The 55,434-nt window shown below is 61.6% G+C and carries 57 protein-coding genes and 2 tRNA genes (1 of these 59 only partly in view); 32 read left to right on the forward strand and 27 right to left on the reverse strand.

Annotated elements, in window-relative coordinates; translation table 11 throughout:
• Positions 1-87 precede the first annotated feature (87 nt).
• Positions 88-444, reverse strand: coding sequence for a hypothetical protein (locus NKJ32_RS20415; protein WP_023675018.1), 357 nt, complete (start codon positions 442-444; stop codon positions 88-90).
• Positions 445-642: 198 nt separating this feature from the next.
• On the opposite strand from NKJ32_RS20415, the gene NKJ32_RS20420 reads away from it, so the two are divergent.
• A complete protein-coding gene (locus NKJ32_RS20420; protein WP_352828653.1) occupies positions 643-1,371 on the forward strand; it encodes a hypothetical protein in 729 nt (242 codons plus the stop codon).
• 580 nt (positions 1,372-1,951) lie between these two features.
• On the opposite strand, the gene moaA is transcribed toward NKJ32_RS20420, so the two are convergent.
• Positions 1,952-2,947 carry a GTP 3',8-cyclase MoaA gene (moaA, locus tag NKJ32_RS20425; RefSeq protein WP_352568644.1) on the reverse strand — a complete coding sequence of 332 codons (996 nt, stop codon included), beginning with the start codon at positions 2,945-2,947 and terminating at the stop codon, positions 1,952-1,954.
• Between the two features lie 199 nt (positions 2,948-3,146).
• On the opposite strand from moaA, the gene NKJ32_RS20430 reads away from it, so the two are divergent.
• Positions 3,147-3,500, forward strand: coding sequence for a gamma-butyrobetaine hydroxylase family protein (locus tag NKJ32_RS20430; protein ID WP_352828656.1), 354 nt, complete (start codon positions 3,147-3,149; stop codon positions 3,498-3,500).
• Between the two features lie 24 nt (positions 3,501-3,524).
• On the opposite strand, the gene NKJ32_RS20435 is transcribed toward NKJ32_RS20430, so the two are convergent.
• A complete protein-coding gene (locus tag NKJ32_RS20435; RefSeq protein ID WP_352698893.1) occupies positions 3,525-3,953 on the reverse strand; it encodes a nuclear transport factor 2 family protein in 429 nt (142 codons plus the stop codon).
• Positions 3,954-4,112: 159 nt separating this feature from the next.
• On the opposite strand from NKJ32_RS20435, the gene NKJ32_RS20440 reads away from it, so the two are divergent.
• Positions 4,113-4,724, forward strand: coding sequence for a pyridoxamine 5'-phosphate oxidase family protein (locus NKJ32_RS20440; RefSeq protein WP_023675024.1), 612 nt, complete (start codon positions 4,113-4,115; stop codon positions 4,722-4,724).
• Positions 4,725-4,751: 27 nt separating this feature from the next.
• Here NKJ32_RS20440 and NKJ32_RS20445 read toward each other — a convergent pair whose 3' ends face one another.
• The gene (locus NKJ32_RS20445) at positions 4,752-5,204 is read right to left on the reverse strand and encodes a MarR family winged helix-turn-helix transcriptional regulator (RefSeq protein WP_352456748.1); all 453 of its coding nucleotides are present in this window, start codon (positions 5,202-5,204) and stop codon (positions 4,752-4,754) included.
• A 47-nt stretch (positions 5,205-5,251) separates the two neighbouring features.
• Here NKJ32_RS20445 and NKJ32_RS20450 point away from each other — a divergent pair, with 47 nt between their 5' ends.
• Positions 5,252-6,160, forward strand: a complete 909-nt coding sequence (locus tag NKJ32_RS20450) for an alpha/beta hydrolase (RefSeq protein ID WP_352785108.1) — start codon at positions 5,252-5,254, stop codon at positions 6,158-6,160.
• Positions 6,161-6,194: 34 nt separating this feature from the next.
• Here the strand turns inward: NKJ32_RS20450 and NKJ32_RS20455 are convergent, their stop codons facing one another.
• Positions 6,195-6,809 (reverse strand): TetR/AcrR family transcriptional regulator, encoded by a 615-nt coding sequence (locus NKJ32_RS20455; protein WP_023675027.1) that lies wholly within the window; start codon positions 6,807-6,809, stop codon positions 6,195-6,197.
• A gap of 97 nt (positions 6,810-6,906) precedes the next feature.
• Between NKJ32_RS20455 and NKJ32_RS20460 the strand changes: the two genes are divergently transcribed.
• Positions 6,907-7,653: a 3-oxoacyl-ACP reductase family protein gene (locus tag NKJ32_RS20460; RefSeq protein ID WP_352785104.1), complete on the forward strand. Its 747-nt coding sequence runs from the start codon at positions 6,907-6,909 to the stop codon at positions 7,651-7,653.
• Positions 7,654-7,872: 219 nt separating this feature from the next.
• Entirely contained in the window at positions 7,873-9,777 is a 1,905-nt protein-coding gene (locus tag NKJ32_RS20465) for a L,D-transpeptidase family protein (RefSeq protein WP_352828660.1), read from the forward strand.
• Between the two features lie 11 nt (positions 9,778-9,788).
• On the opposite strand, the gene NKJ32_RS20470 is transcribed toward NKJ32_RS20465, so the two are convergent.
• Both NKJ32_RS20470 and NKJ32_RS20475 read right to left on the reverse strand, forming a co-directional pair.
• Complete coding sequence (locus NKJ32_RS20470; protein ID WP_352785099.1) at positions 9,789-10,265, reverse strand: hypothetical protein; 477 nt, start codon at positions 10,263-10,265, stop codon at positions 9,789-9,791.
• Positions 10,266-10,391: 126 nt separating this feature from the next.
• Complete coding sequence (locus tag NKJ32_RS20475) at positions 10,392-10,643, reverse strand: PepSY domain-containing protein (protein WP_023675031.1); 252 nt, start codon at positions 10,641-10,643, stop codon at positions 10,392-10,394.
• A gap of 203 nt (positions 10,644-10,846) precedes the next feature.
• On the opposite strand from NKJ32_RS20475, the gene NKJ32_RS20480 reads away from it, so the two are divergent.
• Entirely contained in the window at positions 10,847-11,956 is a 1,110-nt protein-coding gene (locus NKJ32_RS20480; RefSeq protein WP_352828663.1) for a hypothetical protein, read from the forward strand.
• Positions 11,957-12,232: 276 nt separating this feature from the next.
• Here the strand turns inward: NKJ32_RS20480 and NKJ32_RS20485 are convergent.
• Both NKJ32_RS20485 and NKJ32_RS20490 read right to left on the reverse strand, forming a co-directional pair.
• Positions 12,233-12,307: transfer RNA gene (locus NKJ32_RS20485), tRNA-Val, on the reverse strand.
• A gap of 103 nt (positions 12,308-12,410) precedes the next feature.
• Entirely contained in the window at positions 12,411-13,094 is a 684-nt protein-coding gene (locus tag NKJ32_RS20490; protein ID WP_352682754.1) for a phosphoglycolate phosphatase, read from the reverse strand.
• 145 nt (positions 13,095-13,239) lie between these two features.
• On the opposite strand from NKJ32_RS20490, the gene rpiA reads away from it, so the two are divergent.
• The 3 genes from rpiA to gor all read left to right on the forward strand — a co-directional run bounded on the left by rpiA (position 13,240) and on the right by gor (position 16,042).
• Complete coding sequence (gene rpiA / locus NKJ32_RS20495) at positions 13,240-13,971, forward strand: ribose-5-phosphate isomerase RpiA (protein ID WP_352456755.1); 732 nt, start codon at positions 13,240-13,242, stop codon at positions 13,969-13,971.
• A complete protein-coding gene (locus NKJ32_RS20500; protein ID WP_352448901.1) occupies positions 13,958-14,536 on the forward strand; it encodes a DUF2059 domain-containing protein in 579 nt (192 codons plus the stop codon). Before rpiA ends, NKJ32_RS20500 begins: the two co-directional genes overlap by 14 nt.
• A 117-nt stretch (positions 14,537-14,653) precedes the next feature.
• Positions 14,654-16,042 (forward strand): glutathione-disulfide reductase, encoded by a 1,389-nt coding sequence (gene gor / locus NKJ32_RS20505; protein ID WP_352828665.1) that lies wholly within the window; start codon positions 14,654-14,656, stop codon positions 16,040-16,042.
• Positions 16,043-16,099: 57 nt separating this feature from the next.
• On the opposite strand, the gene mgtE is transcribed toward gor, so the two are convergent.
• Both mgtE and NKJ32_RS20515 read right to left on the reverse strand, forming a co-directional pair.
• Positions 16,100-17,464 carry a magnesium transporter gene (gene mgtE, locus NKJ32_RS20510; protein WP_352785091.1) on the reverse strand — a complete coding sequence of 455 codons (1,365 nt, stop codon included), beginning with the start codon at positions 17,462-17,464 and terminating at the stop codon, positions 16,100-16,102.
• Positions 17,465-17,735: 271 nt separating this feature from the next.
• Entirely contained in the window at positions 17,736-19,625 is a 1,890-nt protein-coding gene (locus NKJ32_RS20515) for an ABC transporter ATP-binding protein/permease (protein ID WP_352828668.1), read from the reverse strand.
• Positions 19,626-20,252: 627 nt separating this feature from the next.
• Here NKJ32_RS20515 and NKJ32_RS20520 point away from each other — a divergent pair.
• Positions 20,253-20,687, forward strand: a complete 435-nt coding sequence (locus NKJ32_RS20520; RefSeq protein ID WP_023675039.1) for a hypothetical protein — start codon at positions 20,253-20,255, stop codon at positions 20,685-20,687.
• A gap of 6 nt (positions 20,688-20,693) precedes the next feature.
• Here NKJ32_RS20520 and NKJ32_RS20525 read toward each other — a convergent pair whose 3' ends face one another.
• Both NKJ32_RS20525 and NKJ32_RS20530 read right to left on the reverse strand, forming a co-directional pair.
• Entirely contained in the window at positions 20,694-21,371 is a 678-nt protein-coding gene (locus NKJ32_RS20525) for a DsbA family oxidoreductase (RefSeq protein ID WP_352523735.1), read from the reverse strand.
• Positions 21,372-21,394: 23 nt separating this feature from the next.
• Positions 21,395-23,215: an extracellular solute-binding protein gene (locus NKJ32_RS20530; RefSeq protein WP_352828671.1), complete on the reverse strand. Its 1,821-nt coding sequence runs from the start codon at positions 23,213-23,215 to the stop codon at positions 21,395-21,397.
• Between the two features lie 231 nt (positions 23,216-23,446).
• On the opposite strand from NKJ32_RS20530, the gene NKJ32_RS20535 reads away from it, so the two are divergent.
• On the forward strand, positions 23,447-24,076 hold the full coding sequence (locus NKJ32_RS20535) for an invasion associated locus B family protein (RefSeq protein ID WP_023675042.1): 630 nt from the start codon (positions 23,447-23,449) through the stop codon (positions 24,074-24,076).
• 124 nt (positions 24,077-24,200) lie between these two features.
• Here the strand turns inward: NKJ32_RS20535 and hspQ are convergent, their stop codons facing one another.
• Positions 24,201-24,524 (reverse strand): heat shock protein HspQ, encoded by a 324-nt coding sequence (gene hspQ / locus NKJ32_RS20540; protein WP_023675043.1) that lies wholly within the window; start codon positions 24,522-24,524, stop codon positions 24,201-24,203.
• Between the two features lie 221 nt (positions 24,525-24,745).
• Positions 24,746-25,954 carry a UbiH/UbiF family hydroxylase gene (locus NKJ32_RS20545; RefSeq protein ID WP_352828673.1) on the reverse strand — a complete coding sequence of 403 codons (1,209 nt, stop codon included), beginning with the start codon at positions 25,952-25,954 and terminating at the stop codon, positions 24,746-24,748.
• Positions 25,955-26,057: 103 nt separating this feature from the next.
• Here NKJ32_RS20545 and NKJ32_RS20550 point away from each other — a divergent pair, with 103 nt between their 5' ends.
• The 9 genes from NKJ32_RS20550 (at position 26,058) to NKJ32_RS20590 (ending at position 33,993) form a co-directional block, all read left to right on the forward strand.
• Complete coding sequence (locus tag NKJ32_RS20550; RefSeq protein ID WP_352785071.1) at positions 26,058-26,453, forward strand: hypothetical protein; 396 nt, start codon at positions 26,058-26,060, stop codon at positions 26,451-26,453.
• Complete coding sequence (locus tag NKJ32_RS20555) at positions 26,411-26,614, forward strand: copper chaperone (RefSeq protein WP_352785068.1); 204 nt, start codon at positions 26,411-26,413, stop codon at positions 26,612-26,614. Before NKJ32_RS20550 ends, NKJ32_RS20555 begins: the two co-directional genes overlap by 43 nt.
• A 13-nt stretch (positions 26,615-26,627) precedes the next feature.
• Positions 26,628-27,242, forward strand: a complete 615-nt coding sequence (locus NKJ32_RS20560) for a DUF1326 domain-containing protein (protein ID WP_352785067.1) — start codon at positions 26,628-26,630, stop codon at positions 27,240-27,242.
• 35 nt (positions 27,243-27,277) lie between these two features.
• Positions 27,278-28,054, forward strand: coding sequence for a phosphatidylcholine synthase (pcsA, locus tag NKJ32_RS20565; RefSeq protein WP_502894454.1), 777 nt, complete (start codon positions 27,278-27,280; stop codon positions 28,052-28,054).
• A gap of 18 nt (positions 28,055-28,072) precedes the next feature.
• A complete protein-coding gene (locus tag NKJ32_RS20570; RefSeq protein WP_352785065.1) occupies positions 28,073-29,050 on the forward strand; it encodes a quinone oxidoreductase family protein in 978 nt (325 codons plus the stop codon).
• 152 nt (positions 29,051-29,202) lie between these two features.
• On the forward strand, positions 29,203-30,795 hold the full coding sequence (locus tag NKJ32_RS20575; protein WP_502893792.1) for an ABC transporter ATP-binding protein: 1,593 nt from the start codon (positions 29,203-29,205) through the stop codon (positions 30,793-30,795).
• Positions 30,792-31,904, forward strand: a complete 1,113-nt coding sequence (locus NKJ32_RS20580; protein WP_352448966.1) for an ABC transporter permease — start codon at positions 30,792-30,794, stop codon at positions 31,902-31,904. Before NKJ32_RS20575 ends, NKJ32_RS20580 begins: the two co-directional genes overlap by 4 nt.
• A complete protein-coding gene (locus tag NKJ32_RS20585; protein ID WP_031211313.1) occupies positions 31,904-32,878 on the forward strand; it encodes an ABC transporter permease in 975 nt (324 codons plus the stop codon). The genes NKJ32_RS20580 and NKJ32_RS20585 overlap by 1 nt, the downstream gene beginning before the upstream one ends.
• Positions 32,879-32,925: 47 nt before the next feature.
• Positions 32,926-33,993 carry a BMP family ABC transporter substrate-binding protein gene (locus NKJ32_RS20590; protein WP_352621764.1) on the forward strand — a complete coding sequence of 356 codons (1,068 nt, stop codon included), beginning with the start codon at positions 32,926-32,928 and terminating at the stop codon, positions 33,991-33,993.
• Positions 33,994-34,056: 63 nt separating this feature from the next.
• Here the strand turns inward: NKJ32_RS20590 and rimO are convergent, their stop codons facing one another.
• From rimO to NKJ32_RS20610, 4 genes are all read right to left on the reverse strand, one after another.
• Entirely contained in the window at positions 34,057-35,370 is a 1,314-nt protein-coding gene (rimO, locus tag NKJ32_RS20595) for a 30S ribosomal protein S12 methylthiotransferase RimO (protein ID WP_352754742.1), read from the reverse strand.
• Positions 35,371-35,522: 152 nt separating this feature from the next.
• Positions 35,523-36,182: a TerC family protein gene (locus NKJ32_RS20600; protein WP_352568620.1), complete on the reverse strand. Its 660-nt coding sequence runs from the start codon at positions 36,180-36,182 to the stop codon at positions 35,523-35,525.
• A 171-nt stretch (positions 36,183-36,353) separates the two neighbouring features.
• Positions 36,354-36,761 carry a DUF930 domain-containing protein gene (locus NKJ32_RS20605; protein ID WP_352456770.1) on the reverse strand — a complete coding sequence of 136 codons (408 nt, stop codon included), beginning with the start codon at positions 36,759-36,761 and terminating at the stop codon, positions 36,354-36,356.
• 277 nt (positions 36,762-37,038) lie between these two features.
• Positions 37,039-37,128 (reverse strand) — tRNA-Ser (locus tag NKJ32_RS20610).
• A gap of 307 nt (positions 37,129-37,435) precedes the next feature.
• On the opposite strand from NKJ32_RS20610, the gene NKJ32_RS20615 reads away from it, so the two are divergent.
• From NKJ32_RS20615 to NKJ32_RS20655, 9 genes are all read left to right on the forward strand, one after another.
• On the forward strand, positions 37,436-38,320 hold the full coding sequence (locus NKJ32_RS20615; protein WP_352593883.1) for a GNAT family N-acetyltransferase: 885 nt from the start codon (positions 37,436-37,438) through the stop codon (positions 38,318-38,320).
• A 273-nt stretch (positions 38,321-38,593) separates the two neighbouring features.
• Positions 38,594-39,817: a septal ring lytic transglycosylase RlpA family protein gene (locus NKJ32_RS20620; RefSeq protein ID WP_352785057.1), complete on the forward strand. Its 1,224-nt coding sequence runs from the start codon at positions 38,594-38,596 to the stop codon at positions 39,815-39,817.
• 131 nt (positions 39,818-39,948) lie between these two features.
• Positions 39,949-41,079, forward strand: coding sequence for a D-alanyl-D-alanine carboxypeptidase family protein (locus NKJ32_RS20625; protein WP_352593887.1), 1,131 nt, complete (start codon positions 39,949-39,951; stop codon positions 41,077-41,079).
• A 64-nt stretch (positions 41,080-41,143) separates the two neighbouring features.
• A complete protein-coding gene (gene tmk, locus NKJ32_RS20630; RefSeq protein WP_352448921.1) occupies positions 41,144-41,818 on the forward strand; it encodes a dTMP kinase in 675 nt (224 codons plus the stop codon).
• Positions 41,815-42,870, forward strand: coding sequence for a DNA polymerase III subunit delta' (locus NKJ32_RS20635; protein WP_352828676.1), 1,056 nt, complete (start codon positions 41,815-41,817; stop codon positions 42,868-42,870). The genes tmk and NKJ32_RS20635 overlap by 4 nt, the downstream gene beginning before the upstream one ends.
• Positions 42,871-43,023: 153 nt before the next feature.
• On the forward strand, positions 43,024-44,574 hold the full coding sequence (gene metG / locus NKJ32_RS20640; protein ID WP_352828678.1) for a methionine--tRNA ligase: 1,551 nt from the start codon (positions 43,024-43,026) through the stop codon (positions 44,572-44,574).
• On the forward strand, positions 44,574-45,368 hold the full coding sequence (locus NKJ32_RS20645) for a TatD family hydrolase (RefSeq protein WP_352593880.1): 795 nt from the start codon (positions 44,574-44,576) through the stop codon (positions 45,366-45,368). Before metG ends, NKJ32_RS20645 begins: the two co-directional genes overlap by 1 nt.
• A gap of 3 nt (positions 45,369-45,371) precedes the next feature.
• Positions 45,372-46,190: an MBL fold metallo-hydrolase gene (locus NKJ32_RS20650; protein WP_352636703.1), complete on the forward strand. Its 819-nt coding sequence runs from the start codon at positions 45,372-45,374 to the stop codon at positions 46,188-46,190.
• Between the two features lie 196 nt (positions 46,191-46,386).
• Entirely contained in the window at positions 46,387-46,977 is a 591-nt protein-coding gene (locus tag NKJ32_RS20655; protein ID WP_352754740.1) for a hypothetical protein, read from the forward strand.
• 102 nt (positions 46,978-47,079) lie between these two features.
• On the opposite strand, the gene NKJ32_RS20660 is transcribed toward NKJ32_RS20655, so the two are convergent.
• Genes NKJ32_RS20660 through NKJ32_RS20675 form a run of 4 tightly spaced genes read right to left on the reverse strand, consistent with a single transcriptional unit; the run spans position 47,080 to position 49,702 of the window.
• Positions 47,080-47,634, reverse strand: coding sequence for a DUF2076 domain-containing protein (locus NKJ32_RS20660; RefSeq protein ID WP_352754737.1), 555 nt, complete (start codon positions 47,632-47,634; stop codon positions 47,080-47,082).
• A gap of 32 nt (positions 47,635-47,666) precedes the next feature.
• Entirely contained in the window at positions 47,667-48,374 is a 708-nt protein-coding gene (locus tag NKJ32_RS20665; RefSeq protein WP_352568614.1) for a Bax inhibitor-1/YccA family protein, read from the reverse strand.
• Positions 48,375-48,398: 24 nt separating this feature from the next.
• Positions 48,399-49,172 carry an anti-sigma factor family protein gene (locus tag NKJ32_RS20670; RefSeq protein ID WP_352448928.1) on the reverse strand — a complete coding sequence of 258 codons (774 nt, stop codon included), beginning with the start codon at positions 49,170-49,172 and terminating at the stop codon, positions 48,399-48,401.
• On the reverse strand, positions 49,169-49,702 hold the full coding sequence (locus tag NKJ32_RS20675) for a sigma-70 family RNA polymerase sigma factor (protein WP_502896622.1): 534 nt from the start codon (positions 49,700-49,702) through the stop codon (positions 49,169-49,171). The genes NKJ32_RS20670 and NKJ32_RS20675 overlap by 4 nt, the downstream gene beginning before the upstream one ends.
• Before the next feature lie 218 nt (positions 49,703-49,920).
• Here NKJ32_RS20675 and NKJ32_RS20680 point away from each other — a divergent pair, with 218 nt between their 5' ends.
• Positions 49,921-51,105 (forward strand): amino acid aminotransferase, encoded by a 1,185-nt coding sequence (locus NKJ32_RS20680; RefSeq protein WP_352828683.1) that lies wholly within the window; start codon positions 49,921-49,923, stop codon positions 51,103-51,105.
• A gap of 139 nt (positions 51,106-51,244) precedes the next feature.
• On the forward strand, positions 51,245-52,069 hold the full coding sequence (gene mazG, locus NKJ32_RS20685; protein WP_352828686.1) for a nucleoside triphosphate pyrophosphohydrolase: 825 nt from the start codon (positions 51,245-51,247) through the stop codon (positions 52,067-52,069).
• Positions 52,070-52,075: 6 nt separating this feature from the next.
• Here the strand turns inward: mazG and hflX are convergent, their stop codons facing one another.
• The 4 genes from hflX to ntrX all read right to left on the reverse strand — a co-directional run.
• Entirely contained in the window at positions 52,076-53,467 is a 1,392-nt protein-coding gene (hflX, locus tag NKJ32_RS20690; RefSeq protein ID WP_352568611.1) for a GTPase HflX, read from the reverse strand.
• Positions 53,468-53,713 (reverse strand): RNA chaperone Hfq, encoded by a 246-nt coding sequence (gene hfq / locus NKJ32_RS20695; RefSeq protein ID WP_006202172.1) that lies wholly within the window; start codon positions 53,711-53,713, stop codon positions 53,468-53,470. It abuts the gene before it with no gap.
• A gap of 145 nt (positions 53,714-53,858) precedes the next feature.
• Positions 53,859-54,722, reverse strand: coding sequence for a D-amino-acid transaminase (locus NKJ32_RS20700; RefSeq protein WP_352457488.1), 864 nt, complete (start codon positions 54,720-54,722; stop codon positions 53,859-53,861).
• Between the two features lie 88 nt (positions 54,723-54,810).
• Positions 54,811-55,434, reverse strand: the final stretch of a protein-coding gene (gene ntrX, locus NKJ32_RS20705) for a nitrogen assimilation response regulator NtrX (protein ID WP_023675072.1). It continues 738 nt past the right edge of the window; the window shows 624 of its 1,362 coding nt (coding positions 739-1,362); its start codon lies off the right edge, out of view — the gene reads right to left on this strand; its stop codon occupies positions 54,811-54,813.

Raw genomic sequence — 55,434 nt, forward strand, 5'->3', positions numbered from 1 at the left:
GCCGCGTCACGTGATCGGGCTCAGACCTTGGACCGAAACTGCGAAGGAGGAAAATCACACTTGACCATGTAATCCCCATGTGAGGGCTTATTTGGGCGTCAGTACCTCGGTGCCGTTGCCTTCCTTGCCGGCAATCGTCCACAGGCCATGCAGCGAGCCGTCTTCCTGCACCTTGTAGACGACTAGACCGACCGCCTTGCCCATGACATAGCCGGCGGAGAAGGCATCGTCGTTGCGCATGCAGATACCGTCCGAGGACGAGCCGCCTGTCTCCCAATGGATCGTGCAGGTCGTCTCGCTGGTCAGCGTGATCGTCGCGTCGCCACCATAGGACGACCCATCGAAATTGGTGCCGGCCACGGCATAGGTGCCGCCGATCGACTGAGCCGCCGCGGGCAGGGCCGCGAGGCTGAGCAATGCAAGAGAAAGAATGAGTTTGCGCATATCGTATTCCCCCACTGGGCGAAGAACCGCTCCAGAGCAGAGGCTAGGCCCGAATGGGCTTCCGGTAAATCCGGTGACCGTTTGCGGACAAGACCTTTTCTGGGTGTGACCCCAAAAAAGGTGCCGTTCTAAAGGATGGGTTCGGAGGGCAAATTTGTCACACTGCGGCTCGAGGAAAATTTTTCGACGAGATCAAATTTGCTCGGCAAGATTCACCAAATTGGTCATTGTAAGCTTCTGATCGTGTTGGGGAGATGGTCCATGATGAATGCACGAGGCAATGCGGACTGGCTTGGCACAGGCAGCAGGCGGCATGTTTCGTCGGCTTTCCGGTTCTCTTCTGCCCTGGCGGTTATCCTCATGGCGATAGCGCCTGCGTTCGCCGAGAACGGCGCTTCGGCGTCGGCAGTCGAACGGATGTCCACGTCGGGTCACGAAGCGGATGAGCTCGCTCGCCGCGTCGGGAAATGGTCCGTCGTCAACACGATCTGGCCAACGCCCGGCGCCCAGCCGATCGTGATGACGGGGCTGGTGGCCGAGCGCACGATGATCGGTCCCTTCATGCAGGAGGTGATGCGCCCGGCGCCCGGGTCGAAAATGCCGGACTTCCAGCGGATAGCCTATTTGAGCTATGACCGGGTGGAGGGCCGCTGGAAGTATGTCTCCATGGACACCCGTTTCCCGGCAGGGATCATGCCCGCCTGGAGTTTTGGTGGTGAGGAGGACGGCAAGATTTCACTGCTGTTCCAGCCGCTTGGTTTCGTCGGCTTCGGCCCCGAGGTCGAAGGGCGGTTCACGGCCTCCGATTTCGTCATTTCCAGGGACGGCGACAATCACGAAGTGGCCGAGCAACATTTCCTCCAGGCCAATGGCAGCGGCAAAAAATGGCTTGCCGTACGATATGATTACACGCGCCAACAACCGTGATTTGCTAGCAAAAACAATAGGCTGCCAATAAGTTCTGACGTCGCCGGATGCTCGCGGTCCCCTGAGGCTGCCGGCGATCGCATCGACGAGCGGGTCGTATTTCGATTTCAGGGCTGGCGGGTAGTCGATCCAGACCGTGCGGATGACACCGTCTTTTCCGAACAGGCGGCGTTCATAGAAGATGTTCCCACCTTTGATGCCCGACAGCACCGCCCAGTCCTTGCCGGTCTTGCTGTAGGTGATCCTGTAGCCAGGTTCCTTGCTGGCCCTCTCGGCGGAGACGAAGGCTGTCGGGGTGTCATCATCGATGTTGAGGATACCCGAACAGATCAGGCTGGCGCCATCGGCAGTGAGCCATTGTTGTCCATCGCCATTGTCCGGCTCAGGCTGGCGAAGAGTGAAGATTTCATCCGGAAAGGTGCAGATGGTACCGAAGCGCTCGTTCGTGTAGGTAAATGGCGCGGCAACTGCCGTGGTCCCCGCCATCACTCCGAAAAACCTCAGGACTGCAAAAAACCGCTGCACGCCTTGCCTCGCGCCGATACCAAGGCGATTATTCTTGCACGAAATCGGCGAAAAATCAGCCGCCGGTGACGCTCATATGCCGCGACACCGACGGACGGTTGGTGCGGCGATCGATGATGAAGTCGTGGCCTTTGGGCTTGCGGCCGATTGCTTCGTCAATGGCATCGGCGACCAGCTCGTTGCCTTCCGACGCACGCAGCGGCGCGCGCAGGTCGGCCGCATCTTCCTGGCCGAGGCACATGTAAAGGGTGCCGGTGCAGGTCAGCCGGACCCGGTTGCAGCTTTCGCAGAAATTATGCGTCATCGGCGTGATGAAGCCCAGCCGTCCGCCGGTCTCGGCGACTTGGACATAGCGGGCCGGGCCACCGGTCTTGTAGGGAATATCGCTCAGCGTGAACTGGCGCTCGAGTGCTGCGCGCAGCAGCGACAGCGGCAAATACTGGTCGGTGCGGTCGGCGTCGATCTCGCCCATGGGCATGGTTTCGATGACCGTCAGATCCATGCCGCGGCCATGCGCCCAGCGCAGCATTTCCGGCAATTCGGCGTCATTGAAGTCCTTCAACGCCACGGCGTTGAGCTTTACCTTTAGCCCGGCCGCCTGCGCGGCGTCGATGCCGTCCATGACCTTGTCCAGATTGCCCCAGCGGGTGATCTGGCGGAATTTGTCGGCATCGAGGGTATCGAGCGAGACGTTAATGCGCTTGACGCCGCAGTCGGCGAGCTCGGCGGCAAAGCGGGAAAGCTGCGATCCGTTGGTGGTCAGCGTCAGCTCTTCCAGTGCACCACTCTCGAGATGCCGCGAAAGCTGGCGTACCAGGTGCATGATGTTCTTGCGCACAAGCGGCTCACCGCCGGTGAGGCGGAGCTTGCGCACACCCTTTTCGATGAAGACCGTGCAGAGCCGGTCGAGCTCTTCCAGCGACAGCAGGTCCTTCTTCGGCAGGAACGTCATGTCCTCGGCCATGCAATAGGTGCAGCGGAAATCGCAGCGGTCGGTGACCGACACGCGCAGGTAGGTGATCGTGCGACCGAAAGGATCGATCATATCCATGCTTGTGCGCTTCCCGTGGGCGTGAACGGCTTCGTTATATATGGCTATGTGATACGAGCCAACTTGGCATTCAAGATAGAAGCTCGCGATCATCGGTAACATTCCGACGCCGACAGATCATGTCGGAACTTTCCATGCGGCCTTTTCCCTCGACGCGAAGCGGCGTAGGGAAGGGAAGTTCTCCGCAGGATCCACCACCATGACAGCGCCAAAAGAACTTAGGGTCTCGAAGGACCGCAAGCTGCTTTCCGTCACCTTTCCGGGCCATCAGCCGTTCGAATTGTCGGCCGAGCTGCTGCGCGTCGCCTCGCCATCGGCCGAGGTGCAGGGCCATTCGCCCGAACAGCGCGTCACCGTTCCCGGCAAGCGCAATGTAGCGATTCTGAAGATCGAGCCGGTCGGCAACTATGCCGTGCGCATCACCTTCGACGATTTCCACGACACCGGTATCTTCACCTGGAACTACCTGCATACGCTGGGTCATGAGAAGGATGCACGCTGGGGCGCCTATCTCGCCGAACTGGAAGAGAAGGGGCTGAGCCGCGACCGTTGAAATGCATCCCGCAGGACTCTCAGGTCAACGCAAGATCGCCAGTATCTCGCTGGTGTCGTAATAAAACGGCGTGCCTTCGATCAGCCGGTCATCCTTGAAGCGCAAGACTTCGGCAAACGGCTGTTTGATGGTTGCACCATTGGCCCGCGATGTCAGCGAAAGCGAGCAGCTCATGAACACCGTGTCATCGTTTTGGGCGACCTGAAGGTCCTCCACCGCCACGTCGCTCCAGATTTCCCGCATTTTGCGGAAAAGGGCGCCAACGCCGTCGAGGCCGTTCCAGTCACCGGCATAGGGCAGGGAGCGCGGCTCATGCACGACAATGTCGGCATGAAATGCGCCGGCAAGCACATCGAGGCTCTCCGAGCCTGATTGCAGGAAACGCATTTCAACATTGAACATGTTTTCAATAAGTTCCATGGCGGTGCGTCGCCGGTCGAGCGGTTTATCCATTTTTGACCTCCGTATCCGTTGGCACGATCATGCAGGTAAAGCGGTTTGCCCTTGTTTGCGTTGCCTCGACACCCGTTTCCTGATGACCGGCAAACGGGCACTTGTCGTGAAAACGTCATCCATCTGGAGTAGCGCCGGCAAAGCTTTGGAGACGAAACCATGTCCATGATCACCAGCATCGAACAGCTTGAAGCGCTCTATGGCCTGCCCGGCGAGGCGTCGGTGGTCAAGGAACTCGACCAGCTGATTCGCGAATACGCAGCTATCATCGAGGCTTCGCCGTTTGCCGCGCTCGCAACCTGCGGGCCAGAAGGGCTGGACTGCTCGCCGCGCGGCGATCTCGCCGGCTTCGTCCGCATCCACGATCCGAAAACGCTGATGATGCCGGACCGGCGCGGCAACAACCGTGCCGATTCGCTAAGGAACATCCTTCGCGATCCGCGCGTCGCGCTCCTGTTCCTGGTGCCGGGTTCCGGCACGACGCTGCGCGTCAATGGCCGCGCCCACATCACCACCGATACCGGGCTCTGCGCCTCGTTCGCCGTCGAGGGCAAGCCGGCGCGCTCGGTGACGATCATCGAGATCGATGCGGTTTATTTCCAGTGCGCCCGCGCCATCCACCGATCGGAACTGTGGAATCCGGCAAGGCATGTCGACCCGAGATCGCTGCCGACTCCCGGCCAAATCCTGGAAATCACCAGCCGCAAGAACATTGACGGCGAAGTCTACGACAAGGAATGGCCCGAGCGCGCGAAAAAATCGATGTGGTGAAGCATTTGGTGGTGGAGCACTGGGCTGTCAGGCGGTCTTCAAAACCTCGGCAACCCTACGCATCTGTTCGCCGATCATGTCACATTGTTCCGGCGTCGACTGGCTCATCGCCTTCTCGATCAGCGCCATATGGACCTTCAGCGCCTGCATCAGCAGTGCCTCGCCGGCCTCTGTCAACGTCAGCCTCAGCACGCGCTTGTCCTTCTCGTCGCCCTCGCGGCGCAGCAGGCCACGGGTCTCCAGCTGAGGCAAAAGCATGGTGATGTTGGAGCGGCCGACCAGCAGCCGACGAGCAAGGTCGTGCTGCGACATGCCGGGATGACGGTAGAGGTTCATCAGCACGTCGAGCTGCGCCGGCTTCAGGTCGAGCGGCGCAAGCTTCACCGCCAGGGTGCGTTCCACCACATGGCAGGCGCGCGCCACCGCGACCCAGTTGCGAAAACGCGGGTTGTCCCAGGGCAGGTCTTGCTTAATGTTCATGTTTGAACTATTATGTTCATGCTTGAACCAATGAATGGATCGCCACTATGGCATCATTTGGACTGAAGGTCATCCGCGGCACGTTCGGCGTGGCTGAGCATGTGGCACCGCGACTCACCGGGCGTGCTGCATTCGAGCTGTTCTGCCGCACGCCGCACGAGAAGAGCTTGAGCGAAGGCGAGCGCCGCGCAATTGATCGCGCCGCCGATTTCATGACCCAGGCACGCCATCACCGGCTAAAGACCAGAACCGGCTGCGTCATGGTGCATGAATTCCGGCCCGAGCCGGGCAGGGCGACTGCCGGCACCGTGCTCGTCATCCATGGTTGGCGTTCGCGCACCGAATACATGCGCGCGCTGATCGAAGCCTATCGCGATGCCGGCTACAAGGTGGTCTCGCTCGATCTGCCGGGCCACGGCCAGTCGCAGGGCCGCCGGCTTACCCTGGTCAGTGCGGTCGATGCGGCACGGGTTGCCGGCGAATGGTTCGGCCCGTTCGCGGCCATTGTCGGCCATTCCTTTGGTGGTGCCGTTGCCGCCAACGCCGTCGCCGGTTCGATCAGGAACATCCCGCGATTGGCGGCCGGGCGGCTGGTGCTTATCGCCGCGCCGAGCTCGCTGCCGGCGATCTTCGCTGATTTCAGCCGCATGCTGAATGTCGGCTCGCGCTCGCAGGCCGCCATGGCCGACCGGGTCGAGCGCATCGCCGGCCGGCCGTTGCACGAGTTCACCGGTGACCGCCAGCTCGCAAGCACGCCGCTGCCGACGCTGGTGATCCACGCGCCGAACGACCGCGAAGTGTCCGCCGAGCATGCAAGGCTCTACGCGCGCGCCGGCGACCATGTGCGGCTTTACTGGGCCGACGGGCTCGGCCACCGCCGCATTCTCGCCGACAGGGGTGTGGCGGAGCGTGCCGTTGGCTTCGTTGCCGGCAGACTGGAGCCGTCTCTGCAGTGACCTGAATATCGTTCTTGTCAGCCGGTTTCGACCGTCACGCCGCCCCGGTGCTGGCCATCGCTATCCAAGCTGCCATCGCCCCGGCCACCGTCGCCAGAAGAGCCGAGCGCGACGCGCCGTCGCGCGCCTGGATCGACATGCCGTGCTGCACGGTCGCGTAGAAGGTCGCGGCCGTACCGCAGTCGAAATCGGCCGGCAACTCTCCCTCGGCCACGCCACTCTCGAGGCGTCTCAGCAAGGCTTCGCGGTTTTCGGCGCGGCGACGGCGCAGATCATCGCAGATGGCGCCGCGGCTTGAATCCTGGTGCAAAGCGCCGAGCGCGATAAGGCAGCCTTGCGGGCGACCGGTCTGTGAATAGGCCCTGGCCGTCTGCCGCAGGAACCGCTCGACCGCCTGGCGCGCGGTCGGCGCCTTGTCCAGCGCGGACCAGATCTCGGTTCCCTCGACCCGCGTGTAAAGCTCGGTTGCCTCGAGAAACAGCGCTTCCTTGCTGCCGAAGGCGGCATAGAGGCTGGGAGAGTTGATGCCCATTGCGGCGGTCAGGTCGCTTATCGACGCGCCCTCATAACCCTTGGCCCAAAACACTTCCATTGCCCGCCGCAAGGCGGCGGCTCGATCGAAGGTGCGGGGGCGGCCTCGTTCCGGCATGGCATCCTTTCTGTATTGATCGATACATAATTTGGTTGACGCGGTTCAGCAAGGCTGGCAGATATTTATGTATCAATCACTACAAATGGAGAAGCAGGTGTCATCCAGAAGATTGAACGGCAAGGCCGCCCTCGTCACCGGCGGCAGCCGCGGCATTGGTGCGGCGATCGCAAGAAGGCTCGCGGCCGACGGCGCAGGCGTGGCGATCACCTATGTGAATGGCGAGGAAGGGGCGCGTGCGGTGGTCAGGGAAATCGAGGCGGCCGGCGGCCGGGCCTTTGCCATCAAGGCCGACAATCGCGATGCTGGGGCGATCGAGGCGGCAGTCGATGAGGCAGCAAAAGCCTTCGGACGGCTCGACATCCTCGTCAACAGCGCCGGCATCTGGCGCGCTGCGCCGATCGATGCCCTGTCGCTTGCCGACTTCGACGAGACGATGGAGGTCAACCTCAGAGCCCCGTTCGTCGCCGCCAAGGCGGCAGCAGCGCATATGGGTGAGGGTGGCCGGATCATCTCGATCGGCAGCAATCTGGCCGAGCGTGCCACCGACGCCGGCCTGTGCGCCTATTCGGCCAGCAAGGCTGCTTTGGTTGGCCTGACCAAGGCCTTTGCACGCGATCTCGGTCCGCGCGGCATCACCGCCAATGTCGTCCATCCGGGGTCGACCGATACCGACATGAATCCGGCAGGCGGCCCGCACGCCGAGCATCAGCGCCAGAAGATGGCGATGCCTCGCTTCGGCACGGCCGACGAGATCGCCGGCATGGTTGCGTGGCTTGCCGGCCCCGAAGGGCGCTTCGTGACAGGCGCGGCATTGACCATCGACGGCGGCGCCAACGCTTGAGGTTTGGCTCACGGGCACTACCATTGGTCGGGAGCGACGGCGGATTCGCTCCCCCGTCACGACGTTGTGAAACCGTTCTGCAACAGACGTTCCGAAATTTATGAAAGCTTAACGAAATCAGTATGAATCAGTGTAGTCACGCCTTACATCCGCCATGCGGTGGGCGAGACCGTGAAAGCGGTGCGGAACGGGATCCGGTTCAACCGGAGCGGGTGATCCATGAAACTCCTTGGAAACAAAGCAACCGTGCTGCCGTTTGCGGTCGCCGCGGCAATGCTGGCCTTCGGGGCGCCGAAGGCTGAAGCGCAAGGGTTCTTCGACATGCTTTTCGGCGGCGGCGTCAAACACGCGCCGCCGAAAGGTAACTTTCCGCCGCCACCGTCAAAATACAAGCCGAAGCCCAGGGCGCCGGCCGCTTCCGGTGGTGGGGGCGGTGGTGGTGCGCAAATCAGCGGCCCGTCCTATTATACCTACAAGAGCGATCCGCTGGTGCGCGTCGATTTTTCGGCACTGTCGGCAGCGCCTGAACCAGCAACGCCTCAGGACGCTGCTTTCGAGCCGGCGGCCACCGGGGCTGCATTCCGCGAAGCCATTGCCGGCCTCGACGGCTATGATCTCTACGCCGAGAAGGACATCGCCAAGGCGCTGATCGCCTATTACTCGGCCAATCCGGATTTCATCTGGGTGACGGGAACCAGTCCCAGCAGCCGTGCCCAGGATGCCGTGCGGGTGCTGGGCGAGGCCGCGAGCTACGGCCTGACGCCCGCCGACTACACCGTCGAAGTTCCGGCAGCAGGCACATCGGCGGGCAATGTCGATGAACGCCTGAAAGAGCTGGTCCGCTTCGAGATGGCGCTGTCGGCGCGTGTCCTGCGCTACGCCCGTGACGCACAAAGCGGCCGCGTCGATCCCAACCGAATGACCGGCTACTACGATCTTCCGCCGAAGCCGCTCGACATGGATGGGGTGCTGAAGACGCTGGCCCATACCCAGCAAGTGCGCACTTATCTCGAGTCACGGCATCCACAGAATTCCGAGTATCAGGCGCTGCGCGTCGAACTGGAAGCGCTCCAGGCCAGCACCGAAGACGAAATCACCATCGATCCCAATCTGCTGTTGAAGCCGGGGCAGACCAGCCCCGAGCTGCCGAAGCTTTTGACAAAGATCGCGCGCAATCTCGATGACGAGATGGGCGGCGCCTATGGCGAGGTCCTGGCGAGGCTCGCTACCAGCGAGGTCTACGATCCGGAGCTGGTGCCGGTGATCAAGGCGGTGCAGAAACGGGCCGGCATGAAAGGCGACGGCGTCATCGGCCCGCGTACCGTTGCATCGTTGGCCGGAACGTCCAAGGCCGACAAAGTTCAGAAGGTTCGGGTTGCGCTCGAAGAGTTGCGCTGGTTGCCTTCCGACCTTGGCAGCCCGCGCGTCTTCATCAACCAGCCGGCTTTCACCGCGAGCTATATCGATGATGGCGAGGAGAAGCTGAAGACCCGTGCCGTCGTCGGCAGGCCCACCAACCAGACTGCTTTCTTCTATGATCAGATCGAGCAGGTCGACTTTCATCCCTATTGGGGCGTGCCGCAGTCGATCCTGGTCAACGAGATGCTGCCGCGGCTGCGCCGGGATCCTGGCTATCTCGACCGCGCCGGCTACGAGGTGGTCAATGCCCGCGGCAAGCGCATTCCCTCGTCCTCGGTCAATTGGGGCGCCTACGGCGCAAAGATACCCTACGGCGTGCGCCAGCTGCCGAGCGAGGCCAACGCGCTTGGCGAGCTGAAGATACTGTTCCCCAACAAGCATGCAATCTACATGCACGATACGCCGCAGAAGTCGTTTTTCCAGCGCGACATGCGTGCGCTCAGCCATGGCTGCGTTCGCTTGCAGGATCCGCGCGGCATGGCCGCTGCCGTGCTCGGCACCTCGGTCGACTACATCGAGGACAAACTGAAACACGGACATTCGACCGAGGACGTGACACGCAAGATCCCGGTCTATGTCGCCTATTTCACCGCATGGCCGGACCTGTCCGGCAAGGTCGAATACTTCAACGACGTCTACGGCCGGGATACAAGGCTGCAGCAGGCGCTCGACAGCACGGAAGCGGTGCGTTCGCCGGCAAGCTGACGAATGCGGTTCTAGCGCTGAAACAGCGGACGCCGGAAACCGGCATCGCGTCCGGCGATGAGCCAATAGACCAGGCCCGCGACAACGCCTGCGGCGGCAATGATGCCGATATCGGCCCAGCGCTCCGGGTTCGTGTCATCCGGTACACTGGGCCAGATCAAGGCGAAGCCGCCAACCGCGGCCGCCGCGCCGAAGACCATGTGCAGCCAAAAAGTGCGCAGCGAGAAGAACTCGGCAATCAGTGCGAAGATCAGCGTCTGCAGGCCGGTCAGCACGATCGTCAGAAAATAGATGAACATGCCGAGCGGTGGCAATAGTAGCACTGCGACAGGTGTGACACCCATGACGTCGAAGTAACTTGGCGCATTTGGCAGCGAGCTCAGCCCGCCATAGATCGCCGCCACCGCGATCAGCCCAACCAGTACCGCTATGAAATAACCCGCGAACATCATCAGAAAGCGTTTCAATACGTGCCTTACCGTCGCCATGCCCACCCCCGCGCGCAATGATAGCACCCAGTCAGCCATCAAAGTCATATCTACGCAAGGGTGTGCCGAAGGCCGGGGCCTTCGAGGCGCGCCATTTTTTAGAATCTGGACCGTTGGCGGCCAGCTTCATTTCGGCGCGGCTGTCACCGGATCATAGGTGATTTCGACTTTCGCCTTGTCGCTCGTGTAATAAATGACGGTGTAGCCATCGCTGTCCCAATCGATTTCCTTGATGTAGCGGAAGTCGTCGCGCTGCTCGACCTTGGCGATGATTTCCGACAGCTTCTTGGCATTCTGCGGCGGCACCGGATTTTCGTCCGCGGCAAAGGCCGATCCGCCGACAAGCAGCACGGCGGCCGCCAAAACAAGTCTGGACATGGCTTTCCCTCACATTTCGATGAGCAGAAACTCGTTTCCATGCAGGTTTGTTCCGGGATAGCGGACCGTTGCGCAACAAGGAGGCGCCGTCCGTACCTGATTTATGGCTGCCGAAAGAACACGGCGACTGCTTAAAATCATGATGCGTCGCCTCAACATCGCGGCCGTAATAGTGCCGGTGGTCATTCGGGTTTTACATGCAAATGCGTCATGCCATCATATTTGTACTTTTCATATTTTCCATTCCGGCCATTTCGATGCCTGTCCAGAAAGCCGAGGCGCCGGAACCTGAACGCTATACGGTCTATTCCGCCGACGACCGCATCGAGGTTTCGTTCTGGGATATCGAGCAGATGAAGGTGCGAGCCGGCTCCAACGTTTGCCAGTTCCGAGAGCTATACGAGCTACACCAGCGCTTTGAATTTCGCCCAAAAGAATTTTGGCGGCGAGGGGGGCTACCTGCAGCTGCTAGTGGTAAAAATCTGACGCTTGGTGCCCGATGCGGATTAACTGTTCCGACCCTTTCCGGTCGTACAGACGTGGCAATGCTACGGCGTCAGTTGACCCGTTCCGATCATTGGCCATCTTGCAACCGTTTGAAATCTGGCGCTAGATGGGACATGGGACCATTACTGCGCGAGGTCTCTATGGCAAACACAGAAGAAGGAACGCGCGTAGCAGGAGTTTGGCTTGCGATCGCCTCTATCCTGCTGGCAGGCGCGCTGGTCGGCCATGGTCCGATCGATCCCGATATGGGTCGCCAGATGGGAGTCATCACCGACGACCCTGTCCGATGGGCGATCATCCATTGGGTTTCCGCGGTAGCGCTATCACTGTTCGTCCTGACAGGTCTGATCGTGCTGGCGGCCAGATGGCGCCTCACCGAGGCGTGGTGGACGTTGTCTGCCTGGGGTGTGCTGACTGTCGGCGCCCTCTGGACCATGACGACCGCGGTGGCCGGGGCCACCGTGGTCTCCGCCGCTGCTGCCGCCGGGGACACGGCAACTTTCGAGGCCTGGTGGGCATTTTCCGAAGGAAAGGCTAACGGCTTCATGTTTTTGGCGTTGGCCGTTGCCGTGATCGCTGGCAACGAGGCGCAGACCACTCACCGAGCCACGCCGGTCTGGGCATCGTACATCGCAGTCGTGGCCGGAATTGGAGCCTTCCTCGGTTGGCCCCTGGGCATGTGGCTCGGAGTCACCCTGGGCAGCTTCGTCTGGGTCGTGGCATCACTGGTGATGTCCCTGTGGACACTTTGGTTCGGGTTGGGTTTAGCGCGGACCGTGATCGGGCTGCGGCCTCACAATGGGTGACATCGAGTCCGTAGCGGGAGCGTAGCGAGCGACCGCTTGATGACCGCGACGGGCGCTCCAGCCGCTCCGAGGCGGCGGGGATTGCTTCGCGCCGCTGAAAACGGCCTCGACGCGCGAGTTTGCCGAATGGGCAATATGCTTGCAGTAGGCGCGATAAAGCCGCGTCAGCAGCCGGAGCGAAAGGCAGGTTTACCCAGAGCGGGCCACTGCTTCGGCACCAAGCGTCAGATTTTGACCACTAGCCGCTCTGATTTGGAATTGATTCAGGAAAGCAGATGGTGGGCGATGCAGGGATTGAACCTGCGACCCCACCCGTGTGAAGGGTGTGCTCTCCCGCTGAGCTAATCGCCCGCTCGTTGCCCGAAGGCCAAGCGCGCCGCGATATAAGGGAGGCCGGCCTGCTAAGTCAACCACTTGTCGGTCGGCATCTGGCGGTCCGCCCGATGGGCAGCTTTCAGCCTTCTGCCGCGGCCATCAGCCCTTGTACCAGATCGAGCGTCAGCGAATCGAAATGCGAGATCACCGCCGACGGTTCGAACTCTCGCACATGGCGATCGGTGTAGCCGAAATCGACTGCCACCACCGGAATCCCGGCGGCTTTCGCCGTGTCGATGTCGGTCTGCGAATCACCGACCATCAGTGCACGATGCGGGTCGCCACCGGCGCGCGCGATGGTCTGCGTGAGATGGCGCGGGTCGGGCTTGCGGAACGGAAAACTATCCTGACCGCAGATCGCCGCGAAATGCCTGGTCATACCGAGCGCCTCGATCAGCGCCACCGAATTGGCCTCGTATTTATTGGTGCAGATGGCCAGCAGGTAACCGGCTGCCTCGAACCGTGCGATCGCCTCCGGGACGCCGGGGTAGGGGCGCGATTTGCCGGGGATGTTAACGGTGTAATGGTCCAGAAACAGCTTGAGCAGGCGGTCGTGCTCCTCCACTGCCAGCGACCTGTGCTGCGCGGCGTGGGCCCGCTCGATCATCACCCGGCCGCCATGGCCGACGAAGCGCCTGAAGCCGGCTTCGTCGACGGCCGCGAGTTGGCTGGCGGCAAGGCTGTGGTTGAGACTGTCGAGCAGGTCCGGCGCCGTGTCGATCAGCGTCCCGTCGAGGTCGAACACGATGATCGGTCGGGTCATGGCCTGTCCTGTGACGATTTTGATTGCCGGCAGGCGATAACCGCTGCGGCCCGTTCAGGCAAGCCGGCTTGTCCACCGCGGGCAAGGTCCTTTGACCAGCCCGGCAAAAATGCTACGAGCGCCGAAACAAATCTCGGGACCCGGCATGGATGCGAGGCAATTGAAGGTTGAGGCCGCGCGGGCAGCGCTTGCCCATGTCACGGATGGCATGCGGCTCGGCATCGGCACCGGCACGACGGCGGACGAGTTCGTGCGGCTGCTCGCCGACAAGGTCGCCACCGGCCTGACTGTCATCGGCGTGCCGACCTCGGAGCGCACCGCGGTCCTTTGCACCGAGCTTGGTGTGCCGCTGTCCACCCTCGAGGAAACCCCCGAGCTCGATCTCACCATCGACGGCGCCGACGAGATCGATCCGGCGCTGACATTGGTCAAGGGCGGCGGCGGCGCGCTGCTGCGCGAAAAGATCGTCGCGGCGGCCTCCGCCCGCATGATCGTCATCGCCGACAGCTCCAAGATGGTCGAGATGATCGGCCGTTTTCCGCTGCCCATCGAAGTCAACCGGTTTGGCCTGCGCGCCACCGAAATTGCGGTCGGCGCGGCGGCTGCAAACCTTGGCCTTTCCGGCCCTGTTACATTGAGGATGACGGGGAGCCAGCCATTTGTTACAGACGGCGGCCATTTTATCCTCGATGCATCTTTTGGCCGCATTCCGGATACAAGAGCGCTTTCGAATGCTCTCCACGCCATTCCGGGCGTGGTCGAGCATGGTCTTTTCATCGGGCTGGCATCAACGGCCATCATAGCCGGCGGCGACGGCATCCAAACCGTCCATGCCGCCCGAAAATCAGGGAGTTTTACCGATCATGATGTTGCATAACCGGGTTGGCCGCTTTTTTGCCATTCTGGCGGCCTCGGCCGTTTTCGCGTTTTCGTCGCCTGCGTTTTCGCAGGACGTCACCGATGCGCATTTGAAGGCGGCGCGCGCCGCCGTCGCGGCGATCCATGCGACGGATACGTTCGACAGCATCCTGCCGCAAGCGGCCGCGGCACTGGAGCAGCAGCTGATCCAGAAGAACCCGGACATGCAGGAACTGATCGCCAAGACGATCAACGAGAAGGCGATGGCCTTGGCATCGCGCCGCGCCGACCTGGAAAAGGAAGCGGCGCTCGCCTATGCAAAGGTGTTCTCGGAAAAGGAACTCAATGAAATCGCCGCCTTCTACAATTCCGATTCCGGCAAGAAGCTGCTCGACAACGGCCCGATCGTGACGCGCGAACTGGTGAAGGCTGCCGAGATCTGGCAGAACGGCCTGGCTCGCGATCTCGCCCAGCAGGTCGGCGAAACCCTGGGTGCAGCGGCGAATGCCAAGGCGCCGGCTGCACCTGCCGACGGTACCGCTCCGGCCGATGGCGCAGCTCCCGCGGACGCTACACCGAATTGATTGCGGACTTCCGAGCCGCCTGACCGCCACTGGACCAAAAGCCCGGCAAGTCCGGGCTTTTCTTTTGATAGTCGGCAGCCTACCTGTCTCGGGGTTTGAGGGGCAAGGAGTTCAGCCATGGCCGGTTACGACTACGATCTTTTCGTCATCGGCGGCGGCTCCGGCGGGGTGAGGGCGGCGCGCGTCGCGGCAGCACTCGGCAAGCGTGTCGGCATTGCCGAGGAATACCGCTATGGCGGCACATGCGTGATCCGTGGCTGCGTGCCGAAGAAGCTCTATGTCTACGCCTCGCAATTCCCCGAGCGTTTCGCCGACGCCGTCGGTTATGGCTGGACGGTGCCTGAGGCGCGTTTCGACTGGCAGACGCTGGTCGCCAACAAGGACCGCGAAATCAGCCGGCTGGAGGCCATCTACAAGAAGAACGTGCAGGGCGCCGGCGGCGAGGTCTTTCATTCGCGCGCCACCCTGGTCGATCGGCATGTGGTGCATCTTCTTGGTGAGGATCGCACCGTTACCGCCGACCAGATCCTGATCGCTACCGGCGGGCGACCGGCGCCGCATCCGGCATTGCCCGGCCATGAGCACTGCATCTTTTCCAACGAGGCCTTCGACCTCAAGGAACTGCCGAAGGCAATCATGATCGAGGGCGGCGGCTATATCGCCGTCGAATTCGCCAACATCTTTCACGGCCTCGGCGTCGACACGACGCTGGTCTACCGCGGCAAGGAGATCCTCAGCCGTTTCGACATGGACCTCAGACGCATGCTGCACGACACGATGGAAAAGAAAGGGATAAAAATCCTCTGCCACGCCGTGTCCGAGTGGGTCAGGAAGCGGCCTGACGGCCGGCTCGACGCGCTTGTCACCGGCGGCACGGTGCTGACGGTCGACCAGGTTATGCTCGCCATCGGCCGCATTCCCAATACCGAGAACATGGGCCTGGAAGGCGTCGGCATCGAGATGACCAAAACCGGGGCAATCCACGTCGACGAATACTCCCGCACGAACATCGACAACGTCTGGGCAATCGGTGACGTCACCCATCGCGTGCAATTGACGCCGGTGGCAATCCACGAGGCGATGTGCTTCGTCGAGACCGCCTTCAAGGACAAGCCGACGGCGCCCGACCATGACACGATCGCTACCGCAGTCTTTTCGCAGCCCGAGATCGGTACGGTCGGCCTGTCGGAGGATGAGGCGGCAAAGCGCTTTTCGGATGTTGAAATCTACCGCGCCACCTTCCGGCCGATGCGGCACACACTTTCCGGCCGCGACGAAAAGATGCTGATGAAGCTGGTCGTCGACGGCGCCTCGAAAAGGGTCCTCGGCGCCCACATTCTCGGGCCGGATGCCGGCGAAATGGCGCAGCTTCTCGGCATACCGCTGAAGGCCGGCCTGACCAAGGATGATTTCGATCGCACCATGGCGGTGCATCCGACCGCCGCGGAAGAACTCGTCACCATGTACAAGCCGACTTACCGGGTGAGAGATGGTGAGCGCGTCTGACGCGACGACAACCCATCGCGGCAACGAAATTGCCGCGATGGAAGTGCGTGAGTTTTCTTACAGCAACGTTCCGCGCAGGATCACCAGCGCCACAGAAAAATAGATCACCAGCCCGGTGACGTCGACCAGCGTGGCGACGAACGGGGCCGAGGCGCTGGCCGGGTCGAAGCCCATGCGCTTCAGGGCGAACGGCAGCATCGATCCAGACAGCGAGCCGAAGGTGACGATGCCAACCAGCGTGGCGCCGATCGTCATTGCGATCAGCGGCCAGTGCGGGCCGTAGTCGTAGAAGCCGAGATACTGCCAGAGCGCGATGCGGCAGACGCCGACCACGCCAAGAATCGAGCCAAGCACCAGGCCGGTGGGCAGCTCGCGCAATGCCACCCGCCACCAGTCGCCAAGGCCGATCTCGCGCAGTGCCAGCGCCCGGATGACGAGCGAGGTCGCCTGCGAGCCGGAATTGCCGCCGGAGCTCATGATCAATGGAATAAATAGCGTCAGCACGATCGCCTTTTCCAGCTCGCCCTCGTAACTTTGCATCGCGTTGGCGGTCAGCATCTCGCTGATAAACAGCGCGCACAGCCAGCCGCCGCGTTTCTGGATCATCGCCAGAAAGCCCATCTTCATATACGGCTCGTCGAGAGCCTCCATGCCGCCGAAACGATGCACATCCTCCGTCGTTTCGTCGATCATCGTGTCGATAATATCGTCGATGGTAACGATGCCGAGCAGTTTGCCGTTGTCCACGACCGGAACGGCGAGCAGATCATATTTCGAGATCAACTGAGCAACCTTTTCACTATCGGTCAGCGGTGAAACGGTGATAGGCGCACGATCCGGCGCGATTGCCATGATCAGCTCGTCGGGCCCGCCAGCGATCAGTCGACGCAGGCTGGTCGAGCGCAACAGGACATGCGTTTGCGGATCGACGATGTAGATCGCGTAGACGGTTTCGCGAGTCCGCTCCACCTTGCGGATATAATCCAGCGTGCGGGCCACGCTCCAGTCCGGCGGCACGCTGACATATTCGGTCGTCATGAGCGAGGCGGCGCTGCCTTCGGGATAGCCGAGAATGGCAAGCAGCGTCGCGCGCAGCGGTGGCGCCAGGCCACCAAGCAGTTCGGAACGAGCCGGCTCGTTCAGATCGCGCAGTATGTCGGCGGCGCGGTCGACCGACATGGCGGCAAGCAGTCTGCCTGCCTTGATGCGGGGCAGCGCCTCGACCAGTTCGGATGCGCCGTCGAGTTCAGGCTGGTCGAAGATCTCGACCAGCCGCTCGAACGGCACTTCGCAAAGCAGCTCCGATGCCGTCTCGCGGGGCTCCTGGTTCAAGGCCTCGACGATGTCGGCGACGTGGTCGTTGGCAAGTACGCGAGCGATGGCGATGGCATCGCCGCCCGCGACAGGGGAAAACTCGTTCATGGCTCACTCCTTGCCGTCCGGCAGGACGTGAGCCTGTCAGGTCACGTCAAGCGGACGGCGGTTGCGTTCGACTGTGACTGTCGCCAGGCATGGCGCGGTGACCTTTCTGCTCGCGGGTTCGAGTTGAGATTCTGCAAGCCGGCGCAACATAGGAGCGCGCCTTGCCGAGTCAATCGCGAGAGCGGTTAAAGCGGCGGCAAACCGACTGGATCGCGAGACTGTGATCGGGCGACGTGGCAGGCTGGCTGGATGCCGGCAGTGGTGCCCGCGGCTATCTCTGCTTCAGCCGGCGGGGAAAGCGCAGCCATTTGTCCTCGGCCGGCCGCGTCGGCTGCGTGAGGATGGTGGTGAGCTCTACCGGCAAGCTCGGAACCAGCGGCTTCTTGGTGGCGACGCCGTCGGCGATCGCAACCACGCTGTGGTAGAATTCGGTGCCCGCGAGCGATCTCGGCGGCGTCGCCTCATGCATGATCGAGATCACAGTTGCATCAGGGCAATTATCCTTGATCGCCTGGTGGAAGGCGATCCGTCCATCGGGGTCGAGCGCGCCGGTGGCTTCATCGAGGAACAGCAATCCCGGCTGCTGCAGCACGATACGGGCGACAACCAGCTTCTGTTTCTGCCCACCCGAGAGAACCTGATCCCAGATCTTTCCTTCACGACTCTCATCGGCCAAATGCTCGATGAAATCGCCGAGGCCGGCCTTGTGCAGGGCGGATGCGACCTGCAGGTCGGCGTAATCATGCTCGGAACCGGGCAGGCAGACCAGTTGCTTCAACGAGACCTGCTGCAGCTTCACCTCCTGGGCGGCGTAGAAACTCCTGACCCCTTCCGGGAAGACGATGGTACCGCGGCCATAAGGCCACAGCCCGTTGATCGCCTTAATCAGCGAGGTCTTGCCGCAGCCGGATTCGCCCTTGAGGAAAGTCCACTCGCCACGCCGGAAGCGCAAATTTGCAGCACTCAGGAAGGGCGTTGCGTCCTCGCCCTGATGCGCCAGTTCGAGCTTCTGGATGGTCAGGCCGAAAACCGGGTTTTGGCGGTCGTAGCGAAAATCGGAGCGGCCGGTCTGCTGATAAAATTCCTGCGGGTGCTGGACGTCTTCGATCGCCTGCGCCAATTCAATGACGCGCAAGCTGTTGGCGCGCAACGTGGCAAGACTTGGCATGACATGGATGAACCACGAACATTTGCTGATCAGCGCGTTGACCTGTTCGGAACCTGTTATGTAACCCTTGAGGTCGAGGCCGTTATGGATGAACGGCACAAGGCCAGGCCCGAAGGCGACAATTTTGGCACCGACAAAGTTATAGACCGATTCGAATCCCGAATAGATGGTGTTGACGATGTTGAACTTCGACCAAGTCCTATCGATGTCGAGATAGAGCCGGCTATGTATCGTCTTCTGCACGACTTCGCCTTGCGAGGCCGCCACATGAAAGCTGCGGCGCAATAACGTGATCAGTTCGCCCCGATAGCTGCCTTCAGCCTTCTGCATCCTGATGTTGAGCCACTCCAGCATTCCGCCGATTTTGACTGCGATCCAGGTGTTGAACGGCACGTAGAGAGCGACCGCCAGCAGAGCAAGCACGACACTCCCGTAGCTGCCGAGGAACTCGAGTCCTTTTACCTCCACAGAATTTGCCAACAAAGCTCCACCGACAAAGTAGAGCGAGGTAAAGACACTGAATACCCCCATGGCAAGCCCAATAGCGCCGCCTGTCATGTCCTTGATCGATTCCTGCACGCGCTGGTCGATGTTGTCGGGCGCTGCCGTGCCGGACGAGCCATGCTGGGCGTGGTAGTGTGAATGGTTGGGGTCGAGTAGCGCCGCATTGAAACGGCTATCTAGCCAGCCGCGCCATTTGCGATGCAATGTCGCCGATACAAACTTGCATGTACTGGTAATGCCCATGTCCTTGAGCACGACCAGCAGCACGAGCAGGCCGGCATTGGTCAGCAACGTTTTGAGCGGCGTGGTATTCGCGGCGTCGTGAAAAAAAGCGATTGAGGTATATAGTTCAGCCGCCGCCACGGTAAACCAGACGTCGGCTTTGCTAGAGAGCCCTGTCAGCAAGCCTATTACCAAGGTGAGCGTCCAGGCTTCGACCCACTTGTCCGAGAACCAGTAGGCCCGCATCAGTCCCCAGAAGCTGCGCATCGACGATACGGGCGTCAGGGGCGACTGCCTTGCGGCACCGCGGAGCCATTTTTCCGATATTGAATGTCGCGTTGGTCTATCGACCCGAATCACTATCCCGCCCAAACGATTTTTCTTTTGTTACGGACAGTAACACCAATTGATCATTTTCCATTAGCTTTTCACCAGTCGCAGGTGGCTTAGCTCGCCGGCCGTTGCAGTGGAGCAACAGAATGAATGATCACGGCGCTATGTCGTCATGCTTCGAGAGGCGGAATACCAACGCAATTTCAAATAGTTACTTGCCTGCGCCGGAGCAAGTAGAGACCTTCCCCTGGGGAAGGTCTTCACACAGCTTTGTGAACATAGAAGCGCCGTCCAGCGGTCGATCTTCACAGCCTGACTCGCCTTCACGGCCAGTCCGGCCTCGTCGGCGGCCAGAACGTGACCGTATGATTCGTGGTTGAAGCCGCCTTGTCAGGACCCGTAGTCGGCCAAGCAATGACTTTGCCGACACAGTCCAGGATGAAGATCAATATCAATTAGCCCGTGCCTTTTTAAGAGCGCGCACAAACCGCGTTTGACAAACACGCGCTTCGGATTGAACCTGCCGGACGCATCCAGGTTTGAACCGGGGGGAAGTTCGCCATGCTTGCACGGACATTTTTTGTCGCGACGCTCGCAACATTTTTCTGGCTGCCGCAAACATATGCCGGCAGCCAGACCGTTCCCGCAAACGCCGAGGGACAGATCGAGTTCAACACGCCGTCCGGCAATATTGGCTGCATCTACACGCCGAACGGCGGCACCAGCACCTACGAGCCACAGGATGGCGGACCGGAACTGAGCTGTTCGCGCGTCGAGCCCAGCTACGTCACCGTCATCCTCGGCCCGAAAGGTCCGGCGACGCTGATCAAGAATCCGGGCGAGCAAGGCTGCTGCGGCGGCGTCACCAGGCTGGCGTACGGCGCCAGCTGGAGTAAGGGCCCGTTTTCCTGCCAGTCATCCACCAAGGGATTGACCTGCACCGGCAAGCATGGCCATGGCTTTTTCATCAGCAAGGCCAAGGTGACGGTGAAGTAGCCCGACTCAGTTCGCTGTTTCCAGTTCGCCGCGTGCCTTGGCCGCGGCGACCTGGCGGAGTGCATCGGCGAGCGTATCGGCGTCCTGGGCGCCCATCACCGCATATTTGCCTTCAAGCAGAAAGCACGGCACACCCGATATGCCCATGCGCGAAGCGGTGGCGATTTCGGTGCGCACCGCCTCGACATCGGCGTCGGTCGGCAGAAGCGTTTCGACCACGGAGGCATCCATGCCGGCTTCGCGCGCGGCTTCGATCAGCACGGCATGATCGCCGAGATTGGCGCCTTCCTCGAAATTCAGCTGGAACAGCCGACGCACCACCCGGTTCTGAATGGCCTCGCCGGCCGTCCCGGCCCAGCGAATGAGACGGTGCGCATCCAGCGTATTGGGCGCGACCTTGATAGCGTCGAAGGCGAAGGAAATCCCTTCAGCCTCGCCCAGCGGCTCGATCCGGGCATGGATTTCGCGGATGCGTTGCTCGCTGCCGAATTTCGCCACCATATAGTCGCGGCGGTTCTTGCCCTCGGGCGGGATTGTCGGGTCGAGTTGGAAGGGCCGCCAGCGTATGTGAACGTCGATATCGACGGCGGCAATCGCCTTGTCGAGCCGTTTCTGGCCGATAAAGCACCAGGGGCACACGACGTCGGAGACCACATCGACGGTAATCGAGTTCTCGTCGTTCATCTTGATCTCCTGTTGTGAAGAGGTCACTTCGGTTTGCGCCACCAGGTCGGCAACTGATAACCGTATATGGGCGTCTTTTGCGGATGTTCCAGATAGTTCCAATAAGCGAGCCATTGCTGGTTGTTGTGCTGCGTCGGCACCATGTAGTTGCCGGAGATCAGCAGCCGGTCGAGAACGCGGACGGCGGCGACGGAGTCCTCCTTCGAACGAGCTCTCAGCATCGCCTCGATCGCCGCATCCACCGCCGGATCGGCGACGCCGGCGAGGTTGAACGATCCTTCGGCCTTGGCGGCAGCGGATCCCCAGCGCCCGGTTTGCTCGATACCGGGCGACAGCGAGTTGTTGAAACCGGTCGAGCCGACCAGCACCTCGAAATCGAAACGCTGCTTGCGCGACTGGATCTGATCACCGTCGAGGCTGCGGATGCCGACATCGATGCCGAGCTTCTCAAGGGTGCGCTGATAGATAGCGGCAAGTCGCTCTTCGTCCTGCGAGGCGGTCAGGATCTCGAAACCGAACGGCTTTCCCTCGGGATCGAGCATCGCGCCGTCCTGCACCGTATAGCCCGCGCCCTTCAGCAGCTCGAATGCCGCCTTCAGCACCTTGCGGTCCTGGCCGGAGCCGTCGGTAACGGGCGGCCTGTAGGTGCCGTCCATGACATCTGCGGGCACGCGGCCGGGGTAGGGGGCCAGCAGGGCCTTTTCCTTTTCGCTGGCCGGGTGGCCGAGCGCGGACAGTTCGGAATTCTGCCAAAAGCTCATCGTGCGCGTGTATTTGCCGCCGAACAGATTCTTGTTGGCCCATTCGAAATCGTAGAGCATGCCGAGCGCGCGCCGCACGACCGGATTGGAAAATTTCGGCAGCCGCGTGTTGAACAGGAAACCGTTGACCACCGGCGGAATGCCGGTATCGAAAGTTTCGGCGATGATTTCGCCCCTGTGGAAGGCCGGAAAATCGAGATCGCGCTCGCGTTTGACCGGGTCGCTGTCGTCGTCGATGGCGCAGATGCCTTTCTTGAACGCTTCCTGCTTGGCGTTGGCGTTGAGGAAATATTCGATGGTGATCTGGTCGTAATTGTCGAAGCCGCGCTTGGACGGCACGTCCTTGCCCCAATAGTCCGGATTGCGCTTGAACACGATGCGCTGACCGGGCACGACTTGCGCCACCGTGTAAGGCCCGCTGCCGATCACCGGCTTTAGCGTCGTCCTGTCGAAGGTGTCCTTGTTGAAGGCGTGTTTCGGGATGATCGGCGTCAGCGCAATGATCAAAGGAAATTCGCGGTCGGCCTTGTCGTTGAAGGTGAAGCGCACACTGCGGTCGCCGGTCTTTTCGAGCTTGGCAATCGCTTTCATTCGCTGGCTGTAAGGTGGGCGGCCCTTCTCGGTGAAGACGTCATAGGTAAACAACACGTCTTCCGGCGTCACCGGCTCGCCGTCCGACCATTTGGCGTTGGGATCGAGGTGGAATTCGATGCTCTTGCGCTCGGGATCCATGTCGGCGGTATCGGCGAGCAGGCCGTAGAGACTGAAGGCCTCGTCGTAGTTGCGCTGCATCAACGGCTCGAAGACAAGATTACCAAAGGCTTGATCCATCATGCCGCGCGCGGTGGTGCGCAGGCTTCTCAGGATGAACGGATTGAGATTGTCGAAGCTGCAGACGACGCAATAGGTAATGCTGCCGCCTTTCGGCGCGTCGGGATTCACATAGTTGAAATGCTTGTAGTCGGATGGCAGCGCCGGCTCGCCCTGCATGGCAAGCGCGTGCTTCGGTTCCGACAGGCCCGGCTGCAGGGAAAGGCCGACAAACAACATTGTGGCGATCAGCCAAACGACAACGCGGCCCATGACTGTCTCCTTCCCGATTCGATGCGCAGCATACATGAGCCGGTCGTGCACCGGCCAACCCCTTGAGCCTATCCCTCGGCCAAGATTCGCGAGACCCGGGCTGGATTCGGCACCGCTTGCAGTGTAACACGCCGTCCGAAGTCATTCTGTTGCCTCATTTCGGCAACAGGTAGCTGGACCACACGGCATGAAAAAAGCCGGTTCCGGGATCATTTGAGAGGAATGCACGACATGACGAGCCTGAACAGCAACGCGTACCGCCTGTCGGTCATGGCCGCTGGCGTAGTCGGCATTCTGGGCGCCGGGATTCCCGCTGCTTCCGCGCAGCAGCAACAGCAGATTCCGCAAGGCTGGTTCAAGGCCTGCACCAAGCAGGAAGACGTCGACATCTGCAATGTCCAGAACATCACCACCGCCGGCAACGGCCAGCTCATCACTGGCGTCAGCCTGATCGAATTGAAGGGCAAGGTGAACCGCAAGGTGTTCCAGGTGACGGTTCCGACCGGCCGTCTCGTTCCTCCCGGCATCGGCCTCCAGATCGACGGCGGCAAGGCGCAGAAGCTCGACTATGTGATCTGTTTTCCGGATCGCTGCGTGGCGGAAGTGCCGCTGACCGATCAGCTCGTCGCGTCCTTCAAGAAAGGTTCGAACCTGACGCTGACCTCGGTCAATTTCCAGAACCAGCCGAACCCGATCAAGATCGCGCTGACCGGCTTCAGCGGCGCCTTCGACGGCCCGCCGCTGCAGCAGTCGGACATCGAGGACCGACAGAAGAAGCTCCAGGAGTTCGTCGCCAAGAACAATCAGGACTTTGCCAAGAAGCTCAAGGAAGAGCAGGAAAAGGCGAAGGCCGCCAACTGATCGACGGGTTTTCGAACCAACAAAAAAGCGGGGGCTTATACCCCGCTTTTTTCGTTTGGACCGGCTGTTTGTCGGGTCCAGCCATGTCTCAAGCCTGTCCCAGTCCAGCCAGATTCCGACTAAGTCAATGTCTCAATTGGTGCTTCGGCTCGTAGCGCCCGTCCGGCTTCTTGTCGAACATTTCACCAATCTGCGGATGCCGGACCGGTTCGCCCGACCGGTCCTCGAGCAAATTCTGTTCGGACACATAGGCAATGTATTCCGTTTCGGAATTCTCGGCGAGCAGATGATAGAAAGGCTGGTCCTTGCGCGGCCGCACGTCAGCGGGTATCGCCTCGTACCATTCGTCCGTATTGGCGAATTGCGGATCGACGTCGAAAATGACGCCGCGGAACGGAAACAGCCGGTGCCGAACCACCTGTCCGATCGAGAATTTGGCTGTCTTCATCGCACTCACCACTTGAACTTCTTGAACGCCACGCATCCTGGAACACGCAAGGAACGCTCCAGGACTTTAGATTCTTACGCACCGGTCCGGCAAAGACTGGCCCAGACCTAAAGGTCGACATCGTCATTATTTGGCGCAGACGCCGCGTCAATTCAATCCCGATCCCCTTGATGCCGGGTTGAGCATCGCGAGATGCGGATCAAGGGCGGTGGCCAAGATCGCTATCGCTCAGCCGATTTTCGCAATCGGCCAAAAAACGCCGCAAAACCGCTGCCGGGTCGAAGACCCTCGCGCATGAAAAACGCCCGCAACGGCGCAAACCCCTCAAGCGCGCCCAGGCCAGCGCTGCGCGCCAGCTGGGCCGGCAGCATGTCGGAAAGCAGCGACATGTTGAGCAGGTTGACCGCGCTGCTGCGCGCCAGAATGTCCGGCCGCCGCTTGAAATCATAGGCTGCAAGCGCCTTGGCGGCGCCCGGGTCCGAGCGGTTTCTGCTTGCGGCACCAATCAGGTCGTCGATGTCCCTGATGCCGAGATTGAGGCCTTGCGCGCCGATTGGGGGAAACACGTGGGCGGCTTCGCCGACTAGGGCTACGCGGCGCTGCGCAAACCGCCACGGGCTCACCGCTGAAAGGGGGTAGACCTGCCGGCCGGGCTCAACCGACACGCGGCCCAACATCGATTGCATTCGCTGTTCGACCCGCGTCGAAAGCTCGGCGTCGTCGAGTGCTGCAAGGTCCTTGGCGATATCGGGTTCGAGCACCCAGACAAGGCTGGACCGGTTGCCGGGCAGGGGAACCTGTGTGAACGGACCGGTCTCGGTGTGGAATTCGGTCGAGGTGAAGGCATGGTCGCTGCGGTGACCGAAATTGAGCACCAACGCCGCCTGCGGATAGGATCGGATCGAGGTCCGGATGCCGGCTGCCTCGCGGGCCGGCGACTGACGGCCATCGGCGGCAACTGCCAACGATGCCTCAACCTCGCTGCCGTCGGCGAGAACGGCATGGGCATGGTCGGCATCGAGGCGCCATGCCTCCACCATCGACTTTCGCCATTCGATGCCCGAATGCGCGACAGCCTCGGCTAGCGTGCGGTTGAGAACGCTGTTGGGCAAGTTCAGCCCGAATTGCTCTTCGTTGATCTCGCTGGCGCGAAAGGTCACTGTCGGGCTGCGGATCAGCCGGTTGGTTGCGTCAACGATACGCATCACCTTGAGCGGCGCTGCGTGCGGCCTGATTCCGTCGAAGATCCCTAGCCGTTCGAACATCTTCAGGGCAGGGTTCATCAAGGCTGTCGTCCGGCCGTCGGGGCCGGTTGCATCGGGGCCGACGAGCGTCACGGGAAAGCCCGCCTCGGCAAAGCCAAGCGCCGCGATCAGCCCCGCAGGGCCGCTGCCGGCGACCAGTATCCGTGCTGTTTCCCGATGGATCAAATTCGGCTTCCGGATTGCGAGGTGAGGCCCGTCCGACCTGCTGGTCCATATAGGTCAGGTGATGCGGCTTGATCAACGCGGCGATTCGGCCCATTCGGTTGCCATGACCGGCCAACAAGACGATTTCAGCCACCTCGACGGCACCGGCCGCGCGATGGCGAGCGTTGCGCGCAGCCCTCGACTGACGGTGAGCGTCGTTGCCGGCATGGGCATCGCCCTTGCCTGGCTCCTTCTCGGCGCAATGGCAGTTCGGGGGGCGGTGAGCCGGCTCCCGGGCGCCGATGTACCCGGCGACGCCGTGCTGGAATACCTGCCGCAACTGCCGCTGCCGGATTTCCTTGCGCGTTTCTTCGCCCTTTGCCTGCCGCCGGCGCCGCTTCGCGCAAGCGTAGGCGCGCAAGGCGGGGCACTCACCGCGATGTGGCTGTTGATGGCCATCGCATTTTCCGGCTCTGTATGGAGCAGGGCCTGTGGTGCCTTGGATGCTGCTGGGCGCTGATGCTGGTAATGTTTGCCGTCGGTGTGATGAACGTGTTCTGGATGGCACTGATCGGCTTGTTCAGCCTGGTCGAAAAACAGACGGCAGGCAATCTGCCGACGCGGTTGGGCGGTGCGATACTGCTTGTCTGGGCAGCCGCGCTACTAGTAGTCTCGGCATGAGGGGGAGAATTCGATGACAGATCAAAACTGGGCAATGAAGGGAGAGCTCATCCTTTCCTGCAATTGCACGGTTTTTTGCCCTTGCGTTCTGTCGCTCGGCAATCATCCGCCTACGGAAGGCTATTGCCAAACCTGGGCGGGGTTCCGGATCGATGCCGGCCATTTCGGCGAGGTCGACCTGTCCGGCCTCAATCTTGGGCTGGTCATGGAAATCCCCGGTTATATGAGCCGCGGCAACTGGACGGCGGGCCTGTTCATCGACAAGCGCGCCTCGGTTTACGCTGTGAAGGGACTGACGAAGATATTCACCGGCAAGGCCGGTGGAACCACATCGCTGCTCTCCATCCTGGTCGGACAGTTCCTCGGCGCCGAGCAGGTGCCGATCACCTACGAGACGCGTGCGAAAACACGCATCTTTCAGATACCGAAGATCATCGATGGTGCGGTGACGCCAATCACCGGCAAGGATCGCGACAAGGATGCGGTCATCAGCAATTCGGAATACTGGATTGCGCCGGAAATCATCGTCGCCAAATCCGACAAGAGCAAAATGCGGGCCTTTGGCCGCAACTGGAACTTTGCTGGCCGTTCGGCCGAAATCTGCAAGCTGGACTGGCGGGGCCCGTGAGCAAGAAGACGACGGCCAGGAAAATCGCCGACCGGATTCCGCGGCCGAAGAAGAAAGTCACATGGCCTCAGGCGCGGGCGTTCTCGGTCCATCTCTTGACCGCGTCGGGCTCATTCCTGGCGTTTCTGTCGCTAGTGGCAGCAAGCGAGCAGCGCTGGACGGCGATGTTCTGGTGGCTGGGGCTGGCGCTTTTCGTCGACGGCATCGACGGGCCGATCGCCAGGAAGCTCGATGTCAAGGAAATCCTGCCGACTTGGTCGGGCGAACTGCTCGACAACATCATCGACTACGTGACCTACGTGTTGATTCCGGCCTTCGCGCTCTATCAGCGCGGCTTCATGGGCGAGCGCCTGTCGTTCCTGTCGGCGGCGATCATCGTGGTGTCGAGCGCAATCTACTATGCCGATACCGGCATGAAGACGAAGGAGAATTTCTTCAAGGGCTTTCCGGTCGTCTGGAACATGGTGGTGTTCACGCTGTTCGTCATCGAGCCCGGACAATGGGTTTCTTTCGCGGTGGTCGTGGTGGCCGCCATTCTCACCTTCGTGCCGATCAATTTCATCCATCCGGTGCGGGTGAAGCGGCTGCGGCCGATCAATCTCGGCATGACGCTGCTTTGGTGCGCTTTCGGCGCGCTGGCGCTGGCGCAGGCCGCACTTGCCTCCTTCTACGACCAGATCGGCGTGCTGGGCGAGCAGGTCAGCGATTTCATCAAGTTCGGGATTACGTTCACCGGGCTTTACCTCGCCTGCATCGGCGCTATCATGCAGTTCTTCCCAAATCTCGGCGCCAAGTCGGATAAGAAAGCCTGATCCCAAGAGAGCCAGAAAATGTCCAAAGCGATCCGCATCCATGCCCATGGCGGCCCGGAGGTCCTGACCTATGAGGATGCCGATCCCGGGCAGCCGGGCTCGGGACAGATCCTGGTCAAGCATACCGCGATCGGTCTCAATTTCATCGACGTCTATTATCGCTCTGGCCTTTATCCGCCGCAGGGCGGATTTCCGCTGGTCCCTGGCGGCGAGGCGGCCGGCGTGGTCTTGGATGTCGGCTCGGATGTCGACTGGCTCAAACCCGGCGATCGCATCGCCTACGCCGTGACGACCGGCGCCTATGCCGGGCAGCGCGTGATCGCCGCCGACCGCGTGGTGAAGGTGCCGGACGGCATCAGCGACGAACAGGCCGCAGCCATGATGCTAAAGGGCATGACCGCCGAATATCTGTTGCGTCGTACATTCAAGGTGAAAGCCGGCGACACGATCCTGTTTCATGCGGCGGCCGGCGGTGTCGGGCTGATCCTCGGCCAATGGGCCAAGCATCTCGGCGCGACAGTGATCGGCACGGCGAGTTCCACCGACAAGATCGAGCTCGCCAAGGCGCATGGCTTCGACCACGTGATCAACTATCGCGAACAGGATTTCGTGGCCGGCGTTGCCGCTATCACCGGTGGCAAGAAATGCGACGTTGTCTACGATTCAGTCGGCAACGACACATTTCCAGCCTCGCTCGATTGCCTGCGGCCGCTCGGCACTTTCGTCAGCTTCGGTCAATCGTCTGGGCCGATCCCGCCCTTCAGCATCTCGTTGCTGGCGCAGAAGGGCTCGCTGTTCGCAACGCGGCCGACGCTGTTCGTCTATAATGCCAGGCGCGAAGACCTCGAGGCTTCCGCCGCCGCCTTGTTCGGTGTGGTGCTCAGCGGCGCCGTCAAGATCAAGATCAACCAGCGTTACGCGCTCAGCGAGGCCGGCAAAGCGCATTCCGATCTCGAAGGGCGCCGGACCACCGGGACAACAATACTTATCCCTTAGGCGCCCGCAGTTTCGGGCCGCCGATGCCGCCGTTCTTGCGAACTGCTCTTTACCGCTTGAGTTTCCGCTGAAATTCTTGAAGCTCTTTCAAGTCGTGAGGCGCTTACCGTAGAGAGCAGCCCGCGCATACGATGGTTGCGGGAACACAGAACATGTCTGGCAAACCAGATGGAGGCACCGTGAGTGCAGATCAGGACGGCGCAAACCTGCTTGAGGTTCGCGGCCTCACAAAGATATTCGGCACGTTGACGGCGTGCGACCATGTCGATCTCAACATCGCCAAGGGCGAGATCCATGCGTTGCTTGGCGAGAACGGCGCCGGCAAGTCGACCCTGGTGAAAATGCTGTTTGGATCGCTGGAACCGAATTCCGGCGAGATTTTCTGGAATGGCCAGGCGGTCAGGATCACCAGCCCCGGCACCGCAAAAAAGCTCGGCATCGGCATGGTTTTCCAGCATTTTTCCCTGTTCGAAGCGCTGACGGCGGCGGAGAACATCGCGCTGTCGCTGGATGACGGCTCGCCGATCAGCACGATCGCGGCCAAGGCGAGGGCGCTCTCCTACAGTTACGGCCTGCCTCTCGATCCGCTATCGCTGGTCGGTGATCTGTCGGTCGGCGAGCGTCAGCGTATCGAAATCATCCGCTGCCTGCTGCAGACGCCGCAACTCATCATCCTCGACGAACCAACTTCGGTGCTGACGCCGCAGGAGGCCGATAAGTTGTTCGAGACGCTCGAACGGCTGCGTTCGGAAGGAAAGTCCATCCTCTACATTTCGCACCGGCTGGAAGAGGTCAAACGGATCTGCGACCGCGCCACCGTGCTGCGTCACGGCAAGGTGGTCGGCCATTGCAATCCGCGCCAGGAAACCGCGTCTTCGTTGGCGCGGATGATGGTCGGCAACGAGGTGCTGGCCGTGGTGCGGGCGCCGGCCGAGGGTATCGAGACCGCGCCGGTGCTGCTTCAAATCCGCGAACTCACCCGCAAGCCGGCGACCCCGTTCTCGATCCCGCTCAGGAACATCAATCTCGAGGTCCGCGCCGGCGAGGTGATCGGCATTGCCGGTGTGGCCGGCAACGGCCAGGGCGAATTCTTCGAATCCGTTTCCGGCGAGGTGCTGCAGCAGGATGCCGGCTCGGTCCGCATCCGCGGCAAGGATGCCGGCGGCCTCACCATCACCGGCAGGCGCCTGATGGGCGCTGCCTTCGTCCCGGAAGAGCGGCTCGGCCATGGCGCAGCACCGCGCATGAAGCTTTCGGAGAACCTGCTTCTGTCGCGCCACGCCACCGATGGCAAGATGTTTGTCGGCGCCGGTGGAATGGTCAAGGGCGATGCGATCCATACCGCTGCCCAGCGCATCATAAAGGCAATGGACGTGCGCAAGAGCGCGCCGGATCCGGAGGCTGCGGCTCTTTCGGGCGGCAATCTGCAGAAATTCATCGTTGGCCGCGAACTCGACCGCCGGCCGAGCGTCTTGGTGGTCAATCAGCCGACCTGGGGGGTCGACGCGGGTGCGGCGGCCCACATCCGCCAGGCGCTGATCGAACTGGCGCGCAGCGGCTCGGCGGTGCTGGTGATCAGCCAGGACCTCGACGAGCTGTTCGAGATTTCCGATGCGATCACGGTCATGCACAATGGCGAACTGTCGAAGCCGCTGCCGATAGCTGAAGCGACATTCGAGAAAATCGGGCTGCTGATGGGCGGCGCCGAACCCGGTCATGCCGAACATACGCTGGAGACGGCCTGATGCGCCTCGAACTTGTAAAACGCCCGCAGCGCTCGATGCTGTTTTCGGCACTCTCGCCTTTCATCGCTTTCGTTTTGACGATCATTGCCGGTGCCATCATGTTCGCGCTGCTCGGCGTCAACCCGTTGACCGCGTTCCGCATCTACTTCATCGAACCGATCAGCCAGGTCTGGCAGTTGCATGAGCTGGCGATCAAGGCCGCCCCCCTGATCCTGATCGCGGTCGGACTGTCGGTCTGCTACAAGGCCAACATCTGGAACATCGGCGCCGAAGGCCAGTTCATCCTGGGCGGCATTGTCGGCTCGATCATCCCCGTGCTGTTTCCGCAGTTCGAAGGCCCATTGGTGCTGCCGCTGATGCTTCTGCTCGGCATGGTCGGTGGGGCCGCGTATGCTGCAATCCCGGCACTGCTGAAGACGCGCTTCAACACCAACGAGATCCTGACCAGCCTGATGCTGGTCTATGTCGCCCAGCTCTTCCTCGATTGGCTCGTACGCGGGCCGTGGCGCGATCCGCAGGGCCACGGTTTCCCGCAGACCATCCAGTTCAACGACTCCGCCATACTGCCGGAACTCCTCCCGGAATCCGGCCGGGCAAACTGGGGATTTGTCTTCGCGCTGATCGCGGCGATACTGATCTGGATCCTGATGAGCCGTATGCTGAAAGGCTTCGAGGTCCGCGTGCTCGGCTCAAGTCCGAGGGCAGGGCGCTTCGCCGGGTTTGGCCTTAACCGCATGGTCTTCTTTGCCTTCCTGCTGTCGGGCGCACTGGCCGGACTTGCAGGGATTTCGGAGGTCTCGGGAGCCATCGGACAATTGCAGCCGGTGATCTCGCCCGGCTACGGATTTACCGCTATCATCGTGGCATTTCTCGGCCGGCTCAATCCGCTCGGCATCGTCGCCGCAGGCCTTGTACTGGCGCTGACCTATCTGGGCGGCGAGGCAGTGCAAAGCGCGCTCGGCATCTCCGACAAGGTGGCGCGCGTGTTCCAGGGCATGCTTTTGTTCTTCGTGCTCGGCTGCGACACGCTCATCCATTACCGCATTCGCCTGACCGGCTTTTCCGCGCCGAAGCTCGAGGCGGGGCCGAAGCTGGAGGAAGCCCGCTGATGGACATCACCGTCAACATCCTCTTGACCATCGCGACGGCGGCGACGCCGCTGCTGATCGCGGCGATCGGCGAACTGGTGGTCGAACGTTCGGGTGTGCTCAATCTCGGCGTCGAAGGAATGATGATCATGGGTGCCGTCGGCGGTTTCGGCGCCGGCTATCTCACCGGCTCGCCTTGGATAGGGCTGTTGGCGGCAGTCACCATGGGGGCAGTGTTCTCACTGCTGTTCGCCGTCATGACGCTGTCGCTGGCCACCAATCAGGTGGCCACCGGCCTGTCGCTGACACTGCTCGGCCTCGGCCTTTCCGGCATGATGGGAACGAATTTTGTCGGCCAGCCCGGCGAAAGGCTGCCAAACCTCGATATTCCCGGCCTGACCGCAATCCCGGTCGTTGGCAGGCTGCTGTTCGGCCAGGATCCAATCTTCTACATCTCGATCGCGCTGACCGCCGCCGTCATGTGGTTCCTGTTCAAGACCCGCACCGGGCTCACGCTGCGCTCGATCGGCGACAGCCATGCCTCCGCCCATGCGCTTGGCATCCACGTCATCCGCTACCGCTATCTCTCAGTGATTTTCGGCGGCGCTTGTGCCGGCCTCGCCGGCGGTCACCTATCGCTGGTCTACACACCGCAATGGGTGGAGAACATGACCGCCGGCCGCGGCTGGATCGCGCTGGCTCTGGTCGTCTTCGCCTCCTGGCGGCCATGGCGGGTGCTGGCCGGCGCCTATATTTTCGGCGCGATCTGGGTTGGCCAGCTTCACGTCCAAGCCATAAATCTGCAGGACTTCGTCGACGCGCCCTGGTTGCTCTACAAGTTAATTGCGTTCTTAAAATCGTTTCCCTCGCAACTGCTTTCTTCGCTGCCCTATCTGGCAACCGTCGTGGTTCTCGTTCTAATCTCGCGCAACAAGCGTTTGACGATGATGAACACGCCGGCCTCCTTGGGCCAGCCATTCGTTCCGGATCGTTGACAGCAAAAAGACGGAAGCTCCAAGGCTTAACTCAGAGAGGTAACACAATGAAAAAACTGCTTATTGCCCTGATGGCGACGACGGCCGCATTGTCGCTGGCGGCCTCAGCCGAGGCGGCGGACAAGCTGAAGGCGTGCTGGGTCTACACCGGCCCGATCGGCGATTTCGGCTACTCCTACCAGCACGACCAAGGCCGCCTCGAGGTGGAAAAGGCACTCGGCGACAAGGTCGAGACCGCCTATCTCGAAAACGTCTCCGAAGGCCCCGATGCCGACCGCGCCTTCGAGCGCCTGGCGCGCGAGGGATGCAAGATCATTTTCGGCACGTCCTTCGGCTTCATGGACCCGGAAGTAAAGATCGCCAAGAAATTCCCCAAGGTGATGTTCGAGCACGCCACCGGCTACAAGACGGCCGAAAATCTCGGCATCTACAATGCGCGTTTCTACGAAGGCCGCTACGTGCTTGGCCAGATCGCCGCCAAGCAATCGAAGTCGGGCGTCGCCGGCTACATCGTTTCCTTCCCGATCCCGGAAGTGGTGATGGGCATAAATTCCTTTATGCTCGGCGCACAGTCGATCAACCCGAACTTCAAGGCGAAGATCGTGTGGGTGAACTCCTGGTTCGATCCGGGCAAGGAGGCCGATGCTGCCAAGGCATTGTTCGACCAGGGCGCCGATATCATCGTCCAGCACACCGACTCGACCGCTGCCTTGCAGGTGGCGGAGGAGCGCAAGCTGCACGGCTTCGGGCAGTCCTCCGACATGATCAAGTTCGCGCCGCACGCGCAGCTGACCGCGCTGACCGACGAGTGGGGTCCCTACTACATCAGCCGGGTCCAGGCGGCGCTCGACGGCACCTGGAAGCCCGACAATGTCTGGCTCGGTATTAAGGACGGCGCCGTCAAGCTGGCGCCGTTCACCAACATGCCCGACGACGTCAAGGCGATGGCCGAAGCCACCACCAAGAAGATCGCCGACGGCTGGAACCCCTTCACCGGGCCGATCGCCAAGCAGGACGGCACACCTTGGCTGAAGGAGGGCGAGGTCGCCGACGACGCCACGTTGCTCGGCATGAATTTCTACGTGAAGGGCGTCGACGACAAGCTGCCGCAGTAGGCGGTCGGAAACATATCGAACGAAAGGGCGCCACGCGGCGCCCTTTTCATTTTGGACGGAATATCAGACTGCTGAGCCGTAAAGGTCGTAAGCGTCGGCGCGCTCGATCTTGACCGTGACGATGTCGCCGGCGCGCAGTGGCCGCCGCGACTGGATATGGACCGAACCGTCGATTTCGGGCGCATCGTATTTGGTCCGGCCCTTGGCCGAATTGCCATGCGCCTCGTCGATCAGGACCGGCAGTCGCTTGCCAATTTTCTTGGTTAGCTGCGTTGCCGAAATCTTCTGCTGGCGCTGCATGAAGCGGTGCCAGCGGGCTTCCTTGATATCCTGCGGCACTTGCTCGAGGCCGAGCTCGTTGGAGCGGGCGCCTCTGACCGGCTCGTATTTGAAACAGCCGGCGCGGTCGATCTTGGCCTCGTCCAGCCAGTCGAGCAGCATCTCGAAATCGTCATCCGTCTCGCCGGGGAAGCCGACGATGAAGGTGGAGCGGATGGCAAGGTCCGGGCAGATGTCGCGCCAGCCGCGAATACGCTCGAGCGTCTTTTCGCCATGAGCGGGCCGGCGCATGTTCTTCAGCACCTGCGGCGAGGCGTGCTGGAACGGAATGTCGAGATAGGGAACGATCTTACCTTCGGCCATCAATGGGATGACGTCTGCGACATGCGGGTAGGGATAGACATAGTGCATGCGCACCCAGACACCGAGCTTGCCCAGTTCTTCCGATAGATCGAGGAATTTCGCCCGCACTTCGCGATCGCCGAACATGCTGGTCTGGTATTTGATATCGATGCCGTAGGCGCTGGTATCCTGCGAGATGACGAGGATCTCCTTGACCCCGGCCTTGGCCAGCTTCTCGGCTTCGCGCAACACGTCGGCCGCCGGCCGCGATACGAGGTCGCCACGCAGCGCCGGGATGATGCAGAAGGTGCAGCGGTTGTTGCAGCCTTCCGAAATCTTGAGATACGCATAGTGGCGCGGTGTGAGCTTGACCCCTTGCGGCGGCAAAAGGTCGATGTGGGGATCATGGCTCGGGGGGGCAGCCTCATGCACCGCCGCCATCACGCTTTCATAAGCTTGTGGTCCGGTGATGGCGAGGACGTTCGGATGTCTTTCACGGATGACGTCCGGCTCGGCGCCGAGGCAGCCGGTGACGATAACTTTGCCATTCTCCGAAAGTGCGGAGCCGATGGCGTTGAGCGATTCGTCGCGAGCCGAATCGAGGAAGCCACAGGTGTTGACGACGACCAGGTCGGCGCCGTCGTGCTTGCGGGCGATCTCGTAGCCTTCGGCGCGCAGGCGGGTGATAATGCGCTCCGAATCCACAAGGGCTTTCGGGCATCCAAGGCTGACGAAACTGACGCGAAGGGCGGACATCTAAGCTTTTCCGGATTTTCAGGATTGGCGGCGCAGTATCACACTTGTCGCGGCATTGGTATGGGCAGCGGCTGCGGCGAAACGCAACCGCCAGCGTCGCCGAAGGCTCGCCGAAGCTGAAAGGCCGACCGATGAGAATTCGAGTCGGCGTGTCAGCTCACCGCACTGCTGACATGCGGCAAGACTTCCACCGCGCCCCGGTAGATCATATCGAGTGCGACATAGAAGATGATCAAAAGGCCGATATAGGCGATCCAGCGATGGCGGTGCAGCAGCTTGGCGATGAAGCTCGCGGCAAGGCCCATCAGCGCGATCGACAGGACGAGGCCTATTACCAGCACCTGGAAGTGATCGCGCGCCGCGCCGGCGACCGCCAGTACGTTGTCGAGCGACATCGACACGTCGGCGATGACGATCTGCAATGCCGCCTGACCCAAGGTCTTCTTGCGCGCCTTGCCGGCCACCATATCATCCCTGTTGATATCGGAATTGGACAGCGCTTCGGTCGCCTCCACCTCGTCGGCATACGACGTGCGCAGCTCGCGATACATCTTCCAGCACACCCACAGCAGCAAGATGCCGCCGGCCAGCAGCAGGCCGACAATCTGTAACAGGGTGACGGTGATCGCAGCAAAACCGATACGCAGCACCGTCGCCGCCACCACGCCGATGAGGATCGCTCTCTTGCGCTGCTCGACCGGCAAGCCCGCCGCGGCCAAGCCGATGACGATGGCGTTATCGCCTGCAAGCACGAGGTCGATGGCGATGACCTGGAGCAGGGCAGAGAAGCCCGCGGCAGTGAAAATTTCCATCGACTGGAAGTTCCTTGCTGGTTGGCCAACTGTTCGCGTCGAATGCCTGGAGGGCCTAACGTGTATGGTTCCCGCGCGTCAAGGGACTGGTTGGAACAAGGTCGGCAATATACAGAGTTTGCGACGATCGGCCCGAAACACCGGCAAAATGCGGCCACAGGTCGCGAATGCCTAGTTATAGAGGTTGTATTTGGGCCAGTCGCTTTCCGGAATTTCATCACCGATCCGGTAGCGCAGCTGCAGGACTTCCATATGGTCCGGCGCTGTCTCGCATTTGAATTTCAGCCGGTACCATTGTCCCTTGCTGCGAAACGCAGCACCCGGGCTCTTGATCGCATCGGCGCCCATTTCGGGCGTCGCAAAAGCGTAGGCGACGACACGATCGGCTTTGTATTTGTGGTCGTCGCGGGTAATCCGGTCGAGAATTTCGGCGTCGCATCGCTGCTCCAGCCGGGTTTGCGGATCGAGTTTCAGCAGGCCGGCGCGCAATGCGCTGTCCATTGCGCTGGCCGGCCAAGCCACTATCGTCCATGCGAGGACCGCAGAAAATAGTTTATTCATAGGCGGGAGAAGCACCATATTCGGACGGAGAAATCAACCCGACGAAGCGCGGCTGCGCGGCGGGTGACAGTCTTCGCTTTGTGGCAGGTTGTTGATTACGCAATCACCGGTACTTTGGTATCGTTGCCACGATCAGCACCTGTCGCATTTCAGCGACGCGAGAGGTGGTGCGCTGCATGGGGCAGAGCGGCGGTTCTCCCCGAAGCGGACCGGCCTGTTAGACCCAGGCAGTCGAGAATCCGACGAGCGGAAAACTCGACGTCATGCCTGCAGGATTGAAGAAATTGGCCGGATATGGCGGAGGGAGTGGGATTCGAACCCACGGTGGGCTTGCACCCACGCCGGTTTTCAAGACCGGTGCCTTAAACCGCTCGGCCATCCCTCCAAGGTGATTTTTCAATCACTTAGGATATCGCGAGAGGAGCGGGTTCGAGCTGTCGGTACCGGATTGGCACCAGGACGTTCCCCGACCGGTTCGCGCTCCATTCCTGTAAAGCCGCATTCAACGCCAAGTCAACCGTGGCGGCCGCACCTTTCGGCGCGATCCAGGACGGTGAGCAGCGTCATGGCGAGCTGTGTTTGTGCTGAGTGTGGAAAATCGTTTTTAAAACCCGCACGGACTATTAATCGTTGAGCGCTGATATGTGGAGCGCATTAGGCACATGTAAGTAAATCGTATTCTGGAGTTGATTTTGGCCGTACTTGGCGCTCTCCCGCCCGGTCTTCGCTGTAGACCAATCCGCGAAACCGACTGGGAGGGAGTGGTTGATTGCCTGTGCAGGGGCTTTCCGGCGCGTAACCGGAGTTACTGGATACACGCTCTGACCCGTTTGTCGCAGCGTCCTGCGGTTGCCGAGTTCCCACGATATGGCTTTGTTTTGGAGCATGCCGGTCGGATCGTCGGCGTTGTGCTCACCCTTTATGCTCGCTACCAGGGGCCAGAGGGCGACGAAATCCGCTGCAATCTTTCAAGCTGGTCAGTCGATGCAGAATTCCGTCCTTATGGCGCCATGTTGGTTGTGGCGGTTCTCAAGCGGAAGGACGTGACCTACACGAACATTTCGCCGGCACAAGCGACATTGAAAGCCAACCGGGCGCTAGGCTTTCGGCTCTTCTCCAGCGGACAATTTACCTTCTTGCCGGCTTTAAGTTTGACGCAGCGGTCATGTCGCGTAGTCGAAGTGCGTCCCGATCTCCCGGAATTGGCGATGCTGCCCGAGAGTGAGAGGTACATACTCTCGGAACACGCCGCGCTGGGCTGCCTGTCGTTGATCTGCATTTGCGACGGAGCAGCGTTCCCCCTGGTATTGATGCCGCGCCGAATGTTGCACGGTGTTATCCAGTGCCATCAGGTCATCTATTGCCGCTCGCTTGCGGATTTGAGCCGCTGCGCCGGTGCGATGGGGCGCTTTCTCTTGCGAAGCGGAATCCTGGTTTGCTTTGTCGACGCCAAGGAGCCGATTCCAGGTTTGGTGGGATGGTACCGGCCCAACAAGGGGCTGAAATACTTCAAAGGTCCCAGACCACCCGCACCTGGAGATCTGACGTTCACCGAACTTGTGATATTCGGTCCCTGAATCTGCGCTCGCAGACACGCCAAGCCAGGGGCAAAGTGCGCCACGAACGGCGTTTCTGATCGATAAGCGATGATTTTCATGCCGATCAGCGAGGCGGTCCGTGCCACAATCTCGCCCGGTTCCGACCACAATCGGTTAATACGGTGATAAACAATTCCTGCGCACAAAAAGGATTGGGGTAGGGCGTCGCCGGCGTTTCTGGAGTGGGTGCTTTGGCATCGCTGACGTTCATGCTGCGGTGCCTTCGTCGATGCTATAGGGGATAATCAAAATATGCAGACCACGGCGCGCCCGCGTCTTCGTCGCGCTTCCGCTTTCGCGCTGTTTGCCTTGTCGGCAGCCTTTCTTGCAGCATGTGCCGGGCCGCAGCAAAAGGCGATGGTCAACAAAAAACCTCGCTCCAAGGAATATTTTTCCGAAGCCGAATACGGCGTGAAAGCCAGCCCGCGCGTCATGTTCAAGACGTCTCGCGGACGCGACCAGCTCGGCAAGCCCTATCAGGTGCGCGGCAAGTGGTATTATCCGAAGGAAGACAAACGTTACGCCAAGGTTGGCCTCGCATCCTGGTACGGTGAGGCCTTCCACGGCCGGTTGACCGCCAACGGCGAAGTCTACGACATGGCAGATCTGACGGCGGCGCATCCGACCATGCCGCTGCCGAGCTATGCGCGGGTCACCAACATGAAGACCGGCAGCTCGGTGATCGTGCGCGTCAACGACCGCGGACCCTATCATGATGGACGCATCATCGATGTGTCGAAGCGCGCTGCTGAAATGCTCGATTATGCCAACATCGGTACGGCCGAGGTGAAGGTCGAATATGTCGGCCGTGCGCCGCTCGAAGGCAATGACGGGCAGTATCTTGTGGCTTCGTATCGTCCAGGCAACAGGGCGCCGGATCCGTCGGACGGCCTGCCCAGCGGTGTCATGGTCGCGATGAATGGGCCGTCGCCAAGCCTGCCGGTGAGCGCTGCTGCCGTGCCGTTCCCCGGTCAGCTGACGAATTCCGGGCAGGGATCCGATGCAGGGCCTGTCATGGCAGTGCAAGCATCTGCTTTGGGAGACATTGTACTGCCCGATTTCGGCCCGATCGTGCCGGAGCGCCCGGAGATCAACCTGCCGGCGCAATCGCCGTTCACCGTGGCGTCGCTGTCTTACGCGGACGAGCGCGTGCAACGCGCCTCCAACGCGTTTGCCGAGCTGGATGGCGCCGGCATGTCGCCCGCCGAAATTCTTCAATCGTGGAAGCGGCAAGCTCCTCCAACCGGGTCGCCCACGGACTATGTCGCGGCGGGTTCGTTCGAGAATGCCGCCGAAGCGGAGCGTGTGGCGGCCCAGCTTTCCAGCTTCGGCAAGACCGAGATCCAGCGCTCGGAACTTGAAGGCAAGGACTGGTACTCGGTCAACCTCTTTGCCGACGGTCGTGGCAGCCTGGACGAGATGCTGCAGGCAGCGTGGTCGCATGGTGCGCCGGATGCGCTTGCTGTACGCAACTGAGCTCGGGGCTGCCTGGTTTTTTCGCGCGCGATTGATCCGCCAGGCAAAAGCCTGATAGCTTCTGCCAACTTGCAAAAGCGCCGGCTCACTGGTCGAACCTGATGAAATCTTTTCACCCTTTCACCGGGCTTATGGCGCTCGGCCTGCTGCTGCTCTCGCTTGCGCCGGCCTCAGCACAGCTTTTCGAGACCAAGGCCGCGCAGGCCTTCATGATCGATGCCGAAACCGGAACCGTGCTGTTTTCCAAGGACGCCGACAGGTTGATTCCGCCGGCCTCGCTGGCCAAGCTGATGACGATGGAAGTGGTTTTCGACGCCATCAAATCAGGGCGCATGACGCTCGATGATACCTTCGTGGTGAGCGAGAACGCCTGGCGCAAAGGCGGCGCTCCTTCGGGGACATCGACCATGTTCGCCAAGCTCAAGTCGACGATCCGGCTGGAAGACCTGATCCAGGGCGTGACCGTGCAGGCGGCCAATGACGGCTGTATCGTCATTGCTGAAGGGATGGCCGGGTCCGAAGCAAACTTCGCAGCGCAGATGACCGGGCGTGCCCGCCAGATCGGCTTGCAGAAATCGACTTTCGTCAATTCCACCGGTCTGCCGGCCGATGAGCAGCAAACGAGCGTTCGCGAACTTGCGCTTCTGGCGCTGCATATCTGGCGCAACTACCCGGATCTCTACCGCTATTACGGCCAGAAGGATTTTACCTGGAACAAGATTTCCCAGAGGAACCGCAATCCGCTACTGGCCATGGACATAGGCGCCGACGGGCTCGCGGTCGGTGCCAGCGAGCAATCCGGGTTCGGCATTGTCGGCTCGGTCAGCCACAACGGCACAAGGGTGATCGCGGCGATGAGCGGCCTGGCAAACGACCGTGAGCGTGCTGAGGAAGCGCGAAAGCTGCTCGACTGGGGCGTTCGCTCCTTCGAGAAGACTGAAGTATTCGCCAAGGACGAAGTGGTTGGCGAAGCCCAGGTCTTTGGCGGCGCCAAGTCCGGTGTCGCGTTAAAGGCAAAAGGACCGGTGCAGATCTTCCTGCCGATCACCAACCGCGACAAGCTCACCGCCAGGATCGTCTATGACGGACCGGTGGCAGCGCCGGTGGAGGAGGGGCAGCCGGTGGGTACGCTGCGCGTCTGGATCGGCGATACGCTGAGCCAGGAGACGCCGCTGTTTGCCGCCGAGTCGATCGGTGTCGGTTCGCTGCCGCAGCGCGCGCTCGACGCCGCCAAGGAACTGGCCGTCGGCTGGCTGCGTTAGCACCGTCGCGGTGGACCTTTTTTCCCGCCGGGACTATACGGTCCCCGAAGTATGGACAAAGGCTTTGGCGCGCGGATTTTTCATCACTTTTGAAGGCGGCGAAGGAGCAGGCAAGTCGACGCAGATCGAGCGGCTGGCAAAGAAGATGCGCGCCAAGAAATACGATGTGCTGGTGACACGTGAGCCGGGTGGCTCGCCGGGCGCGGAGGCGGTCAGGCATGTCCTGCTTTCAGGCGCAGCCGAGCCGTTCGGCCCCAAGATGGAAGCGCTGCTTTTCGCCGCTGCGCGTTCCGACCATGTCGAACAGGTCATCCGGCCGGCAGTCGAGCGCGGTTCGGTCGTGCTTTGCGATCGTTTCATGGATTCCTCGCGCGTCTACCAGGGCGTGACCGGCGGCCTCGACCCGGCATTCATGGACGCATTGGAGAAGGTCGCCATCAACGGCATGGTGCCGGACATGACACTGATCTTCGACATCGACCCCGCCGAGGGCCTGAGGCGCGCTACCGCCCGGCGGGGCAGCAGTGACGGACCGGACCGCTTCGAGAAAGAAACGTTGGCCATCCACCAACGCCGGCGCGAGGCGTTTCTCGCGATCGCCTCAGCTGAACCCGAACGCTGCGTTGTCGTCGATGCCTCAGCCGACCTAGATGCGGTGGAGGATGTCGTTACCGCCGCGGTGTTCGCGGCTCTCGAGAGGATGATGCCGGCACAAAGAAGGCAGGCGGCGCCAGCATGATTTTCGAACGCATCGCGCCCGAACAGCACGATACGCTGGACGGGGTGCCCGAGCCATCCGAGACGCCGCGTCTTGTCGGTCACCTGCAGGCGGCCAACATGCTCGCCACCGCTTACCGCTCGGGAAAGCTGCCGCACGCACTGATCTTTGCCGGACCGGTTGGCATCGGCAAGGCGACGCTGGCCTTTCACCTGGCGCATCATCTGTTGAAGCACCCGGCCTTCGAGCAGGCGCCGGAAAGCCTTGCCGTTCCAGATCCGGCTTCGTCGCTGTTTCGACAGATCGCCACCGGCGCGCATCCTTCGGTGCTGCATCTTACACGCCCGGCGAACGACAAGACCAAGAGCTTCAAGACAGTGGTCACGGTCGACGAAATCCGCAAGGTCAGCCGTTTTCTGTCGCTGACCTCGCACGACGGCAGCTACCGGGTGGTTATCGTCGATCCCGCCGACGACATGAACACCAATGCTGCCAATGCCTTGCTGAAGAATCTTGAAGAGCCACCCGCGCGCACCTTGTTCATCCTCATCGTCCATGCGCCGGGCAGTCTGCTGCCGACGATCCGGTCGCGCTGCCAGATGGTGCGGTTGGCGCCGCTCGATGCCGAGAACTTGATGACGGTTCTGGAAGGCATCGAGCCGACGCCACCGGAGGATCCTGGGGCGCGCGCGGCGCTGGCGGAGCGGGCAGGGGGCAGCGCGCGCAATGCGATCCTGTTGACGCAGTATGGAGGGCTCGAAATCGCCGCCACCCTCGACGCCCTGGTCATGTCCAAGAAGATAGATGTCGCAGGCGCCTACCGTCTTGCCGAGGCGGTCGCCGGCCGCGACCAGGCAATCCCGTTCGAGATATTCAATCGCCGCGCGCTTGATCTGCTGTCGGCCGGCGCCAGCCAGGCCGCGCTCGCCGGCGATCTCGCGCGGGCCAAAACGCTGTCGGATACTTGGCACGAGGCTTTGAACGCTATATCTGAAACCGAGACCTACAATCTCGACAAAAAGCAGCACGCCCTGACCATGATCGACCGCCTGAATTCTGCAATGCGAATGTGACGGCCGCTGGCGTGGCTTTGAAGCCCCTGAGTATTGATCCCAATCAATCGCAGGAACTTCGAAGCCACCACATTGGCGTCGGATGGCAATTGCCGTTTCGATGCGATATCTCACCGCGACATCTTTCATTCAGACATTCATGACGGCTCATCCATGGCACGCGAAAAATACTACGTCACGACGGCTATTTCCTATCCGAACGGCAAACCGCATATCGGCCATGCCTACGAGTTGATTGCCACCGACGCGGTGGCCCGCTTCCAGCGGCTCGACGGTAAGGACGTGCTCTTTCTCACCGGCACCGACGAGCACGGCATAAAGATGCTGCAGACGGCGAAGAGAGAAGGTATTTCAGCGCGCGAGCTGGCAGACCGCAACTCGGCCGATTTCGAGCGCATGGCCGTCGCGCTCGATGCCTCCAACGACGATTTCATCCGCACCACGGAAAAGCGGCACTACAAGGCCTCGCAGGCGATCTGGAAGGCGATGGCCGCCAATGGCGACGTCTATAAGGGCGGCTATGCCGGCTGGTACTCGGTGCGTGACGAAGCCTATTACGGCGAAGAAGAGACCGAGGTGCGTGCCGACAATGTCCGCTATGGGCCGCAGGGGACGCCGGTCGAATGGGTCGAGGAAGAGAGCTACTTCTTCCGGCTGTCGGCTTATCAGGACAGGCTCCTTGCACTTTACGAAAACCAGCCCGATTTCGTCGGTCCTGCCGAGAGGCGCAATGAGGTGATGAGCTTCGTCAGGTCCGGCCTGAAGGACCTATCGATCTCGCGCACCACGTTCGACTGGGGCATCCCGGTGCCGGGCGACGAGAAGCATGTGATGTATGTCTGGGTCGACGCCTTGACCAACTACATCACCGCCGCCGGCTATCCGGATCTGGCCAATGAGAGATGGTCGTTCTGGCCGGCAAACGCGCACGTCATCGGCAAGGACATCGTCCGCTTCCACGCGGTCTACTGGCCGGCTTTCCTGATGTCGGCTGGCATCGAATTGCCGAAGCGCGTGTTCGCGCATGGTTTTTTGTTCAACCGCGGCGAGAAAATGTCGAAGTCGGTCGGCAACGTCATCGACCCGTTCGCGATGATCGAGCACTACGGCCTCGACCAGGTGCGCTATTTCTTGCTGCGCGAAGTGCCGTTCGGCCAGGACGGCAGCTACAGCCATGATGCGATCGTCAACCGCACCAATGCCGACCTTGCCAATGGCCTCGGCAACCTGGCGCAGCGCTCGCTGAAGATGGTCGCCAAGAACTGCAGCGGCGCGGTGCCAAAGCGCGGCGAACTGACCGAAGCCGACAGCGCCATCCTCGACCAAGCGGTGGGGGCACTCGCCGTCGCGCGAAAGGCGATGGCGGATCAGGGCATCCATTTGGCGCTGGCGGCGATCTTCGGAGTGGTGGCCGAAGCTGACCGCTATTTCGCCTCTCAGCAACCCTGGGCGCTAAGCAAAAGCGATCCAGAGCGTATGAAGACAGTTCTGTGGACGACGATCGAAGTCGTCCGGCGCGTGACGCTGCTCTGCCAGCCCTTTGTTCCGGGGTCGGCTGCTAAGCTGCTCGACCTGCTGGCGGTGCCGGCAGACAACCGTGACTTTGCGCATGTCCACGCCGACTATGCGCTGGTGCCCGGCACGGCATTGCCCGCGCCGGAGGCGGTCTTTCCGCGTTACGAAAAGCAGGACGCGAACGCCTGATGCTGGTCGACAGTCACTGCCACCTCGACTTTCCGGATTTCGCCGAAGAGCGGACGGCCATTGTCGCCCGCGCCCTAGCGGCCGGCATCGGCCGAATGGTGACGATCTCGACGAGGGTGAAGCGATTTAACCAAGTGCTTGAGATTGCAGAGACTTTCGATGAGGTCTATTGCTCGGTCGGCACCCATCCGCATAATGCGGCCGAAGAGCTTGATGTCACTGTCGATGATCTGGTGCGGCTCTCTGCTCATCGCAAAGTGGTGGCGATTGGCGAGGCCGGACTCGACTATTTCTACGATCATGCGCCGCGCGACGCACAGGCGCAGGGCTTTCGCACCCACATCGCCGCGGCGCGCGTGACCGGTCTGCCGCTGGTCATCCATTCGCGCGACGCCGACGACGACATGGCTGATATCCTCGAAGAAGAAACGGGGAAGGGCGCCTTCCCCTTCATCCTGCACTGTTTTTCGTCGGGGCGCCGGCTGGCCGAGATCGGCGTGGCGCTCGGCGGCTACGTCTCGTTTTCCGGCATCCTGACCTTCAAGAACTCCGCCGAGCTGCGCGCCGTCGCCGCCGATGTGCCGCGCGACCGTCTGCTGCTCGAAACCGACGCGCCATACCTTGCGCCAATCCCGTTTCGCGGTAAGCGTAATGAGCCCGCCTATGTCGCGCATACAGCCAAGGTGCTGGCCGAGACGATCGGCTTCAGCGAGGCCGAGATCGCTAATATCACCACGGATAATTTCTTCCGGCTGTTTAGGAAAATGCCGCGCCCGAGCGCGCCGGGCGCCTGACGCATGAGCGACCGGTTACGTCTTACCGTCCTCGGCTGCGGCTCATCGCCGGGCACGCCACGCATCACCGGCGACTGGGGCAATTGCGATCCCGCGGACCCCCGGAACCGGCGCACGCGCACCGCAGCGCTCGTCGAGCGGATCGCGGCGAGTGGCGCCCGGACCACGGTCGTCATCGACACCGGCCCGGATTTCCGCGAGCAGATGCTGCTGGCATCGGTCAAGCGCATCGATGCGGTGGTCTATACACATCCGCATGCCGACCATATCCACGGCATCGACGATTTGCGCGGCTTCGTGCTCGAGCAGCGCCACCGGATCGACATCCATGCGGATCAGGCTACCATGCTGCGCCTACGCGAGGCGTTCCGCTACTGTTTCGAAACACCGAAAGGCAGTTCGTATCCGCCGATCGTCAACGCCCATATCATCGACCACCACAGGCCGGTGGTGATCGCAGGCGAGGGCGGCGCCCTCACCCTCGAACCGCTGCTGCAGCTCCATGGCGACATCACCTCGCTGGGTTTCCGCATCGGCGGGCTGGCCTATTGCCCTGACGTCAGCGACTTTCCGGAGGCGACCGCCAAGCGTTTGCGCGGGCTGGACATGCTGGTCATCGACGCGCTGCAATACACCGTCCATCCGAGCCATCTGTCGCTTGGCCAGGCGCTTGGCTGGATCGAAAGACTGGCGCCGAAGAACGCGGTGCTGACGCATATGCATGTGCCACTCGACTACGCTACGGTAATGGCCGAGACGCCGGCCAACGTCGAGCCTGCTTATGACGGCATGACGATCGAAATCCCTTACGAATCAGCGTGAAAGACTAAGTTTTTACGGCCTGGGTTCCCGAGTTGGATCTCGCGAGGTGCTATCTTCACGTCACATCCAATCGGCCATGCCAGTTCCATAATCTATCTTATGCGACTACGCCTATAGCATCCGTTGGCGGCGAGATCAGGCCGGTCACTCTTAGACATTCGCAACAGCGGCAACGGGCATGCTAGGGTTGGGAATCATGAAAACGCTTCCGCTGCTTGCAAGTCTTGCCCTCACCCTCGCCTGCGCCCTCACTGGCGCGCGAGCGCAGGACTTTGATCGTGCGCCAGGCGAGAACGACCTGGCTTTCGCCAAACGTGTTGTTGGGTTCGCCGACAATGCTGATCCGCACACCGCAGTAGTGAGCTGGAACGGCCTCCAGACACTCTTCGTCGATTACCAGACCGCTGAGGACTATCCGGAACGCCCGCTCGTCGCGCTGCAACGGCTAGCTGACAATAGATATCGCGCAATCCAGGTCACAATCGGTGAACAAGAGGGCGACACACCGGACATAGCGCTCGGCCTCGCCAACGCCGACCACGACCCGGCGAAGGAACTGATCGTGATACTTTCCTGGGCTCAGATGCACTACGATGTCGAAGGGACGCTCTACGAAGTTCGCATCTTCGATGGCCCTAAGCCAGGCCAGAAGGCGCTGACTCAATTGAAAGCGAGCCGGAAGTTCGACGCCACATGCGACTGCCATTGGCGCGACGGCACAACGAAGCACTTCCGCTTCAAGACGATCGCGGCGGTCAAGGCTGAACTGAAGCGCCTGGGCTATTAGCCGCCGGCGAGGGCTCGCTTCCCGGATGTTGCCCTCGCCACCTCGCCTATGCTGACCCGCAATCGTCACCAGCGCCAGCACAGGCACAGGCTGGGTCGCTCGTCAGAACTCCATATCACCGAAGTCACCGCCATTATCGGAGCTGGAATCGCCTGCCTGATCGGCTTCGTCCGGCTGCGGCGTCGGCTGTTCAGCTGCCTTCGCTTCGCTGCCGCCAAACACGCCGGCGATCGCGTTGCCGAGCAGCACGCCGCCCGCCACGCCCATCGCGGTCTGCGCGGCGCCGGCAAGAAAACCGCCGCCTGCCCGCTGTGGCGTGTCCTGCGGCCCTTCAGTTGCAACGGAGGCGGTGCGCCCTACCCGCGGAACCGAGCCTGAGCGCCTGCCGCCGCTGCGGCCGAAGAAGCCGCTGAGCGGTCCACCGCCGGCCGGCTGCCGCGCCTGCTCCTCCAGTTCTTCTATGCGCGCCTGAGCTGCGTTCAGGGCCTGCTCCTGCACCACGATCGTCTGGGCCATGTAATATGGCGCCCCAGGCTGCTGGGTGATCTGGTCCTGGATGAAGCGCTCTGCTTCGGCATCGCGCGGCGGCGCCTGGCGCTCGGCGCTTGCCAACTTCTCGAAGAGCTGTCCGATCGCTTGCTGATCGTTTCTGTCCATGATGTCCAACTCCGGTCCTGGTTCAACGCCGGCTATTCGCGCTCGCCGGTGAAGTTCAACAGCAGTTGGAAGATGTTGATGAAGTTCAGATAGAGCGAGAATGCACCGAAGACAGCGAGTTTCTGCTGTGATTCCGCGCCGAAGTTTTCTGCATACTGCTCCTTGATCGTCTGGGTATCCCAGGCGGTGAGGCCGATGAAGACGGCGATGCCGATCACAGAGATCGCGAATTGGAGCGCGGTCGAGCCCAGGAAGATATTGACGATGCTGGCGATCACCACGCCGATCAGGCCCATGATCAGGAACGACGAAAACTGCGTCAGGTCGCGTTTGGTCGTGTACCCGTAAAGGCTGGTCGCGCCGAACATGGTGGCGGCGACGAAGAAGGTGCGTGCGATGCTGGTGCCGGTAAAGACCAGGAACACGGAAGCCAGCGACAGGCCCATGACCGCGCAGAATGCCCAGAACATCGCCTGGGCGCCGGCTGCCGACATCGCCTGCATCCGAAACGAGAACAAGACCACAAAGGCCAGCGGGGCCAGCATCACCACCCATTTCAGCGGTGTGGAGAAGATCGGCACGTAAAGAGCGGGCGTGGAAGCCACCACGAACGCGATCACGCCCGTAACGACGAGGCCAAGGCCCATATAGTTATAGACGCGCAGCATGTGCCGGCGCAGGCCTTCATTGTAGACGGCTCCGGCTCGGGCTTCGGCCCCGATATATCCGAGATTGTTCATGTGGTTCTCCTTCTTGCAGGTCGATCAGTAAAGCGTTTTGGCGAGGGCTTCGGCCGTGCGATCGAGACCGCCGACATCGCTGCGTCCGACGACCGCGTAGGCGACCTCGCCGATCTGGAAATAAGCCGAGGAAACTTCGCCCGAGGGAACGACGGTCGGCTTGACGACGTCGAATGTTCCGGGCCTGATCGCGAACAACGAGACCAGCCCCATCTCTTTCGTCTCGACAGCCATCTCGACGCTCGGTCCGAATTGCGATGGATAGATCTGCACGTCACGGACCGTCCAGTCCGCTGGCAGCGATGGCATCACGATCGCCGTCGCGGCGCGGATTTCGTCGGCATTGTAGCCGGGTGCTTCGGGTTGCGACGACATCGCCTCGCGCACGAGCGTCGTGCGGTGCGCCCGGACCGCGTCCTCCACATAGGCCGGCGGATGGGTCGAAGCGACGACTTCCGTCACCGATATCGGTCCGATGAGCCCGTTCGCAAGCCAGCCGGCAGCGACGAAGACAGCGACTGCCGCAGCTCGCTGCAAAGCACCAAGGACGCGGCCGCGCGCCAATCCCCGCTCCAGCCGCCGTGCAGCATCGGCCGTCGCGGGCCGCGCCATGCCTTTCGATCCGGCAAGCGCCACGCGCAATTCGTCACGCATCCGTAAGTCGGACATCACCCGCGCGGCCGCGTCCGGGCGGGCCGAAAGGAACGCCTCGACCTCGATGCGACGAGCCACGTCCAGCTGATCGTCGACATAGGCGTCGAGATCGGCGTCGGTCACGGGATCGCGCAGTTGGTTCATGATCCACCTCCGACGATCTTCAGATGGCCTTTCGCGCGTGCCGGCACCGCGTCCTCCATCTCGCGCAGGGCCGCACGCGCCCTGCCGATGCGCGACATCAGCGTGCCAAGCGGCACGCCACTCACCTCAGCGGCCTGGCTGTAGCTAAGCCCCTCGATGGCGACGAGATGCAACGCCGAACGCTGCTCCTCCGGCAATTCGAAAAACGCTTCGCGCACCTGCGCCAGACGGACCGAATGTTCCTGCGGAGCCTGGACATTCGCCTCGGCGAGATAGCCGGCCTGTTCGATGCGCATTGCTTCGGATTTGCGGGACCGCAGACCGTCGATGAATGCATTATGGACGATCGACAGCAGCCATACGCGAAGATTTCCGCCGGAGCGGAAGCTGCCGCGTCGCTCATAGGCACGCACCAGCGCATCATGCACCAGATCCTCTGCATCGGCGCTGTCGCGCGTCAGCGAGCGTGCATAGCGGCGCAGCGAACCGAGCTGTCCCAGAATATCGAAGCGTGGCATCGGCCGTTTCATGTCCTGTTTACGGAGCAGGTCGGGATGTTAATCCCGCTCTCCCCGAAATTTTCTTACGGCTCGCCGCGTTCTCGTCCTGGGAGATATCGGGCCCGCTCTCGCCCGCCAGATAGTATCGGCCGCCCTCGAGGCAAACCGGCGCCGAGTTGGCGCATATGAAACTGCTGGCAAAGTACGGCCGGTTTGCGTATCACTCCGCCGCCAACGGAACCTTATCGATGTTCGAAAATCTCCAGCCCGCGCCTGCCGACAAGATCCTGGCCTTGATCGGTCTCTATCGCGCCGACCCGCGTCCCGACAAGGTCGATCTTGGTGTCGGCGTTTATAGGGATCGCGACGGCAAGACGCCGGTGATGCGCGCGGTGCGCGAAGCCGAAAAGCGGCTGCTGCAGGGCCAGGATACCAAGACCTATCTCGGCCTTGCCGGCGATACCGCCTTCAACGCGGCGATGGCCAGGTTGGTGTTCGGCCCAGCCCCCGACCTGACGCGCATTCGTGCGGCGCAGGCGCCAGGCGGCTCCGGCGCGCTGCGGCTGGTAGCAGAGCTGCTGAAAAGGACCCGCACCGACGCGATGGTCTGGCTGTCGGATCCGACATGGCCGAACCACATGCCGGTGATGCGCGCCGCTGGCCTGCAGACACGCGAATATCCCTATTTCGACGCTGCTTCTGGTGCGGTTCGCTTCGACGACATGCTGAATGCATTGAGAACCGCCAATCCTGGCGACGTCGTATTGTTGCATGGCTGTTGCCATAACCCGACAGGCGCCAATCTAGACATCTCGCAATGGGCTGCCATTGCCGATCTTGTCGTTGAGCGCGGCCTGCTGCCCTTTGTCGACATCGCCTATCAGGGCTTTGGCGAGGGACTTGATGCGGATGCCGCCGGCTTGCGCCTTCTGGCGGCAAAAGTTCCGGAAATGGTCGTTGCCTCGAGCTGCTCGAAGAACTTTGCCGTCTATCGCGACCGAGTCGGTGCAGCGCTGATCATGGCGAAAGGTGGCGCGCAGGCGGATTTGGCGATGGGCCAGATGCTGTCGGCGGCGCGCGCCATGTATTCGATGCCGCCGGACCACGGCGCGGCGGCGGTGCGCATCGTGCTTGAAGACCCCGCATTGCGTTCCGACTGGGAGGCAGAGCTTGAAGAGATGCGGCTGCGCATGCTGCGGCTGCGCGTCCAGTTCGCCGAGGCGCTGCGGCGGCAGTCCAACTCCGACCGTTTCGATTTCGTCGCCAGCCATCGCGGCATGTTTTCCCGGCTTGGCCTGTCGGAAGCGCAAGTCGGGCGGCTGCGCGCCGAGCATGCCATCTACATGGTCGGCGACAGCCGCATCAACGTTGCCGGCCTGCCCGAGGACGGCATGGATGCGCTCGCCAAGGCGATAGTCTCCGTGCTCGACTGATACTTTTTGCTAGTTAGGATCTTTTCCGGAAACCGGCTTCCACTTTCGGATCATGGTCTGGCCGCCCATCTGTGGACAAGACGCCCTCGCCGGCTGAAGCCGTTGGCCGCGCGGCCAGGTACAGGATAGCGTTCGCCTGATGAAACCCTCGAAAGACATTTCCCGGCTGATCGAGATCATGGCCGCGCTGCGGGCGCCGGAAACCGGCTGCCCGTGGGATATCGAGCAGGACTTTTCGACAATCGCGCCGTACACGATCGAGGAAGCCTACGAAGTGGCGGACGCCATTGCGCGCGGCGACCTCGACGATCTGCGGGATGAACTCGGCGATCTCCTGCTGCAAGTGGTCTACCACGCGCAAATGGCCGAGGAGGCCGGCGAATTTTCATTCGGCGATGTGGTCCTGGCCATCACCACAAAAATGATCCGCCGCCACCCCCATGTCTTCGGCGACGACAAGGCGCGCAGCGCCGGCATGGCCAAGGGCATGTGGGAAAAGATCAAGGCAGAGGAAATGGCGGAGAAGCGCAGTGCGCGCCTCGCCCGTGGGCTCGACCCGGAAGACCATGGCAAGGGCTTTCTCGACAGTGTGCCGGTCGCCCTGCCCGCGCTGACCCGGGCGCTCAAGCTGCAGGAAAAGGCCGCCCGCGTCGGCTTCGACTGGAGCGAGGCGGCACCGATCCTCGACAAGATCGAGGAGGAGATCGGCGAACTACGCGAGGCGCTGGCCAAAGGCGACACTGCGCCGATCAAGGACGAGTTCGGCGACATGCTGTTTGCAGTCGTCAATCTCGGCCGGCACCTCAAAATTGATTCCGAAGCGGCACTCAGCGGCACCAACGAAAAATTCCGGTCGCGCTTCCACTATGTCGAGCGGACGCTGCAAGCGTCGGGAAACAGCCTCGAAGAGGCGACGCTGGACGAGATGGAAGCGCTCTGGCAGCAGGCAAAAAGCGCGAAGTAAACGCCTCTACCCGTTGTTTTGACGGCGCAATCGGCTTTCGATCTCTTGCCGAGCGCTGTGTGTAGCCTTGAGCGCGACGGTTACGCTGCCATCCTCATTGTCGTCGCGCGAGATGATGTCGCCGTTGCGGTAAAGCCAGTCGACGACGCCGAGTTGGTCGGGCTTGAGTGTGACGGTGAACGTCTCCAGTTCGCCCGACATCATCGTCTCGATGATCGCCTTCAGCGCATCGATGCCCTCGCCGGTTACCGCCGATATGGCGATCGGCGGTGCCTTCTTGCCGTCAGCACCATCGGCAAGCAGCCGCGCCCGGTTGCCCTCGTCGAGCCGGTCGATCTTGTTCCATACTTCGATGACGCGCTTGCTATCGCGGGCATCGACGCCGAGATCGGCAAGGATGCGCTCGACATCTTCGGCCTGCGCGGCCGTATCGGGATCGGAGATGTCGCGCAGATGAATGACGAGGTCTGCCTCGACCACTTCCTCCAGCGTCGCCCTGAAGGCCGCGACCAGATGCGTTGGCAGGTCGGAAATGAAGCCGACCGTATCGGAAAGGATGATCGGCGTGCCGTGCGGCAGGCGCACGCGGCGCAGCGTCGGGTCGAGCGTGGCAAACAGCATGTCTTCGGCCAGCACCCCTGCTCCGGTCAGCCGGTTGAACAGAGTCGACTTGCCGGCATTGGTGTAGCCGACGATCGCCATCACCGGAAATGGCACCTTCTTGCGCTTGGCGCGGTGCAGGTCGCGGGTGCGGCGCACAGTTTCGAGCTCGTGCTTCAGCTTGGTGATCTTGTCCTGCAGCACACGCCGATCCGACTCGATCTGGGTCTCGCCAGGGCCGCCGAGAAAGCCGGCGCCGCCACGCTGGCGCTCGAGGTGGGTCCAGCTCCGCACAAGGCGGCCTTTCTGGTAGTTGAGATGGGCAAGATCGACCTGCAGCGTGCCTTCCTTGGTGCGGGCGCGCTCGCCGAAAATCTCCAGGATCAGCCCGGTGCGGTCGAGCACCTTGGCGTTCAACTCTTTTTCGAGGTTGCGCTGCTGTACCGGGGTCAGCGGATGATCGACAATGACCACTTCCGCGTGGCCCTCTTTGACGATCTCAGCGAACTCCGCCACCTTGCCGCTGCCGAGCAAGGTCGCCGGGCGTGGATCGTTGACGGTCACCACCGCCGTGTGGACCAGGTCGAGGTCGATTGCGCTGGCGAGGCCGACGGCCTCGTCGCGACGAGCCTCGGCGGAACGGCTCAGGCGGGGGCGGTTGGTGTCGTCGTCGCCACGCGGCTGCCGGGTAAGCACCGGCACGATAACCACCGCCCGGGTCGGGCCGTTGGCCTCTGTCCCGGTCTGATGTGCTGGTTTTCCGCGAACGCTGCGGTCCGCGTCTTTCTCACGTGCCAATCAGGCGCCCTGGCTTTCCTCACCATCGAACATCTGAACCGGCTGGCTCGGCATGATCGTGGAAATAGCGTGCTTGTAGACAAGCTGGGAATGGCCGTCGCGACGCAGCAGAACGCAGAAATTGTCGAACGAAGTGACCACGCCGGTCAGCTTCACGCCGTTGATGAGAAAGATGGTGAGTGGATTTTTGCTCTTGCGAACTGAATTCAGGAACAGGTCCTGAAGATTTTGCGATCGTTCCGCCATTGTTCTTGTCTTTCGCCGATCCCCTTCGGTTTGCAGGCCAATGCGCCAAATTAGCCGGCACATGTCAAGCACGCAAACACCATCTTGCCGTCAGTAACGACAAGCAGAACGAGATATATTGATGTTCATTCCATCTGTGCGGTTATCAGGCTGGACTTTTTTCCGCAACGTCAAAAAAGGCCTGCCGTAATGAAACTGTTAGCGAGCCCGGGTGGCCGTTGGCGACGGGAGCGCCATCGATCGCCACCACCGGCATGGCAATCGTGGTCGCGGAGCTGATGAAAACCTCGCGCGCGGCCTTGGCTTCGGCCACGGAAAAACCGCGCTCCTCGATCTTCAGGCCGAGCTTGGCGGCCACGTCGAACAGCGTCGTACGGGTGATGCCGCGCAGGATGCCGTGCTCGGCCGGCCGCGTCACCAGCACGCCATCCCCGGTGATGATCCAGGCGTTCGACGATCCACCTTCCTTGACGGTGCCGTCGACATCGACGAACCAGGCCTCCTGAGCGCCGGCTTCCTTGGCTTTCTGCTTGGCCAGCACGTTCGGCAGCAGGCCGACCGACTTGATATCGACCCGATCCCACCGGTTCTCCGGCACCGTGATAACCCGGATCCCGCTCTCGGCCCGCTTCGCGGCAGCTGCAGGATCGGCTTTTTTGGCAGTCACCACCAGCGACGGCTTCGTGTCCGCCGGCGGGAAGAAAAACTCGCGGCTGGCGACGCCGCGTGTCACCTGGACATAGACCAGGCCGTCGACGACATGGTTGCGGCGCACCACCTCGCGCATGACGAGCGGCAGCACGCCGCGCGTGATCGGCCAATCGATCGAGAGTTCGGCAAGTGAGCGGTTCAATCGGGCGAGATGGCGCGGCATGTCGACGATGAAGCCTCGTGCCACCTCGCAGACCTCGTAGACGCCGTCGGCGAATTGATAGCCACGGTCCTCGATATGCACGGAAGCTTCGGCGTGAGCGACGTAGCGCCCGTTCACATACGCAATGCGCGGCATGGCTAATCCCTGAAAGAAGTCCAGCTTTCTTATGCGATTCCAAGACCGCCGTAACCGATAATTGGGTGGCCCACGACTGGTTTGGCTGTCAGACGCCCAGCGACTTCAGCTTGCGGTGCAATGCAGAGCGTTCCATGCCGATAAACTCTGCCGTCTTCGAGATATTGCCGCCAAAACGGTTGATCTGGGCGATCAGATAGTCCTTCTCGAATTGTTCGCGCGCTTCCCGCAGCGGCAGCGCCATTATGTGCTGATCGGATTTGTTTGGAGTGCGCGGCATGACGTCGCCGATCTCGGCAGGCAGGAGATCGGCGGTGATCGGCGCATCGACATCGTCGCCGCGCGCCAGGATCATCAGCCGCTCGACATTGTTGCGCAACTGGCGAACGTTGCCCGGCCAGTTATGCGCCTGCAGCACCGCCAGCGCGTCGTCGCCGATGCGGCGCGGCTTGATGCCGGCCTGGCGAGCGATCTGCTTCATGAAATTGTCGACCAGATAAGGAATGTCCTCGCGACGCTCGGCCAGTCCCGGCACCATGACCGGAACCACGGCCAGGCGATGATAAAGGTCCTCACGGAAACGGCCGTCGGCGATCATGGCTTCCAGGTTCTGCGAGGTCGACGAGACGATGCGCACGTCGACCTTGACCCGCTTGGTGCCCCCTACCCGCTCGAACTGCTGTTCGACCAGCACGCGCAGGATCTTGTTTTG

It is taken from the genome of Mesorhizobium sp. M0159, assembly GCF_040322295.1.
Taxonomy (GTDB): domain Bacteria; phylum Pseudomonadota; class Alphaproteobacteria; order Rhizobiales; family Rhizobiaceae; genus Mesorhizobium.

What these genes read in the sequence shown, in the direction of transcription:
- NKJ32_RS20415 (WP_023675018.1), bottom strand. Translation starts at nt 444, where the DNA reads ATGCGCAAACTCATTCTTTCTCTTGCATTGCTCAGCCTCGCGGCCCTG.
- moaA (WP_352568644.1), bottom strand. Translation starts at nt 2,947, where the DNA reads ATGGATATGATCGATCCTTTCGGTCGCACGATCACCTACCTGCGCGTG.
- NKJ32_RS20430 (WP_352828656.1), top strand. Translation starts at nt 3,147, where the DNA reads ATGACAGCGCCAAAAGAACTTAGGGTCTCGAAGGACCGCAAGCTGCTT.
- NKJ32_RS20435 (WP_352698893.1), bottom strand. Translation starts at nt 3,953, where the DNA reads ATGGATAAACCGCTCGACCGGCGACGCACCGCCATGGAACTTATTGAA.
- NKJ32_RS20440 (WP_023675024.1), top strand. Translation starts at nt 4,113, where the DNA reads ATGTCCATGATCACCAGCATCGAACAGCTTGAAGCGCTCTATGGCCTG.
- NKJ32_RS20445 (WP_352456748.1), bottom strand. Translation starts at nt 5,204, where the DNA reads ATGAACATTAAGCAAGACCTGCCCTGGGACAACCCGCGTTTTCGCAAC.
- NKJ32_RS20450 (WP_352785108.1), top strand. Translation starts at nt 5,252, where the DNA reads ATGGCATCATTTGGACTGAAGGTCATCCGCGGCACGTTCGGCGTGGCT.
- NKJ32_RS20455 (WP_023675027.1), bottom strand. Translation starts at nt 6,809, where the DNA reads ATGCCGGAACGAGGCCGCCCCCGCACCTTCGATCGAGCCGCCGCCTTG.
- NKJ32_RS20465 (WP_352828660.1), top strand. Translation starts at nt 7,873, where the DNA reads ATGAAACTCCTTGGAAACAAAGCAACCGTGCTGCCGTTTGCGGTCGCC.
- NKJ32_RS20470 (WP_352785099.1), bottom strand. Translation starts at nt 10,265, where the DNA reads ATGGCGACGGTAAGGCACGTATTGAAACGCTTTCTGATGATGTTCGCG.
- NKJ32_RS20475 (WP_023675031.1), bottom strand. Translation starts at nt 10,643, where the DNA reads ATGTCCAGACTTGTTTTGGCGGCCGCCGTGCTGCTTGTCGGCGGATCG.
- NKJ32_RS20480 (WP_352828663.1), top strand. Translation starts at nt 10,847, where the DNA reads ATGCGTCATGCCATCATATTTGTACTTTTCATATTTTCCATTCCGGCC.
- NKJ32_RS20490 (WP_352682754.1), bottom strand. Translation starts at nt 13,094, where the DNA reads ATGACCCGACCGATCATCGTGTTCGACCTCGACGGGACGCTGATCGAC.
- rpiA (WP_352456755.1), top strand. Translation starts at nt 13,240, where the DNA reads ATGGATGCGAGGCAATTGAAGGTTGAGGCCGCGCGGGCAGCGCTTGCC.
- NKJ32_RS20500 (WP_352448901.1), top strand. Translation starts at nt 13,958, where the DNA reads ATGATGTTGCATAACCGGGTTGGCCGCTTTTTTGCCATTCTGGCGGCC.
- gor (WP_352828665.1), top strand. Translation starts at nt 14,654, where the DNA reads ATGGCCGGTTACGACTACGATCTTTTCGTCATCGGCGGCGGCTCCGGC.
- mgtE (WP_352785091.1), bottom strand. Translation starts at nt 17,464, where the DNA reads ATGAACGAGTTTTCCCCTGTCGCGGGCGGCGATGCCATCGCCATCGCT.
- NKJ32_RS20515 (WP_352828668.1), bottom strand. Translation starts at nt 19,625, where the DNA reads ATGCGCAGCTTCTGGGGACTGATGCGGGCCTACTGGTTCTCGGACAAG.
- NKJ32_RS20520 (WP_023675039.1), top strand. Translation starts at nt 20,253, where the DNA reads ATGCTTGCACGGACATTTTTTGTCGCGACGCTCGCAACATTTTTCTGG.
- NKJ32_RS20525 (WP_352523735.1), bottom strand. Translation starts at nt 21,371, where the DNA reads ATGAACGACGAGAACTCGATTACCGTCGATGTGGTCTCCGACGTCGTG.
- NKJ32_RS20530 (WP_352828671.1), bottom strand. Translation starts at nt 23,215, where the DNA reads ATGGGCCGCGTTGTCGTTTGGCTGATCGCCACAATGTTGTTTGTCGGC.
- NKJ32_RS20535 (WP_023675042.1), top strand. Translation starts at nt 23,447, where the DNA reads ATGACGAGCCTGAACAGCAACGCGTACCGCCTGTCGGTCATGGCCGCT.
- hspQ (WP_023675043.1), bottom strand. Translation starts at nt 24,524, where the DNA reads ATGAAGACAGCCAAATTCTCGATCGGACAGGTGGTTCGGCACCGGCTG.
- NKJ32_RS20550 (WP_352785071.1), top strand. Translation starts at nt 26,058, where the DNA reads ATGACCGGCCAACAAGACGATTTCAGCCACCTCGACGGCACCGGCCGC.
- NKJ32_RS20555 (WP_352785068.1), top strand. Translation starts at nt 26,411, where the DNA reads ATGGAGCAGGGCCTGTGGTGCCTTGGATGCTGCTGGGCGCTGATGCTG.
- NKJ32_RS20560 (WP_352785067.1), top strand. Translation starts at nt 26,628, where the DNA reads ATGACAGATCAAAACTGGGCAATGAAGGGAGAGCTCATCCTTTCCTGC.
- NKJ32_RS20570 (WP_352785065.1), top strand. Translation starts at nt 28,073, where the DNA reads ATGTCCAAAGCGATCCGCATCCATGCCCATGGCGGCCCGGAGGTCCTG.
- NKJ32_RS20575 (WP_502893792.1), top strand. Translation starts at nt 29,203, where the DNA reads ATGTCTGGCAAACCAGATGGAGGCACCGTGAGTGCAGATCAGGACGGC.
- NKJ32_RS20585 (WP_031211313.1), top strand. Translation starts at nt 31,904, where the DNA reads ATGGACATCACCGTCAACATCCTCTTGACCATCGCGACGGCGGCGACG.
- NKJ32_RS20590 (WP_352621764.1), top strand. Translation starts at nt 32,926, where the DNA reads ATGAAAAAACTGCTTATTGCCCTGATGGCGACGACGGCCGCATTGTCG.
- rimO (WP_352754742.1), bottom strand. Translation starts at nt 35,370, where the DNA reads ATGTCCGCCCTTCGCGTCAGTTTCGTCAGCCTTGGATGCCCGAAAGCC.
- NKJ32_RS20600 (WP_352568620.1), bottom strand. Translation starts at nt 36,182, where the DNA reads ATGGAAATTTTCACTGCCGCGGGCTTCTCTGCCCTGCTCCAGGTCATC.
- NKJ32_RS20605 (WP_352456770.1), bottom strand. Translation starts at nt 36,761, where the DNA reads ATGGTGCTTCTCCCGCCTATGAATAAACTATTTTCTGCGGTCCTCGCA.
- NKJ32_RS20620 (WP_352785057.1), top strand. Translation starts at nt 38,594, where the DNA reads ATGCAGACCACGGCGCGCCCGCGTCTTCGTCGCGCTTCCGCTTTCGCG.
- NKJ32_RS20625 (WP_352593887.1), top strand. Translation starts at nt 39,949, where the DNA reads ATGGCGCTCGGCCTGCTGCTGCTCTCGCTTGCGCCGGCCTCAGCACAG.
- NKJ32_RS20635 (WP_352828676.1), top strand. Translation starts at nt 41,815, where the DNA reads ATGATTTTCGAACGCATCGCGCCCGAACAGCACGATACGCTGGACGGG.
- metG (WP_352828678.1), top strand. Translation starts at nt 43,024, where the DNA reads ATGGCACGCGAAAAATACTACGTCACGACGGCTATTTCCTATCCGAAC.
- NKJ32_RS20645 (WP_352593880.1), top strand. Translation starts at nt 44,574, where the DNA reads ATGCTGGTCGACAGTCACTGCCACCTCGACTTTCCGGATTTCGCCGAA.
- NKJ32_RS20650 (WP_352636703.1), top strand. Translation starts at nt 45,372, where the DNA reads ATGAGCGACCGGTTACGTCTTACCGTCCTCGGCTGCGGCTCATCGCCG.
- NKJ32_RS20655 (WP_352754740.1), top strand. Translation starts at nt 46,387, where the DNA reads ATGAAAACGCTTCCGCTGCTTGCAAGTCTTGCCCTCACCCTCGCCTGC.
- NKJ32_RS20660 (WP_352754737.1), bottom strand. Translation starts at nt 47,634, where the DNA reads ATGGACAGAAACGATCAGCAAGCGATCGGACAGCTCTTCGAGAAGTTG.
- NKJ32_RS20665 (WP_352568614.1), bottom strand. Translation starts at nt 48,374, where the DNA reads ATGAACAATCTCGGATATATCGGGGCCGAAGCCCGAGCCGGAGCCGTC.
- NKJ32_RS20670 (WP_352448928.1), bottom strand. Translation starts at nt 49,172, where the DNA reads ATGAACCAACTGCGCGATCCCGTGACCGACGCCGATCTCGACGCCTAT.
- NKJ32_RS20675 (WP_502896622.1), bottom strand. Translation starts at nt 49,702, where the DNA reads ATGAAACGGCCGATGCCACGCTTCGATATTCTGGGACAGCTCGGTTCG.
- NKJ32_RS20680 (WP_352828683.1), top strand. Translation starts at nt 49,921, where the DNA reads ATGTTCGAAAATCTCCAGCCCGCGCCTGCCGACAAGATCCTGGCCTTG.
- mazG (WP_352828686.1), top strand. Translation starts at nt 51,245, where the DNA reads ATGAAACCCTCGAAAGACATTTCCCGGCTGATCGAGATCATGGCCGCG.
- hfq (WP_006202172.1), bottom strand. Translation starts at nt 53,713, where the DNA reads ATGGCGGAACGATCGCAAAATCTTCAGGACCTGTTCCTGAATTCAGTT.
- NKJ32_RS20700 (WP_352457488.1), bottom strand. Translation starts at nt 54,722, where the DNA reads ATGCCGCGCATTGCGTATGTGAACGGGCGCTACGTCGCTCACGCCGAA.